Source organism: Cognataquiflexum nitidum (assembly GCF_022538055.1).
Lineage (GTDB): Bacteria > Bacteroidota > Bacteroidia > Cytophagales > Cyclobacteriaceae > Cognataquiflexum > Cognataquiflexum nitidum.
In genome coordinates, this window is the sequence record NZ_JAKZAM010000020.1 from 1 (window position 1) to 57,671 (window position 57,671).

Sequence of the window (57,671 nt, forward strand, 5' to 3'; positions counted from 1 at the left end):
ACACAGGCTAAACCCAAAAGCAGTTACCAATTAAAAAACTTGAATTCCGGTTAATTAAATAGAACCTGAGTAGTTACAAATTTTTAGAGAAATTTATGAATTTCAGGGATTTATTGCCCTTCCAAAAAGCTTATTTTCTAGCTATGGGAATTTTTGAAGTAAGTAAATTATTCCCCAAGGAAGAAAAATATTCATTGATAGACCAAATAAGGAGAAGTGCCGGTCTGTATGTATAAATATTACAGAAGGCTACAGAAAAAGGATGTATCCACTTCATTTTGTTTCTAAAATGAGCGATGCTGATATGGAAAACAGTGAAACAGTTGTTTGGCTTGATTTTGCTTTTTCCTGTAAATACTTGGATGAAAATGATTGTAAAGAATTGGTCTTGAAAAATCAGGAAATTAGAAGGTTACTCAATTTTATGATACAAAATCCTGAAAAATTTGGGGTGAAGAAAAAGGGTACAGAAAAAGAATGATTTTTTTTGGAAAAGAACAGGTTCCGGTAATTGGAAACTGATGACTGCCCACAGAATACTTCCTCTTGAAAATTACGATTGAAATCTTAACTACACACTGAGACGGAATACTGCTACTAATTCCCGCGACTGATTACTGAAAACCGCTACTGAATACTGTAAACTGTATACTGATTACCGAAACTGCCAACTGACCACTTAAAACTGCCAACTGACCACTTAAAACTGCCAACTGACCTCTAAATCAAAACCCCTTCCTGATTGTCTGCGCAATCTCTGCCAACTCCTCTTTGCTTAATTTCAACTTAGGACGGGTGAAATTGATGTCGTCCATGGTACGAAGCGGAACTAGATGGATATGCACATGCGGAACTTCCAATCCGATCACAGCCACACCGACTCTGGTACACTTGATGGTCTTATCGATGGCTTTGGCTACTTTTTTTGCAAAAATATGGAGTCCCGAAAGTGTGTCGTCATCGAGGTTAAAAATATAATCCACTTCCTGCTTTGGAACTACGAGCACGTGTCCTTTGACCAAAGGCATGATATCAAGGAAAGCGATAAATCTCTCATCCTCTGCAATGATTTCAGCAGGAATTTCTTTGTTGATGATTTTGGTGAAGATTGTTGCCATGGGAGTAAAAATAAAAAATCCCGAAGGAGAATCCATCGGGAGAATTTTTTTTTAATACGATATATCCAAGATTTCGAACTGCAAAACACCTGCAGGTGCATTGATTTCGGCGATGTCACCGATTGCTTTTCCGTTTAGTCCTTTACCAAATGGTGAAGCTAAAGAAATCTTTCCTGCCTTGAGGTCAGCTTCTTCTTCCGAAACCAATGTATAAGAAACGGTCATCCCGTTTTTGATATTCTTTATTTTTACTGTGCTAAGGATCCCAACTTTGGAAGCATCCATTTTGGAGTTATCCATGACACGGGCATTACCGACCACAGCCTCGAGTTTTGCAATCTTAAGTTCAAGCAATCCCTGTGCGTCTTTGGCGGCATCATATTCTGCATTTTCACTCAAATCTCCCTTGTCCCTTGCTTCAGCGATCTGCTTGGCAATATCTGTCCTGCCTTTTGTTTTCAATTCCTGAAGTTCATCTTTTAGCCTTTTCAGGCCTTCTTCAGTGTAATACTGTATTTGTCCCATGGTATTCTAAATTATTACTATGCCTATGAAAAATAAAAGAACGGTCTCATTGCTGAAACCGTTTCTTCTAATCTATTTCTTATGTGATAGTACAAATGTAATTAAATCAGTCAGAGAAAGCAATCCATAATCAAAAAGAAAACTTTTGGGAATTTTTAAAAGAGGTCTTTTAAAGAAACGATTTCCTGATTTTCTCCACCAGCACCTCATTGATCTTGACATAGGACTGATGCGTCCACCCTGCGATATGGGGACTGAAAATTACATTTTCCCGAGCTGCCAGTTTTGAGAATTCCTCTTTTTGTTCGGGAGAATAGGTATTGAATTTCTCGTTTTCCAACACATCGAGTACTGCACCTTTCAAAATCCCAAGATCCAAAGCTTGGTTTAATGTCTCAAAGGAAATGATTTCTCCCCTCGCTGTATTGATCAGATAAATGGGTTTTCTAAACTTTTGGAGTTCTTCCAATGTGAAAAAATTTCTTGTTTCGGATGTCAACGGCACATGCATGCTGACAATATCAGATTCCTCAAGGATAGTCTGAAAATCGGTTTCTTCTACAAATTCATTTCCAAAGCCCGTTTTGTATTTGTCATATACCAAAATCCTGACATCAAATCCTGATAGTTTTTTGACCATCGCCGAACCCATATTGCCATAACCTATGATTCCTACAGTTTTGCCCTGCAGTTCTTCTCCCCTGTTTTCTTCCCTTTTCCAGATTCCTTTTCTGACTTCCTGATCTGCTTTGCCGATATGGTTAAACAAAGCCAGAAGCATCCCGATCGCCTGTTCTCCCACTGCATCCTTATTCCCTTCGGCTGCATGAAAGAGACGGATTCCCTTATGGTCCAAATACTCCAAATCTATTTTGTCCAAACCTGCCCCTGCCCTGCCGATGAATCTGAGTTTGGTAGCTTTTTGAAGCAAAGGTCTATCCATGGGTGTTTTGGACCGGATAATCAATCCCTCATACTCATGGACAATCTCCATGATCTCTTCTCTTTTGATCTCCGGCTTGTAGTCCACCTCAAAACCATCCTTTTCCAACAAAGGAATAATACTGAGGTGCATTTCATCGATGATAAGGACTTTCATTTGGGTTAAAAATGTGGTAATTGTTGAATTTGTTGTAGTGGTTGTAATTGTTGTAGTGGTTGAGGATTGCCTACTGAGACGGCCTACTGCTACTTTCCCTCCTTGAGGCGCGGGTTGAGCTGTACGGGTTTTGAGGTTTCCTTTTTCCTCATTCTCATATTAATCACCTCGACTGCTAGGGAGAAGAATACCGCAAAATAGATGTAACCTTTAGGAACTTCTACATGGAAGCCTTCGACGAGCAGCATGAATCCTATCAAAATCAGAAATGAAAGTGCCAAGACCTGAAGGGTTGGGTGCTTATTGATAAAACTGCTGATTTTGCCCGCAAATGCCATCATAATCCCGATTGAGATCGTGACAGCAATAATCATGATCAGCACTTCCTCGACCAATCCAATGGCTGTCAGAATACTATCAAAAGAGAATACCAAGTCCAACAGAATGATTTGAAAGACTACCTTTGCAAAATTATTTGCTGAATTAGGCTTGACTTCCTCAGCCTTTCCTTCCATTTTATGGTGGATTTCTATAGTAGATTTAAAGAGTAAAAACAAACCTCCACCGGCCAAGATCAAATCCCTTCCACTCATGTCAAAATCAAAAACAGAGATCAAAGGTTGCGTAAACTGAATGATATAGGAAATACCCAAAAGCAAAACAATCCTAAAAATCAATGCAAAAGCCAATCCCAAAGTTCTTGCTTTTCCTTGTTGTGATTCAGGTAATTTGTTAGATACTATAGAGATAAAAATAATATTATCGACCCCAAGGACAATTTCCAAAAAGGTCAAAGTCAATAAAGCAATCCAGGTTTCGGTTTGAAGAAATATCTCCATGTGTGGTTGAGTTAAGGTTTAGCCGATAAGACCTGCGAAGGTAAATAGAGTTGGGAATATTTGATTAAAGAAATTTACGAAAGTCATCATCGGGGATCCAAATGCAAAGGTTGAATCATGCCTGAAATCAATCTAGATATCTAGGATAAATGGATTTATGGAATTCAGTCAAGCCTCACAGGAAGCCTCGCATTTGTTTCGGCAAACCATGTTTCCAATTTCCCAATAAGTTCATCCGCAATTATAAAATCGGAATTGATCAGGTTTTGACTTTCCATGGGGTCATTTTTCAAGTCAAAAAGCTCAGCTTCACTTCCATCAAAATAATGTATCAACTTAAAATCTCCAGACCTGACAATGGCATAAGGAACGACATCTGTACCCCTATAATGTGGGAAATGCCAAAACAAATCTCTTGGAATAATTTGGTCAGGATTTGTAAATGCCGAAACCAGACTGACTCCGTCCAATACTTCATTATTCGATTCTTCTCCCAAATATTCCAGGATGGTAGGAATCCAGTCCATGCTGATGATGGGAGTTTCACTTTTTTGCCCTGCTTTAATTTTTTCAGGCCATCTCACAATCGTCGGAACCCTGATTCCCCCTTCGTAAGGATATCCCTTTTGGGAGCGCAAAGGGTAATTGTTCGTAATGGGCTGTGTGGGATTCCCGATCAATCCGCCGTTATCGGAGGTGAAAATAACCAAGGTATTTTCCTTCAAACCCAATCTTTCCAATTCCTGCATCACTTTTCCTACATTTTGATCGAGGCTTTCGACCAGGGCGGCATAGACAGGATTACCCTGATTGCCTTTTTCCTGCTGTTGGTATTTTTCAATTAATTCAGCTTTGCCCATGATCGGGGTATGGACAGCATATGGCGCCCAGTGTATAAAAAACTTATCCTCCTTATGTTTCCTGATAAACGCCACCACTTCATCTCCTTCCCTGTCCATTAAGAATTCTCCGGCTTTTCGGGCAGGAAGGTTATTTAAATGGTAATGTGGCATCGGTTTTTCGGGAAGGTATGGGTCGAAATAACTTGGTGGCTGACCCAGGTCATTCCCACCTATATTGAAATGGAAACCTTGGTCCTCCGGAAAATGACCTTCTTCTCCCAAATGCCATTTGCCAATATGAAGATTGGTGTAACCATATAGAAGCAGTCTCTCTGCCAAGGTGATTTCCTCTAGTGGCAAAAAGCCCTGATTCTTTGGTGTTCTCCATTCTTTTCCTTTATTTTCTTCATATTCGCTGGGCCAAGCGATTCCGCTTCCACCTTGGAACTTGGCGCGAATCCAATCTGTGATGCTGGTCCGAGCGGGATATTTCCCTGTCAATAATGCAGCTCTTGTCGGCGAACATATGGCAGCAGCAGCATAGGAATTGGTAAACAAGATGCCCTCAGCAGCCAATTTGTCGATATGGGGAGTTTCATAAAAATCACTCCCAAGCACGCCGATATCCGCCCAACCCAAATCATCCACATGGATCAAAATGATATGAAAATCCTCCTTGGCTTGTTTTGCAAAGCAACCCAACTGAAGCGCAATATTGATCAAAAGGAATGCAAGTAAAGTTTGTTTTATCATTTTTCGGTATCGACTTGTCATTTTCAATGCTTATAGTTTTCTGGCGTTAAAAGTATCCCCTTTGGTCACATCACCTGAATCAAAACCAAGTTTAAACCATCTTGACCTCTGCTCGGATGTACCATGGGTAAAGGAATCGGGAACTACCCTCCCTGTGGCTTGCTTTTGGAGTCTGTCGTCTCCCACCGAACTAGCGGCATTCAATGCCTCCTCCAGATCACCGGGTTCCATTATTTTGGCAACTTTCTGTGTATAATGCGCCCAGATTCCTGCATAAAAATCTGCCTGCAATTCCAACATGACCATCAATCTATTGAATTCGGCTTCAGGCAAACTGCCGCGCTGTGATTGGACTCTTTCCAATGTACCATCAAGCCTTTGGACATGGTGTCCTACTTCATGTGCAATAACATAAGCTTGTGCAAAATCCCCATGAGCTCCCAATTTCTTTCCCATATCCTGAAAAAAACCCAGATCTATGTAGACTTTTTCATCTCCCGGACAATAAAAAGGACCTGTCGCTGAGGAAGCAAATCCACAAGCTGATTCCACTCCTCCTGTAAATAAAACCAAACCAGGTTCTCTATAATCCTCCATGAGGTTATGCCACACATCCTCCGTTTCTGCAAGAACAACTGCCGTAAACTCCGCAAGGCGCTCTTCTTCAGCGCTCGGCACATAATCGGAGGCAACTTGGGACAACTGTTCCCCACCTGTGAACTGCGAAATAAACTTAATCGGGTTGGTTCCGGTAAGCCACATCAACAAGAAAAAACCACCCACAATGACCAGACCGGCTTTGGAAAAAAGCAATCTAACCAAAGGTGCCAACAACATCGGATTAATTCCACCGCCACCGGATTGTCCCCTTCTGTCCTCTACATTGCTGCTCTTTCGTCTACCTTGCCATTTCATATTTTTTGATTTGAGTTTGAACAAAAACAAGTCACAATTAAGCCCTTTGGGAAACAACTGTGAAGGTCTGTGAAACTGATACTTAAAATTGTGCCTTTTTAATAAATAGCCATCGGCCAAAACCTGCTTCTGTATAAATAGGTAAAGTTATTTATAGACTCCCTCCACAAAATACATATCGACCTCTCCTTTGTTTTTGGCCATGATTTTACCTCTATAACTGCAATCAAACCGGTCTTTGACCAGCTCATAAGTTGTTCCTGAAATATTGATTTTGCCTGCTTCACTGCTACTTTCCATGCGGGAGGCGAGATTTACGGTATCTCCCCAAATGTCATAGGCGAACTTTTTTAGCCCAACTATCCCGGCCACCACATTTCCTGTATGGACCCCGATACGGACTTCAAAAATCGGTTTGTTCAGCGCTTTCTTTTTTTGTTTATGGATTTCAATGAAATCCCTTATTTCAATAGCAGCATTGATTATATCCACCGCATGGGAATTATTGGTAACAGGAAGTCCGCCCACGGCCATGTAAGCATCTCCTATGGTTTTGATTTTTTCAATTGGATATTTCTGAAGGATTCTATCAAACTCTTTGAAACAATAATCAATCTCTGAAACAAGCTCATCGGCAGACATATTTTCAGCTATGATAGAGAATCCCACAAAATCTGTGAAAAGCACCGTAACACTTTCAAATTTTTTGGCTTGTGCAGTACCTTTTTCCTTGAGTTCACGGGCGATGTCCATGGGCAGGATATTCAGCAGCAACTCATCTGTTTTTTCTTTTTCTGATTGCAAATCAACCGTCCTCTCATTGACTTTATACTCTAGGTTGGCATTGTATTCTTCGAGCCTTTTTTCATTTATCCTCAGGTTTTCTTCGACAGCTTTTCGGAATTCCACCTCCTGCTTCAGTTCTTCGTTGAGTTGGATGGTTTGATCCAAAAGCATGGCAGTTTGGAGCGAAATGGCAGTTTGGGTAGCCATCACCTGCAGGATTTCGATTCTTTCCCTTGTGAATGCCCCTGAAAGTAACCTATTTTCAAGATACAGAAAGGCAAAACCTTCCCCTGCATGCTTTAATGGAAGGCAGACCACAGATTTGACTTTATTTCTCAAGATATATTCATCATTGGAATAGGGAAGTTTGACACTTGCATCTTCCAAGACCAAGGTTTCACCTGTTCTCATGACATAATTCACGACCGAATGGCCGATTTCTTCAAACTCATCAAACGGAATATCCTGCGATACCTGTATTTCATTATTTGAAATATCCAATGAAGCCTTGATGACTTTTTTATCTTTTTCACGGGTAACCAAAAACGCCCGCTCAGCTCCGGCATTTTCAGTAACCAGATTCATTAGGCCTGTCAGGATGTTTTCCAACACCATTTCACCCGAAATCAGGTTGATGGTCTTGAGAATAGTATCCAAATCGAGGTTATTGGACTTGATTCCGATTTCTTCGGGCGAAATAAAACCTGAGTACTCCTCTTTCATTTGGTCGAGTTTTCCTTTTGCTCCCCATTTGGAATAGGCTTTATAAGCATTTGAAAAATAAAACTGGGCCGCTTCAGGCTGGTTTTGAGATTTAAAAAACATTCCCGCCCTTTCCCAAATCAAAGCTTCATCTTGGATATACTTATGCAGGCGTGCAAAGCGGATGGCATAGGTATATGACTTGACCGCTTTGTCAAAATTATTGTTCAGGTTTTCGAATTCAGCATTCATCAATTCGTATCTATGCCGGTAATTGACCTCTGAATATTTCAACAAACCTTTGATCATCTTGATGTTTTTCCGGCATATTTTGAGCAACATCTTTCTCTCATCCGGTGATTTTGAGGCATAGATGGGTGTAATGCACAGGTTTTCATAAAAATAAAACAACATCTCGGTAACCGAACCTTTTACCGGGATCAGATATTCTTTTTCCTTACAGCAAAATCCCCATGCGATTTCATTTTGGTTATATACCATCGCCAGGATTTTTTTCTGGGCATAGAGGTTATGGTAATAAAGTCCAAATGCAGGCTCGTTGGGAAAATCAATCTTTCGCTCATCAAACACTTCCCCTGCCAAAACCCCAAAGTCCCTGACTCCATCCACCAAACCCATGGTAGATTGTCTGAACAAATCAATCCGCTTGATCTGCATGATCTGATTGAGAGGTGCCACCTGCATGCTGAGAAGTTCTCCTCTTTTAAGGATTTTTTCAATCGGCTCTCCTCCGTAAAAATTCCAATAAATAATCAATTGGCCTATAATAGAGGTAAATTCGAAATCTCCTGTCTCTAGTCCTTTTTTCAGGGCCTCTTCCAAATCAGGAATTGTATCAGCAAGGTGGGAAAGCCATTGGGAAATAAACATGACATAGACTTGCTTGAGAGAAACAAACTGGTCTTCATTGTTCAGGATTTCGCCAAGCCTATTGCCTAGCTGACCCATTTTGAGGCCTTTTTCCATCTTTCCCATAAAGGCAATATTGATGTAGCCAAAAACCACAAAGGCAAAAGGTGTCTTTGGTCCCAATCCAAACTTGAGAGTGAGACGGATCAATTCAAACATGATAAGAGGAACCATATTGGGTTCCAAGAAATAGGCTGCAAGGGACATATGGTGCATGATGGACATGCTGATGACCAATTTCTCATCTATAATTTTTGGCAACTTTTCGATGGCATCCTCTTTGAAAAAACCCAAACGAGCATTGGTCATCAAATAACCAAAAAGTACATCAAGCTGCGTTGGATGTAGTTTTAAATGGATATTGGCGGAATGAAGCGCCTCCAATCCGATTTCGATGACCCTTTTTTGGTCATTTTCTACATTGGCATTTTGGATCTTGAGTTCTGCGAGACGAAGCTTATCCAATATATCGGTGGCATTTGCATCAAGTAGCTTGGTCAATTCTTTGAAACTTTCACGTCTATTGGATTGATTGGCTGCGATGGCTGCATTCAGATAGAGACTGTAGGTGAATTTTTTATCCTTTTCCCAAGCATCAGCAGGAAGGAATTGAATTGCATTTTCAAAGTATTGCATCGCCAAAAGGTAGGCAGTGGCACTTTGAGAACGCTGACCCGCTATGATATTAAGTTCGCAAAGCTTCTTTGATTCGGCAGGATCTGAGACAAGTTCTTTGGCAAAATTGAACTGGTTTACGATATCAAAAATACTTTCCCTGAGGTCTTCATCATGCGTGTTTTCCAAAAGAAGCCTTCCGATTTTAAGGTGAAATTCCTGCCTGCCTTTATCGTCATTCAATGAATAAAAGGCCTGCTGCACCCTATCATGGACAAAGTAGAGATTGCCATCCCGACTTTCGATGATCAGGTCAAGGTCAAGGGCAGGCTTTAAATCTTGGTAAACATTGTATTTACCCTCCTTGGTGATGATGGCCAATTCCCCCAAACCAAATTTATTTCCTATACAAGAAGCCAATTTGAGTTTGTCAATACACCCTGAAGGCAATTTATTGATAGTCTCCAAAAAGAGGTTGACGATATCCCCTTCGACGTTATAGCCCATCAATTCTTCTGCATCCCATTTCCAACTCCCCTCAGCACTGTCAAAATGCAGCATTTCATTCTTGTAAATGGCTCTCAAAAACTGATTCACAAACAAGGCATTGCCTCCGGATTTTTTGTCTACGATTTTCACCAACTCAGCCAATGGGCTTTTTGATTTTCCCAAAGTATTGCTTACCAGCCGTTGGATATCTTCAAACTGCAAATTGTCTAGATAGATTTCTTCAGGATTAATTCCCAAGTCTTCTATTTCCATCTTAAATTGAAGGAAGAGGTGGCCCGTGGTGATTTCATTGTCCCGGTATGCCCCGACGATCATAATGTTTTTGAGGTCTTTGTTGGTAAGAATATTCCTCATCAAATTGAGCGAAGATAGATCGCTCCACTGAAGGTCGTCGATAAAAATGACCAGAGGTTTGCTTGAATCAGAGAACACCTGAAAGAAATTATTCAAGGCATAATTAAATCTCAATTGTGCCTCCACGCCATTGAGTACCGGCAATTCAGGCTCATTTTCCAGGAGTTTTTCAAGACCGGGAATGATATCGTACAAGACCCTTCCGATGGGATGAAGCAGCCGATGCATCTCATGCTTCCAGTGTCCAAGGTCCTTTTCGTTCAGAAGCAGAATCTGGCTCACGAGCCTGCCTAAAGCCTGAGAAAAAGCAGAATAAGGTACATCTGTTCTCAATTGGTCAAACTTCCCAGAGATAAAGAAACCTCCCTGTTTGATCACGGGTCGGTAAAGCTGTTCTACAAGGACAGATTTACCTACACCCGAATTTCCAAAGACAAGCATCAGGATTTTTTCATCTTCCAAGACCCTTTGTAAAGCTTCTTTAAGTTGTAGAATTTGACTTTCTCTACCATAAAGCTCATCTGAAAACATCAGTACCCCTGAAGAATCATTGGTACCTAATTCAAAATTGGCTGCAACACCTTTCCTTTGCAGGGAATTAAGGATCAATTCCAAGTCGTATAAAACTCCCATTGCCGATTGATATCTTGTCTGTACATCTTTTTCAAGCATTTTCAGAATCAGGTCTGAGATGATTTTTGGGATGTCGACGATTTCGACAGGTCTTTTTGGAGTAAGGGCGATATGGGCGTGAATCTTGGAAAGTCCCTCTTTTGATTCAAAAGGGAGTTTTGAGGTAAAAAACCAATAAAAAACAACACCCAAAGAATAAATATCAGTGTAATAGCCAATATCAGTACTGATTCTTCCCGTCTGTTCAGGTGCTATAAAATCATAATCAGCTTCAGAAAAAATCAACCTGCTCTGCACCCCGATCTTCCTCTGTATACGGGTAGACAAGCCTAGACTGATAAAAAAAATCTTGTTTGAACCTGACTCAATCAAGATATGTCCCGGGTTCAGATTGAGGTGAACAATCTCCTGACGGTGCACTTCAGCCAATCTCTTGGTGATGGCAATACATATTTTTAATTTATCGACAATACTAAGAGAAACAGAATTGTACTCTTTTAAGCTTTGTCCCTTTATAAACTGAAGCTTGAGATGTGTCTCAGAACTACTGCTTTCAATCCCTATAACTTTTCTGAATCCTTCGATAGACCCTCCTGCAAAAGAGGCTTCGTTTCCTGATTTCAAGAAATCAATTTGGGAAAGGGAAGAATTAGTGGCTTTTTTGATGACAAAATTTTGCTCAAAAAACGATTCTGATTTCAGAATAGAATGAATTTTACCCGCATACAAAACATGCCATTCCATTTAGGATATTTTTTTGATGGTAAGTTGAAAAGAATCCACAATCAAACAAAAAGGGGAATTATTAGCAAAAGAGCTCAATAGGTTTTGTCTTAAATATAATACATTTTTTATTATTCAAACCACCTAATAATATTTTGTTTTAAAGAAACTTTACCCTATTTTTAATTACTTTCATGTGACTTTTATCCACTGATTTATTTTATAATCAATTTTAAAACTCTTAGATTTTATGTCATATCTACTTTCAGGTAAAAAAATTGGACATGAATATGTGACTACGGATGAAGACAGCATAGCCTCTCAGATGGTCAATGAATTTGAAGCCCAAGTCACCCGCTTGTACAAGGACAAAAAAATGCTCCGACAAGTCCATACCAAAATGCATGGCTGTGTCAAGGCAACTTTTGCGGTAGAAAAAAACCTGCCTGATGATTTAAAAGTAGGGGTATTTGCCGGCACAGCAAAAGAATACCAGGCCTGGGTGCGATTTTCAAATGGCAATACCCAAACCCAAAAAGACAAAAAGAAAGATATCCGGGGAGTCGCAGTCAAACTGATGGGAGTTCCCGGGGAAAAAATCCTAAACGATGCGCATTTTCAGGAAACTCAGGATTTTTTATTGATGAGCAGTGAGACGTTTTTTGCCAAAACCATCAAAGAACTAAATACACTCCTAACAGCCCTGACATCTGCAAGCAAAATCAAAACCTTGCTTTACTTTCTGAACCCCTTTCATTTACCCACGCTGATGCGGATCAATAAAAGTATGGTAGCCTGCGATAATCCGCTCAGTATTCCCTATTGGAGTACGCAGCCGTACCAATTCGGGACCGTAGACAGAGCAGTAAAGTACCATCTAAGGCCTTCACCCGAGAATCAGGTCGTCATCGAAAACACCACAGACTATGATTACTTAAGGTATAACCTTGCCCAATCGCTGCATGACAACGAGGCAAAATTTGATTTTTATGTGCAATTCCAAACAGATGCGGAAGCTATGCCCATCGAAGACCCAACTGTGGCTTGGACTTCTCAATATATAAAATTGGCCACTTTGACCATTTATGCTCAGGTTTTTGATTCCAATGCACAAATGGAATTCGGAGACAACCTCTCATTTAACCCTTGGCACTCCCTACCGGCACATAGACCTTTGGGCAGCTTTAACAGGGTGAGAAAAAGAGTCTACGAAGTGATGTCAAAATTCCGCCATGACAAAAACAAACTACCTGTATTGGAGCCTAAAGAGTCACCCGATTTCCTTCAAGATATCATCAAAACAAATAGCCGAAAGATAATTGACCAACAGGTACCTTCCAAAAAAATATTGCAAACCACTGCTGAAGTAATAGTCAACTGCAGCAAGGAGAAAGCATATAAATATGTATCAAGTGTTAAGGAATTGCCCAATTGGTTATTGAAAACCGGACCCATATATGGCGTAATCAATGTGAAGATCCTAAGGGGTAATTGGGAAAAAGTCGGAGATAACCGACAGGTAGAACGGGGAGATGGCGCCAAATTGGTTGAAGAATTGATAACAGTTCATCCTCATTCACACTATGCCTATCAGACGACTGACTTCAGTGATATTTTCAAGAAAATGACCAATAAAACCTACGGACAGATGTGGTTTGACACAGTGGATGACCAAACAAGGCTGCGGTGGGTTTATACATTTACTTACAAAAATATTTTCGCCAAACTGTTTCTGATGCTCTTCATTCCCCTCTTTCTCAAAAAATACCTACAAAACGGCCTCAACAACGCAAAGGCTTATTTGGAGGATTGATTTCTAGGTCGTCACACAGGTCGCCGCGGCGGAGAAGTGTCTCCGCTAGTGGAGATTCTTCACCTTCGCCGGCTACGGTTACCAATGACGTAAATCTCAATTACCCCTCGGCATGCTCGGGGAACGGAATATTGGGCCTTTAAGGGAGGGGAGGGAAAAGCGGCTACGCCGCTTTTCCCTCCTCTTAAACTAAAAAAAGTCGGTGGCCGAGCTTGCCTAGGCCAAATTAGAAAAATCTCAACGTCATTCCTTTTCTGAACATTTTAAAATGTCGGGGACCCAGAATGACGGAACAACAACCGCTATTACCCTATCTGAGCCTTTTCTTATTGCTGAACACTTCGGATTCTACAATCTTTCCCAAGTCTCACATCTCAAATCTCACATCTCGCGTCTTCTCCTAAACCGTTGCCAAATACCGCAAGGTACTGATCGAAGGGAAGAAGAAATAAGCACCACCTTTGACAGTGATTACCCTTGGCAGGTCGCTGACGGTCCTGTTTACCGGCAAATCCTGAATGGTAAAATTCTGTTCTTCTTCCGCATCCGGATTTTCCTTAACTCCAATGATCGGATCGGGATCATTGTAGAGTTCTTTGACTTTTGGAAGTTTGCCCCAAGTATATTGGAGAAACTCAAACTGCCTGCTGATGTCGGCATTGAAGCAGGCAAAAAGCAATCCCACTTCCCCTTCAGGGTTTGTGTTGGTCGGTGATCCTTCAAAAATCTGTCCATAAAGCCTCGCCCTCCTAATGATACGGTGTTGCTTGCTTAGTTTGAGCGATTCTTTGACCCCATGGTCATCGACACTTTCACGTGGGTTGCTTCGTCGCAAGTGAGATCCAAAAGGACATTTCAGTCCGTCCGGATCAAATTTAGAATAACCAAAATCATTGATGTCGCTGATAACCCCGGGATCTTTGTCCGGAAAAAGGGTGATCGGCGCCCCACTCTGCCACCTTCCCATGATTTTTGCACCAAGTTTCAGACTTTCCTCTTCGTTATTGGTGCCATCTGGGTTTTTGGTTTTTTCATTTAAAAAAGTCCAAAACTTATGGACATCCTGTTCCAATTGCCGCATGACAAGAAAAGAGCCATTCCTTCCAATGTCCTTCAGCCCGCTTCCCCCTGCATCAGGAGCAAGGAGGTTCAGATTTCCCTGGTCTTTGACTATCAGCGGTGTGTCAGGATAGACGCCAAATTCATTTTCATAACCAAATAGAAATTCTCCGGCCTTTACCACATCATCTTTGGGACCTACCCTACCCGAACCTTCTATGATCGGTTGGGAAATACCATCCCTAAATCCAAAATGCTCCTTGTTGTCAGGCTGAGTCTGTCCGTCAATGGAAAACAGTTCTTCAAGTCCGTTTTCTGCAAATTTGGCTTTCAACTCTTCATAATATTTCAAACAGACGATTTTATCTTTTTTAATATCATCAACACTCTCTTTGTCATTGCCGAATACCATCAGACAAAGGTGGATGGGAAAATTACGATCCTTTGGTTCAATGAAATCATCGGTTTCATCAGAATCACCGGAATAATTGCCCCAATTCCATTTCTCGGGTGCACTGCTATCAGCATCTCCAAGCAATCTTGACCTGTGGGGAGAGACCATTCCCTGCCGGAATTCCCTTGAAAACGCATTGAGGTTTTCCTCATTTAGTCCAAGGACACTCAGACCCTTGTGGGTAAAAGCAATATTCAAATGTTTATAGGAAATCTTTGACTTATCATGGATATGTACCGCCGTGGTCATATCCTCCCAAGATTTGGAGAGCCATTTTTTGGCAGCAGTGGCATCAGTAATCTGTAGGTACACAAACCGCGAATACATCATGTGTGCATAGCCGCGGATGATATAGCCCTGAATATCTTCGAGTTCTAACTTTGTCATAAGGATATCAAATGAGTTTGAGGAATTTGGCTGCCTGACGTTCGGATAATGATTTCATCAGCTGTACCCTGATTTTGGTGTTATTGTTGACGTTTTTGATGGAAAGATCCGGATAGGCTGTGTACCATACATTGGTGACCAACTCCGAATTTCGACTCCAAGCCAGAAAATGTTCTTCGTCATAAGCACCTCCTGTGAGTAAAAAATTGGTTTTGGGAAAGACCTTGGTATTGGAAAAAATACCTGTCAGCCCCCACCCACTGTTGTCGATAAAGTCTCCAAGGTATTGCTGCCAGCTTCCATCAAAATTGCTGAAGAACAAAACCCGTGAATTGTCTTCAAACATGACCCATTTGGCAAAATGTATGGTCGGAATTCCCATCAGTTTACCTTGAACAAAAATGAATTTGATGAGGCCTTTGGAAAGGGCAAACATGGCTTTAATAGTAATCAGCCTAACTTTTCCTTCCTTCATGTCCACGAGTTGGGTAAACTGGTTTTGGTTTTTGAAGTCCTCATACTTTTCCAGTTCGGTTAGGAAATCACTATCCAATCCACTACGCTTTTTGGTAAAGTTCACATCCTTCCTTTCGTAGAAAAAATGGACAATCAACAGCCAAATGATAATCAAAGGAAGTAAAACAATCAGGATCAAGCCTAGGAAAATAAGTCCCAGCCAATTAATCCTTGGCATATGGACTTTCTGATTTAGAAATAAAAATTCCTCTTTTTTCAGTACTTCCTCTTTGATTTTCTCATGGATGGTTTTGGCGGAAACATCCTTCCAAGACCGGGAGTCCAAAAATTTTCTGATATGGTTTCTAAGGGCTTTTTCCTCCCTGATCTGCTTCACGGTCCGTCCCGGAGCACCAATATACACTGCTGCATCTTTTACGATACTTTTTTTGAGAAAAGCTATCCGGCTTTCGGGGCTTCTTTGGTCAATAACGGGATATGCTTCACAAAACCCATATACCTTATCTAAAATATGCGAGGTGTCGGTACAAAACCCTTTTAAAAAAGTATCTACATCCCCATCAAAATCAACCACAAAAACAAGCTTTGGAACTCTCGGAGTCGGGTCGTTGATCCAGGATTTTCCATGGTCGATGACTACCCACCGGGCATAATGGACAACATCCAACTTTTCAAATTCGGGTGGCTTTCCATGGTCAAGGTCAGTTTTAATTTTGTCTAAATATTCCATTAAGCCATCAATCTTGTTTTTGATGACCGGGACTATGATGGTGACTGAGTTTTGCCTCATAAGGAAAATATTAATTTATAAACTCATTTCTCTTTAAAAATTTATTTTCCATAAATCAGCTTTTTGGTGGGCCTTTCCAAATTTTAAATCAACATGGCAAAACCGCTATTAAATCAACTTTGCCATTTAAGATTGCTTCTTCAAGGCTGATTTACAAACAGGATATATGTAACAAATACAGGTAAATAGGTACTTTGAATATAAAATAAATTATTGGATAATCTAGGAGGTGGGGATAATCGGAAAAATTAGTAAGGAAAAACTCCGGAAGACAAAAAAAGACTTCTCCTCCGTCGAAGTGACAAGGAAAAGTCTTTTTCTTTTTGTCCCTGACCGAAGTCGAAGGGCTCTTGGTACTTGAGCGAAGTCGAAGAGCTCGCTTCCAGTAAGAGATTCTTCGGTCGTTCCTCCCTCAGAATGACGGGTAAGTCTTGCTTCTCGTCTCTCGCATCTCGCCTCTCTTGGTCCATGAGCGAAGTCGAAGGGCTCGCTTCCAGTAAGAGATTCTTCGGTCGTTCCTCCCTCAGAATGACGGGTAAGTCTTGCTTCTCGTCTCTCGCATCTCGCCTCTCTTGGTCCATGAGCGAAGTCGAAGGGCTCGCTTCCAGTAAGAGATTCTTCGGTCGTTCCTCCCTCAGAATGACGGGTAAGTCTTGCTTCTCGTCTCTCGCATCTCGCCTCTCTTGGTCCATGAGCGTAGTCGAAGGGCTCTTGGTCCCTGAGCGTAGTCGAAGGGCTCTTGGTCCCTGAGCGTAGTCGAAGGGCTCTTGGTCCCTGAGCGTAGTCGAAGGGCTCGCTTCTAGTAAGAGATTCTTCGGTCGTTCCTCCCTCAGAATGACGGTTAAGTCTCGCCTCTTGGTCCCTAAGCGAAGTCGAAGGGCTCTTGGTCCCTGAGCGTAGTCTAAGGGTTACTTCACATCTTTCATCAATTCCTCCACGGCTTTTTCCAACTGTTGGTCTTTTCCTTTGTCGATTTGTCCCGGCATGTTTTTGACTTGGAATTGGGGTTTGGTCTCGTTGTTTTCCATCCAATTGCCGGCTTTGTCTTTGGCTGAGATCGGTACAATTCCCCATCGACCACCATCAGGCAGCATTTCCCAACCAGCAAAAGAGCAGGTTCCCGGCGTAGGCATGCCGACAGTCTTGCCGATTTTCAGGTCGGTATACCCACAGGCAAAACAATGTCCATCGGAATAATTGCTTTCGTTGAACATCGCCAAGGTCGGCTTCGTCCAACGGAATGTCGGTTCATAGCCCACTTCCCTGTCTTCAGTGGCATAGGTGATGAATTTTTCTCCGGTAAAGAACATGGCCAAATCCGCCACCAAATCTCCGCCTCCATTGAATCTTGTATCCACGATTACACCTTTGCGCTCATGGTATTTGCCCATCATCTCCTCGTAAGTGGTGCGATATGGCCCATCAGACATGCCGGGAATATGGACATAGCCCAAAGTCCCGTTGCTCAATCTGTCCACTTCTTCCTGGTTTTTCTTTACCCATCGCTTGTATAGCAATTGGTTCTCCTCACCCAAATTGATCGGCTTCACAGTGACCTGTTGACGGGTATTTGTCTTTGGGTCCAATACTTCGATCAAAGTAAATTTACCGGATTTCCTGTTGAGGTATTGGGCAATGTCTTTGTCCAAGGCAATGGTTTCTCCGTCAATTTTCTCGATGACCATGCCGCTTTGTATGTTCATGCCGGATTTGTCCAAAGGTCCGCCCTTGAGCACTTCAACGATTTTGATTCCGGGATTTTTGAAAGAGTAATCCATAAAAATCCCCAAAGAAGCGGTGGCGTCACCTTGTGGTATATTTCGGCTGTACCTTGCGCCGGCATGCGAGACATTCAGTTCTCCGATCAACTCAGAAACCATCTCGGCAAATTCATAGCTGTTTCCGATATAAGGAAGGTATTTTTCATATTGGGCGGTCAAGGCATCCCAATCCACGCCGTGGAAATCCGGGGTGTAGAAAGCTCCTTTTGTGCGGATTTTGATATGCTCAAACATCTCTGCACGCTCTGCATCGGTATCCAAAGTCATTTCCCCGGCGATTTTGATCTGCTCCCTTTTGGTGCCTTTGTCGGTGATTTTGGAGATGTTTCCATCCGCGAGGAGGTACAGGTTTTTCATTTCTTTGTCCCATTCCAACCTGCCAAACCCTGCATCGAGTTTCAGTTCCATCTTGGTATCTTTTGTTCGAAGATCAGTGCTCCAAAGGTTCATCCCTTTTTCAAAACGGGCGAGGTAAAAAAGTTTCTCGCCATCCTTGTCAATGACCGCATCACCCAAAGCAGACGAATGGATTGTCAATTTGGCTTTTCTCTCTTTCAAATCTTCCCAATCGATTTGGATATCTTCTACCTTGGGAGTTTCTTTTTTTACATCCTTTTTGTCTTCATCCTTTTTTTCCTTTCCTGCTTTCTCGGTTTCCTTTAGCAGTTCAAATTCCTCTTTGCTTAACCGGAATCTGTCATAGGAATCCTTTGTCAAAAACAGGGTGTACACGTCGTTTTGAGCAGCTCCACTTGTTGCAAAACTCTTCAGGCCGTCTCTGTTGCTGAACCATATCATCTGCTTGCCGCCATTGACCCACTTCGGTCTGCTGTCACCATAACCGCTTTGAGTCAGGTTTTCCATGGCTTTTTTGCCTGAGGCATCCAATAGCACCACTTCGCCATTGGCCATGGTGGGATTGAATTCTGCCAACAGCCATTTGCTGTCCGGACTCCAAGTAAAATATTGGTCGCCGTCTCCCATGTGGAACAACTGCTCCGGAGTCATCAAAGTCACGGAAGTTTTGGTGGCCAAATCGAGAACTTTCAAAGTCCTTCTGCCTTCGATATAAGCCAATTTTTTTCCGTCAGGAGAAAAAATCGGCTGGTAATTGTCTACCTCCGAACTTACCAAAACCTCTTCTTGGAGTAAGGTGCTCGCAAAGAAGAAGATCTCCTCTTTTTCCCTCATCCTTTTGGTTTGGTAAATCTGCCACTTGCCATCCCTTTCACTTGCATATACGACTGATTTGCCGTCCGGCGCAAACTGTACAAAACGCTCCTGCTGTGGCGTATTGGTGATTCTTTTGGTCAGAGAACCATCCACAGAAGTCACAAAAACCTCTCCTCTAGCGATAAAGGCGATTTCTTTTCCGTCAGGGGAAATAGACATTTCTCTCACGCCACCATTGATACTGATATAGCTGTCAGCATTGGAAATACGCTGTGTGGTAATCGAAACGGCCACTTTTTTAGGTTGCTCGCCTTCTCTCAACGTATAGAGTTCTCCGTCATAAGAAAAACTCATCAGGCCATTTTTGGAAATACTCAAAAACCTGACAGGAAAATCCTTCAGACTGGTCAATACCGTTTTTTGGGAGGGATTGTCCAAACTCATTTTTTGGACGTTGAAGCTTCCCATCTCCTCGGTCAGGTAATAGACCGCTTTTTCTCCCGGAGCGAAAACAGGGTTTCTGTCTTCACCCCCAAATTCCGAGATCATTTTATGGGTATTGCTCGCAGCATCATACAACCAAATATCTCGGGTGATGGCAGATTGGTGTCTCTTGCGCCATTCGTTTTCGCCACCTTTTTTGTCATGGTAGATCATCTTGCTGCCATCGGTGCTGACCTGTACATATTCTGCAGGAATGGTCCACACCTGATCCACTCTTCCGCCTCCGATAGCCACCTGATAGAGTTCTGCCTGCGAACCTGTCGGATATTGTCTGTGTTCGGCAAGGTCCTGACGCACACCGCCAAAGATCACATTTTTGTCATCTGCAGAGAATGAATAAGGCATCTCATCATTTGAATGGTAGGTCAGACGCTTGGCATCTCCGCCAAGAGCACTCATGACATAGACATCAAAATTACCGTATCGGTCCGAGGCAAAAGCGATCTTGCTGCCGTCTTTGCTCCAGACAGGCATAAAATCATGCGCTTCATGGAAAGTCAATTGGGTGGCTTTTCCCCCCGAGGAAGGAATGCTATACAAATCCCCTTTGTAGGTAAAAACAATCTGCGAACCGTCAGGAGAAATGGAAGGATAACGCAGCCATTTTGGGGATTCATGGGCGAAAGCAAAAGAAAAAACAAAGAGCATCAATATGCTCAAACTCGATTTGATGATATGCATATGGGATTTGGAATTGTTTGGCTAAAATTATATAAATTTTGGCTTTCCAAGTCCTGTTTTTCAATTTTGGGCTAAATAGTTTTTAACCTACACAAAATGATTGCTGAAAACATCCAAATCTCAAAAACACCACCTCCACCTTACTATGCAGTCATCTTCACCAGCATCCGTACAGAAGTGGATGAGGGTTATGGAGAAATGGTGGATCAAATGGTCGAACTTGCTAAAAAGCAACCCGGTTACCTCGGGCAAGAATCGGCTAGAGAAGGACTGGGTATCACAGTCAGTTATTGGGAAAGCCTAGATGCCATCCGCAATTGGAAAATGGTCAGCGAACATCTATTTGCACAGCGCACGGGTAGAGAAAAATGGTACTCCTCCTACAAGACAAGGATTTGTTTGGTGGAGAGGGATTATGGGTTTGGATTGGAAGATTGAAAAATTGGAAGATTAAAAGGTTGGAAGATTAAAAGGTTGGAAGATTGGAAAATTAAAAAGTTGAAAGGTTTGGAAGGTTGGAAGGTTGGAAGGTTTGAAGGAATTAAGGACACAATACTGATTTCTAAATAAATCATGTTTTCTTTTCATCATTTCACCAATTCCCGCTCTCCATTCAGTTCATAGGGTTGGATGAGGACTTCCAAAGGCAGTCCGAGTAATTCTTTGATGTTTCTGATCATATCTACAGTCATTGCCCTTTTGCGGTTGAGTACAAGACTAACGGTAGTTTTACTGCCTATTGCAGGAATTAGGTCTTTTTCTTTTAAACCCTTCATTTCAATAGCTTCTCTGATTGCTTTAATGGGGTCTGGTAAATTGATTGGGTAGTGCTCTTTTTCATACTTTTCAATCAGTGTAACCAACAATTCCGCTTCCATTCCCTCAGGGCTATCTTGATGAGATTCAAAAACCTCGGCCAACCTATTCAAGGCAGCTTCATATTCTTGTTCGGTGGTAATTATTTTATCCCATTTCATTTTTAAATATTGTTTAAAGGTTTAAAACTGATCAATTGTGTTCGCGTCAACCTTATTGTATTCGGAATGTGTTCCAATAAATTTGATAAAGACCCATTGCCTAACATAACTTATTTGAACAATCAACCTGTACTTGTTTCCCGCAATGTTGAATACCACTCTGTTATTTTTCACAGGATCAGCATCAGGAAAATCTCTGACAACATCTGAAGACTTCTGCCAAACAGCACTTTTCGTGATCGCAAGCCAAGTTTCAATACTTGCTTTTGCATCAGGATGCCTATTGTAAAACCTGACCAGATTCCTTAAAGCGATAATGTTTTTCAAAGACTTATTTTTTTCAACATTTAAATCTAATATAAAGTTTTCAAAATGAAAACAAAAAATCCAATTCATGCGACTGAAAACTGAGACTGACCACTGCAAACTGTGACTGAAAACTCCCTTTAGCATTCAAAACCACAATTAAGAGATTCTTCGCTTCACTACCAATGACGTGAATCTCTTGGTCGTCACCCTGAGTGAAGCGAAGGGTCTCTTTTTTCTGAGATCTTTCATCCTCGTAACTCGGATTCAAGATGACGCAACACCCAACGTCATTTCTTTTCTGAACATTTTAAAATGTTGGGGACTCCGAATGACGATCCCCCTCCCCAAATTCAATCCAAAGCTGCTTTCCTACATAGAGGCTTTCTTCTTCGACATTGAGGTTGGAGATGCCTATGCCAAAGAGGCGAACCGGGGATTTGAGTTCTTCTTGGTGGAGGAGCTCCAAGGTGGTTTCCCATATTCTTTCGGGTTCGGTAAATTGCTCAAAAGTCTTGCTTCTCGTCTGAACAGTGAAATCGTGGTATTTGATCTTGAGGGTGACAGTTCTTCCTTTGATCCCGCTTCGGCTGATGCGTCGCTTGAGTTCTTCGAAAATCTCCTCCAATTCTACCAGCCACTCTTCCATTTTAGCCAAATCAGTTTCAAAAGTATTTTCAGCACTCAGCGATTTCCGGATGCGGTTAGGTTGGACTTCGCTCAGGTGGATGCCACGGACAATGTTGTAAAAGTGAAGACCTGATTTCCCAAAACGCTTGCTGAGGTATTGCAGGGAAAATTGCTTCAGGCCAAAACCATTGTGAATGCCCAGTTCTTTCATCTTGTCGGCAGTCACTTTCCCGATTCCAAAAAACCGCTCTATCGGCAACTTCTCCAAAAATGCTTCCGCATCCTTGGGCAAGATGACGGCCTGACCATTGGGTTTGTTGATGTCAGAAGCTGTTTTTGCCAAAAACTTGTTGTAGGAGATTCCCGCTGAGGCATTCAATCCGACTTCTTCTTTGATGCGTTTTCGGATTTCTAAGGCGATTCTTGTGGCAGAAGGGTTGTTCACCTTGTTTTCTGTCACATCCAAAAAAGCTTCATCCAAAGAAAGCGGCTCGACCAAATCGGTATAAGCATAAAAAATCTCTCTGATCTGATTGGAAATCTCTTTGTACCGCTCAAATCTAGGTGGAACAAAAATCAGGTGCGGACATTTCAGGGCAGCCATTTTGCCGGACATGGCCGAGCGGACACCGTACTTTCTGGCTTCATAAGAAGCTGCAGCTACCACGCCCCTTTCCCTGTTTCCGCCTACGGCAAGGGGCTTTCCCCTCAGTTCAGGATTGTCCATCTGCTCCACGGATGCATAAAAAGCGTCCATGTCCACATGTATGATTTTCCTGACGTTTTCCATAAACTATTTTCTTTCCAAAACCTCCATGATCGCAGAAGCCTTGAGCAGACACTCTTCATATTCATATCCGGCGTCCGCATCGTAGGTGATCGCCGAACCTACCGCAAAGTATCCATTGCCTGCATTTCGATCAAAAACAATACTTCGGATAACCACATTGAAATCAAAATCCCCATTCGCTTGAATATGTCCCAAAGTTCCTGAAAACCAACCTCTCTGAAAATTTTCATACTGCTCGATCAATTCCATGCACTTGATTTTTGGTGCGCCTGTCATGCTCCCCATCGGAAATGTGGCATGGAAAATTTCCTTAAGACCCAATTCTTTCTTTATAGTCGAACTCACCGTCGAGATCATCTGATGGACTTTGGCAAAGGGATAGACACCAAAAAGCTCCTCCACATCCACAGAACCAATTTCGGAGATTTTGGAAAGATCATTCCGCATCAGGTCAACGATCATCAGGTTTTCGGCTCGTTCCTTTTCGGAGTTAAGCAATTGGTTTTTGAGAAAATCATCTTCGACAGCATCCTTCCCTCTTTTGATAGTGCCTTTGATGGGTTGAGCGATAAGTTGATTTCCTGCTTTTTTGAGAAATCTCTCCGGAGAAGCTCCGATAAGGTATTTTTCCTTTGCTTTGAATAAAGAGGAAAAAGGCATGGGAGACTTTCCCACCAAATCCCTAAAACCTATAACCGGATTCCATTTTTGACTTTCAAAGGTAAAAGCAATGCAATAATTCAACTCGTACATGTCTCCTTCCTCGATGTGGTTTTGGATGGATTTGATGGCAGCGCAATAATCTTGTCGGGTGGTCAAAGGGTTCACTTTTACCTTGGGATTGGACAAAATCAGTTGGAATGACTTCTTGATTTCTTCGCCTATTTTTTTCCCTTCGGGATGAAAAACAGTGAAATTTTTCTTGCCAATTTCTATCCTGATTTCAGGAATAAAAAACAAGGACTCGGGACAATCGATTAAGACAGAATTATTGCTTCTAAGCTTTTCAACCTTGTTTTTGTAATCGTAACTGACGATTCCTACCAACTCATTTTTTCCATAAAACCGGTCTGCCTCAGCCAAATCCAAGCATTGATTGGCTGCAAAAATAACATTTGAAAATCCATCATGTGGATAGGCAATCCCGTTGTTCTGAAAAAATGAAAAATACGAATACTGTTTGTCAAACCATTGAAGCAAATGGCATTTCCAATCAGGATGCTCGGGAATCGAAAACACAAACTTTTCTGACATGTTGCAAAAGTAACGTAATGGCACAAAAAAAAGAGGAAACCTTACGGCTTCCTCTTTCAGATTTATATACTAAGTTGGATTAGTTTGCTTTGATGTCAAAACCTACAGAAACTGTATTGTAGATAAATTGATCTTTTGCTTTGTCAACTGCAGTGCTTTCGTCACCATAAGCCAAGCCCCAAGCAGTTCTGTCGATATTAAAACCTGCAGAGGCGGTTACAGCTCCGTCAACGATTGAAACGGTTGCAGGAAATTTGATGTTTTTGGTAGTACCTCTCATGGTAAGGTTGCCAGAAATCCAATGGGTTGGGTTGGCAGAAGCAACTTCAGAGTCCTTCTTTGGTGTATTTTCAGAAGCGAATTCTTCTTTGTCTGCAATCGCACCTGCTGCATAAGGCTCTATAGAAGTCAGTTCAAAAGTAGCCTGTGGGTGGTTTGCTGCATCAAAGAAATCCGGAGACTGAAGGTGTCCCCAAAGTTTTCCATAAAACTCATTTGATTCTTCCATGTCCTGGATTTTCAAACCGGTGATATCAAATACAAACTTTGCACCTGTAAGTTCTTCACCTTGCACAGTAACTTCTCCTGTAGACACAGGAATATATCCAAAATGCTGGCCTGTTGGCTTGTAGCCTCTCCAATTGATCTGACTTGTAGATGGATCTATAGCTAAGGTTTTTCCTGTAGCTTCTGCTACTTCAGCTGCGTCAGTTGCTTCTACGGTGTCTGTTGGTTTGCCGCAAGCTACCACGATAAAAGCAAGGGCAATAACTAATCCTGTTCTTTGTAATAATTTCATAGTGTTGAGTGTTGTTATTTTAAAATTGATTACACATGAATCTATGTATATACATGTAAAACTATTATTGATTAAAAAAGTTCAAATAAGTTAAAAAAAAATAAATTTGACCTTCAGGAATTTGTACACGATCAGACTATAAACCGAAAAATATGGCTTTAATTAAAAGTGTAAGGGGTTTTAGCCCAATTTTTGGAGAAAACTGCTGGATGGCAGAAAACGCGACGGTGGTCGGAGATGTGGTCATGGGCAAAAATTGTACAGTGTGGTTCAATGCTGTGGTCCGTGGAGATGTACACCACATTAGGATCGGTGATGATACCAACATTCAGGACGGCGCAGTGATTCACTGCACCTATCAAAAATCCGGGACAGTAATAGGAAACAAAGTTTCTATCGCCCACAATGCCGTGGTACATGGCTGCACGATCCATGACAATGTACTGATCGGCATGGGAGCGATTATCATGGACAATGCTGTAGTCCACTCAGGCGCGGTGATTGCGGCCGGGGCGGTGATTTTGGCGGGTACAATAGTAGAGGCCAACTCCATCTATGCGGGTATGCCTGCCAAAAAAGTGAAGGAGACAGGTCCAGAAATGCTTGAAGTGATAGAGCGGACAGCAAGAAATTATCCTATGTATGCCGAATGGTTTAAAGAAAGCGACGCGAAATGAAGGAATTCCTAACCAAATTCAGCACCAACAGAAACATTGCCCTACTTTTTGTCCTGTTTCTGGGATTTAATCTTTGGATCTTACCAAGTATGATGCCGGGAGAAAAACCGCTTGATTTGGAGATTTTTTATTCCTCGGACTACGCCTATGACAGAATAGACGGATTCACACCTGAAATCAGGAAGAGCTACCGAATAGGTTTGATGGTTTCGGATATGCTCTATCCATTGGTGTATGGAGCCCTGTTTTCATTCTTTATTTTCAGGCTTTGGCAAAATGAAAAGTTGGTCATTTTTCCCCTTGCCATCCTGTTGTGTGATGTCATCGAAAATATCAGCATCATCAATATTTTAAATCTATTTCCTGAAAAAAGTGACTTTTGGGGATCTCTGGCCGGAATTTCGACAGCTGTAAAATGGACCTTTTCGACTCTAACCATTTTTATTGTTTTGACAGGTGTTTTCAAAAAAGTGTTGTTAAAAAAACAATTGTAATGAAGAGGATGATTTAATTTATAGAATAAATTCCTGACCAATCTTTTTATGATGCCTGAAAAAAGTAAGCCTTTTTAGAAAGCATGATTTACATTATTGAAAAGGTAAAATTGAATGGACAAATATGATTCCTTAAAATCACGCTAACCATATTTTTCCAAAATTCTAATGTTTTTTGACCTCTTTATTTACCTCCGCAAGTTTCGTAAAATGTAAATTATGCAGGGTAAATTATTTATTTGAATCAGGTCCCGAAAACTTTAACCATATTTTTTTGTGAATCCCCAAAAGGGGACTATTTTTATTCAGATAAGAAAATTTTGGTATATGAAAGAGGAATATTTTAAGTGGTACTCACCCCATCTGCATAGAGACGTTCAAATGCTCACTTTTGGTCATGCGGGATATCCTATTGTATTGTACCCGACTTCTATGGGATCGTTCCATGAAAACAGAGACATGGGATTGATAGGTTCGGCAAGTTGGTTTATCCAACAAGGCCTGGTGCAGATATTCTGTCCGGAAAGTAATGACAGGGACAGTTTTTACAACAAGCAAATCCATCCCAATCAACGGATCCAAAACCACATTGCCTATGACCACATGATCCGCCACGAGATAGTAGAGAAAATCAGATTTAATACCGCCATCGGCAAAGTGGTAGTAGCCGGCTGTAGTTTTGGTGGATACCATGCTGCTAATTTTGCATTCAGGTATCCAGGTTTTGTCAGCCATATGTTTTCAATGTCGGGAGCTTTTGAAATCCGTAATTTTATGGATGGATATAATCACGGTGATATATTTTATAATTCGCCCTTAGAGTTTTTACCTGGCAACCATGACGGTGATTTGTGGAAAATGGACATCGTGCTCGGTACTTCCAATTGGGACATCTGCTTTGATGCCAATATCAGACTCAGTGATGTGTTGGAAGGTAAGGGAATTCGACATTGGCTGGATGTGCGGAAGGATAAGCATCACGATTGGCCGATCTGGAAGGAGATGTTCCCCCACTATTTATCAAGAATCAAGTTCAATTAACCAAATACCAACCATATATGAAAAAGATAGGAATTCTGTTTGGCATGGAAGACACTTTTCCCCATGCATTTGTCGAAAGAGTCAATGAAAAAAATGAAAAAGGAATTGTTGCAGAACCTGTTTTGATCGATAAGGTAATCCAAAACCAACTTTCTGAATATGCTGTCATCATTGACAGGATTTCTCAGGACGTTCCTTTTTATAGGGCTTATCTGAAAAACGCCGCCTTGACGGGCACGGCAGTCATTAACAATCCCTTTTGGTGGAGTGCTGATGATAAGTTTTTTAACAATGCCCTTGCGGATCAATTGGGAGTCCCTCTTCCAAACACTGTGATTTTACCCTCTGCAGAACATCCCACAGATACCACAGCCAAGTCCTTCAGAAACTTAAAAATGCCACTCGATTGGCAGGGGATTTTTGATTATGTAGGATTTCCTGCCTATATGAAACCCTACGCTGGTGGCGGATGGAAAAATGTCTATCGCCTAGAAAACAAAGAGGAATTTTTCCAAAAACACAGGGAAACCGGCCAATTGGTCATGTTGCTTCAAGAGGAAATCGTATTTCAGGAATATTTCAGGGTGTATTGCCTTGGGGGCAAAGCGGTCCGAATCATGCAGTATGAACCGCGCAATCCGCACCATCTCCGCTATGTGGTCGATGGACCTCCTGCCAGTAAAAAACTATTGGCAAAAGTGAAGGATTACACCATCAAACTTTGTGAAGGATTGGGCTATGATTTCAATACCGTAGAATTTGCTGTAAAGGACGGTGTACCTTATGCCATTGATTTTGGAAATCCTGCACCTGATGCAGATATCAACTCAGTAGGTCAAGCGAATTTTGATTGGGTAGTGGAAGAAGCTGCAAAAATGGCGATTGCCTATGCCAAATCACATAAACCCGGTCAGGTTAACCTCACTTGGGGGACTTTTATGAAAAATGCAGTCAGCTCCGCAAAAAGATTCTGATATATGAGAAAGTTACCTGTATTTACTTTAGGAGTCGAAGAAGAATATCAAATCATCGACCCCAACACCAGGGACCTGAGATCCCACATGTCCAAAATTGTAGATGGTGCCAAAATCATTCTCAAAGAACAGGTAAAGGCCGAAATGCATCAATCTGTGGTAGAAGTTGGTACCAATATCTGTCAAAACATTGCCGATGCCAGAAATGAAGTCTCTTACCTGAGAAGGAAAATCGTGGATCTTGCTGCAGAACAAAACCTAATAGTCGGGGCATCTGGAACCCACCCATTCTCAAAATGGCAGGAACAACCGATTACTGATGACCCAAGGTACCACATGATCGTCAATGAACTGCAGGATACTGCTAGGTCCAATTTGATTTTTGGACTACATGTGCATGTGGGCATAGAAAACAGGGAACTAGCGCTTCAAATAATGAATCAGGCATGCTATTTCCTTCCGCATATTTACGCCCTTTCGACCAACTCTCCTTTTTGGGAAGGGAGAAACACAGGCTTCAAAGCATTCAGAGCGCACGTCTTTGCAAAATTCCCCAGAACAGGACTTCCTGAATATTTTGATTCGGTGCAGTCTTATGACAATTTTCTGGAGACTTTAGTCAAAACAAACTGTATCGATAACCCAAAAAAAATATGGTGGGACCTGAGGATGCATCCTTTCTTCAGCACGATCGAATTTAGGATTTGCGATATGTGTCTGACCGTGGACGAAACGATCTGCATCACAGCATTGATCCAAGCTGTTGTGGCCAAGCTCTACAAAATGAGCATGATGAATACAAGCTTCAACATATACCGGATAGCCTTGATCAGGGAAAATAAATTCCGTGCAGCAAGGTATGGTACAGATGGGTTGATGATTGACTTTGGTCAGAAAAAAGAAGTGGCTTATAAGGAATTGATAGTGGAGCTTTTGGACTTTATTGATGATGTAGTCGATGAGCTTGGCAGCAGGCAGGAAATCAATTATGTGTATGAAATTCTCAAAAACGGCACAGGAGCGGACAAGCAATTGGCTGTTTTTGAAGAAAATAACCATGATCTGTCCAAAGTCGTGGACTTCATCGTGGGAGAATTCACAAAAGGAATTTGATCCTACAGTCCTTTTGATTAGAGGTGGGGAAATATTTTTTTCCCCACCCAACTTTAGAAATTCTTTACCTCTTGGCCTCAAAATCAAAAAATCACCATGCAAGAAAAAATCAAAGTTGCTGTTTTGGACATGTACAATGGTAAAGCAAATCAGGGCATGCGCTGTATTCATGACATCGTTGGGAGGTTTGCAGATGAGCTGAGTCTTGAGGTTTTTGATGTCAGACAAAATGCTGATGTTCCAAACATAGAAGACTTCAACCTATATATTTCTTCAGGAGGCCCGGGTAATCCCCTTGAGGGGGATGGTGTTTGGGACACAAAATACTACCAACTGATCGATGATATTTGGGTTTGGAATAGAACAAACGAAAGAAAAAAATATGTTCTTTTCATCTGTCATTCCTATCAGATGGCAGTACAGCATTTTGGGCTTGCTAAAGTAACCAGGAGAAAATCCACCTCTTTTGGGGTAATGACCATCCATAAAACCGAATCTGGGATGACAGATCCGCTATTCGAAGGATTGGACAATCCATTTTGGGCTATAGATTCCAGAGATTACCAAGTGGTGCAAGCCCATCAGAAAAAATTCAAAGAACTGGGTGCTGAAATCATTGCACTTGAAAAAATCCGAAACCATGTAGAGTATGAAAGAGCCATCATGGCCATCAGATTTTCACCGGAAATGGTCGGAACTCAATTCCACCCTGAAGCTGACCCCGTCGGTTTTTTGAGCCACCTCAAAAAACATGAAGTACGGGATGAAATCATTGACCTGAGGGGTAAAGCAAGGTACCTCGCCATGCTCGAACATATCGTCGAAGAGCATACAATCTATAAAACAAACGAAACCCTGATCGCAAACTTTCTGAGTCAATCGATCGGTTTTATCAAAGAACAACAAGCGATATTTATTTAATTATTTTCCTATGATTCAGCAGCACCGGGAGTTTTTCAACCTAAACTTCAATGTGGAAAAATACCAAGCTTTTTTGGATGACCTTGCCTCTGACTTTGACTATTTACCGACCTTCAGGGTAGCTGAGTCTCCTTTTTTTATTCCTGACAACCTCAAAGAACAGCTAATTGAAGGTTGTCAACATGTAGTCGATTTTATCAAGAGGGAGGATTTCAATTCTTTGACTGAAAAATCGCTGAGCTTCAATTTCAATGTGCCAAATCAAGACCAACACACTCAATTTCTTGCCATCGACTTTGGCATCTGCGAAGAGGATGGAAAGATCATTCCCAAATTAATCGAAGTGCAGGGATTTCCATCTGTGTTTAACTTTCAATACAATCTCTTTGAGAAAATAAAGAAGTCCTATCCCTACCTCTCTGAATTCACACCATATTTCAACGGTTTGGATGCTGAAGGTTACCTGACCATTCTCAAAGAAACAATCCTAAACGGGCATAATCCTGAGGAGGTCATCCTGCTCGAGATCGAACCTGAAAAGCAAAATACAAAAATTGATTTTTACTATTGCCAAAAGGATTTGGGGGTTCCATTTGTTTGCGTTACAGAAATTATCAAAAAAGGAAAACAACTTTTTTACACCAACTCAAAAGGTGTTGAGATCCAAGTCAAAAGGATTTATAACAGGGTGATTTTCGATGAGCTTGAGGCCAGGAAAGACTTGAACATGCAATTCTCATTTTTGGAGGAGCTGGATGTGGAATGGGCAGGACACCCAAATTGGTTTTACCGCATCAGTAAATTTATCCTTCCTTACCTGAAAGGGCCTTATTTCATTGAGACCACTTTATTGAGCGAGTTGAAGGAAATCCCCGCTGATCTGGAAAATTACGTCTTAAAGCCATTGTTTTCTTTTTCGGGCAGCGGCGTGATTTTTAATGTCAAAAAATCGGATGTTGAAGCAGTAAAAGACAAAGACCTCTTTATCCTTCAAAAAAAAGCAAAGTATGTTCCTGTTCTCCAAGCCATTGAAGGAAAAGTGAAAGCAGAGATTCGCATGTTGGCAGTATGGCCTGAGAAAAACGAGAACCCTACCCTGATCGGCAACCTTGTAAGGCTTAGCCGCGGGGAGATGATAGGTGTCAAATTTAACAAGGACAAAGATTGGGTGGGCGGAACGATAGGCTTGCTTGAAAAATAACATGTGTATCCGCTTTCTTGCACGTAGCCAAACAATCATTTGTTGGAGGAGCCATTAAACACCCGGTGGACTGTCGTCTGTGGAAGAGGAAGCGTATTCGATACAACCTCCTATAGCCCAACCGGCAACATTGCGGATATTCATAAAAAATAAAAGCTATTGCTTTCCTAGCAATGTCTCAAGAGGAACAATCTGGTAGCCTGATTTTTTAAGTCTATCTATCAGTTGGGGCAGGCAATTATAAAACTTGTCCGTCCGCTTTTCTCCAACGCCTACATGCATCAGGAGGATAAAACCATTTAATCCTTCGGGGTTCTTCTCCTCATATTCCCAGATACTTTCATAAATCTCTTTTGAACTGATATAATTGGACATACTTGGTTCTGTATAGTCTGCCTGGGTCCTGGTTCCCGATGAAAAATTGATCAGTTGAAAACCAAGCTTCGTAGTCCATTCACTGATTCTCTCATTGTAATACTCATATGGAGGTAAAAAATAAATGGTGTTTTCCTGCTCAATTCCAAATCTTTTCATCTCTTCATAATTGTCCAACAGATCCTTCGAAAATGTATACCTATCTAGCAAAAGCTGACTTCTATCCTCCCAAGAACAGTATAGAAGATGTTTGTCGGAATGGGCACCAAGAAAATGACCGTGGTACTTGATGGCTTTGATAAGTTTTTCAAACTCATGGTTCCTATAAAAATCCCCTGTGAAAAAAAACGATGCCTTCACCTTGTTTTTTTCTAGGGTCTTTAAAATATCCCAACCTCCCTCCGCAAATTCATGTCCTGTCAAAACCAAGGAAACCTGTTTTTTAGACTTATCACCCCTGACGATCCCGTCATACAAATATTGGTTTTGACAAAACGATTCCTGATAAAAAGAAAGAAGAAAAGCCATAAAAAGGCCTAAAAAGGTTCGTTTTGTTTTCATGAGAGATAGGGCTTGTTTTTTGCCTTTTGGGTTTGTTCCAAAAAGCCTTCTCGGTCCAATTGGCACCGAACAGAAAATTAACTATGGTTTAAATTGATCTGAATTAGATGAATGTCCTTTTTTATGGTATCCGGTTAGGCCTAAAAACATGTGAAAGGTGAACGATTGCTTAGGGGTGATTTCAATTTACTCGCGAGATTTCACACAATATTCCAATAAATTTGAATAATTCAAAATAAAGAAACACCATCTGTTTAAAATCACTTTATTTTTAGAATCTTTTTGATAGTTTCATGTCTTTAAATCTTTTGAGCATATATTTACCGCAATCACATTTCCAACCAATGATAATAGGGATTTTAAAAGAACCCCAAGACGAGTCCAGAGTAGCTCTTTTGCCTGAAGCGGTAAAAACTCTCATCAGCTGGAAAGTCTCGGTACGGGTAGAAACAAATGCAGGCGCGCGAGCCTATGCATCGGATGAACTTTATAAAGAGTCCGGCGCAGAAATCCACAGCAGAGAGGAGATTCTGTCACAATCAGATGTTGTGATCGGAATCCAACCAATTTCCCAAACAGAAATTACAGCCTTGAAACCTGAAGCCATCCTGATGGGGCAAATGGGTGCTCTTTTCAACCCAGAACTTACCTCCTACCTAATCCAACAGAAAAAAACTGCATTCAGTATGGAGTTGGTTCCGAGGACAACCCGCGCTCAATCCATGGATGTGCTTTCATCTATGGCCACTGTAACCGGATACAAAGCAGTATTGATGGCTGCCAATCTTCTTCCCAGGTTCTTCCCGATGTTTATGACTGCCGCAGGAAGTATCACGCCTGCGAGGGTATTGATTTTGGGTGCCGGTGTGGCGGGCTTGCAAGCCATCGCTACATCAAGGAGGTTGGGAGCTTCTGTTTTTGCATTCGATGTCAGGCAGGCGGCTAAAGAGGAAGTGCTTTCCTTGGGAGCCAAATTTGTCGATGTCGAAGGCGCCAAGGAGGACAAAGGAGCGGGAGGATATGCTGTCGAACAAACTCCGGAGTACATCCAAAAACAAAAAGACACCATCCATGAACATGCCACCAAGGCAGATATCATCATCACTACAGCCCAGATTCCTGGAAGAAAAGCGCCTCAATTGGTAGAAGAAAGAACCGTCAGGGCTATGAAGCCGGGTTCGGTGATCATTGACCTTGCTGCTTCCTCAGGCGGAAACTGTGCGCTTTCCCAACCGGATCAAACTGTGGAAATCAACGGCGTGCGCATCGTTGGAGTTGGAAATCTCGCATCAAGCATGCCACAGGATGCAAGCAAGATGTATGGCAAAAATTACCTAAACTTTCTCAAATTGATCATCAAGGACGGAAACATCAACCTTAATTTTGAAGATGACATCGTCACAGGCACCTGTGTCTGTCATGCAGGCAACCCGATCAGTCCAAGAATTATTCAAATGCAAAACAACTGACCATGGAACAAGTGTTAAGTTATATAGGCGAAAATATGGAGATGGTTTATTTCCTGCTGTTAGCCATCCTTTTGGGCGTGGAAGTGATTTCCAACGTCCCAGCTATCCTTCATACCCCCTTGATGTCCGGAGCCAATGCGATACACGGAGTAGTAGTGGTAGGTGCCATCATTGTCATGCTTCAGGCTTCTCCCGACAATTACCTCGCTTTGTCAGTCGGCTTCTTGGCTGTATTGGTAGGCACATTGAATGTCATCGGTGGATTTGTGGTTACCGACAGAATGTTAGAGATGTTCAAGAAAAAACCTAAGAAATCATGACGCTCAACATACTAGAAATCAGTTACCTCATCGCATCCCTGACATTTATCTTGGGATTGAAAATGCTCAGCAATCCGGATTCAGCTAGAAAGGGAAACCTCATCGCGGCTGCCGGCATGCTTATCGCCATTATTGCGACCATCACCCTATATCAGGATTATGATTCGGGAAAATTGATCAATTACGGGTTGATCTTCCTGGGATTGATCATCGGAACCGTCATCGGAACCATCATGGCAAAAAAGGTTCAAATGACTTCCATGCCCCAAATGGTGTCTTTCTTCAACGGGATGGGCGGTGCCTGCGCGGCTTTGATCGCGATCATCGAATTCCAACACCATCAGCACAGTACCGTAACCGGTTTTGATGGGGAACTGTTGGTGATGCTTTTGGGCCTTTTGATCGGTTCGGTTTCATTTTCCGGTTCTATTATTGCCTACGGCAAACTGGAAGGAAAAATCCAGGACAAAGTATTGCCGCTGAACCAAGTCATCAGCATGGTCATGTTAGGAGCAATTGTGGTATTGATCGTATACCAAATGGTAAGCGGTTCTGACCCCCTTCTATTCTATGTCCTTCTTGGTATTGCCTTGGTTTACGGCGTCTTGTTTGTAATGCCAATAGGTGGTGCAGACATGCCGGTTGTGATCTCCCTATTGAATTCATTTACAGGCATGGCTGCGGCTTTTGGGGGTTTCCTTTATGGCAACAAAGCCATGCTGACAGGAGGTATTTTGGTCGGTTCGGCAGGAACAATCCTGACCATCCTCATGTGTAAAGCGATGAACAGGTCCTTGACCAATGTATTGCTTGGAGCTTTTGGAGGAGCAGCCGCAGGAGGAGCGAAATCAGCAAGCGGAGACCAAACCGTAAGAGAAATCAATATTTCGGATACAGCCGTATTGCTTTCCTATTCACAAAGTGTTGTAATCGTACCGGGATACGGATTGGCAGTAGCACAGGCGCAGCATATTTGCCATGAACTCGAAAAATTATTGGAGGAAAAGGGAGTTGAAGTCAATTATGCCATCCATCCGGTGGCGGGACGTATGCCCGGCCACATGAACGTGCTTTTGGCGGAAGCTGATGTACCTTATGAAAGGATGCAGGAAATGGAAGAGATCAATTCCAAGTTTGCCAACACAGACGTGGTGGTGGTCATTGGGGCCAATGACGTGGTCAATCCAGCTGCCAAGAATGACCCTTCCTCTCCGATATATGGCATGCCAATCCTCGAAGTCGACCAAGCCAAAAATGTAATCATCCTCAAAAGAGGTATGGCGGCAGGTTATGCCGGTATAGAAAATGAACTCTTCTTCTATCCAAAAACCAGAATGCTTTTTGGAGATGCAAAAGCCACACTACAAAAACTAACTGCTGAGGTGAAAGAAGTGTAAAAAATTGTCCGATGACGGATGACAGATTTTTTGCAATTCTTTAATCTCTGCTGGGTTAATAACTGAAATCAGAATTTAAAATAAACCTCTTACTTCATGAAGACAAAAAAGCCCTCGCTAACAAGCTTGGGCTTTTTGCTTTTAGACTAATAAGAAAAACCCATCGGCTAATCAAAATTTCCTAGAGAAAATTGAAACAAGCATTTTGGCTAATCAAAATTCTTAAAAAAAACTGCCTTTTCTTCCCAATTAGATCAGCGAAGAGAAAGCAGTTTAGATGATTTGATCTAATTCTACTAAAATATGCATATATGCATTGATTTCAGTAAAATGATTTTCCAATTTAAAGCATGGCCGGAAACCATAATGGACGGTACATCGGTCTTCCGACTTCCGTCTTCCAACCCGTTTGTGGAAGATTATTGGCCTCCTGGCAAAGTAGCGGACAACCAAAATAAATAGATCTACCTAACCCCAAAAACATATTCGATCTTATGGCTGTAAGTTTCTCCCGGATTCAACCTTGCTGTAGGGAAATCAGGGCGGTTTGGAGAATCGGGAAAAAACTGAGGCTCAAGGCAAAAACCATAGTTTTTGGTGTAAGTCACTCCATTGGTAGTCTGCTTGCCATCCAGGAAATTTCCTGTATAAAACTGCACACCGGGCATATTGGAATACATCGTAAAGACCCTTCCTGTACCTGCATGATAGGCTTCCGCCATTTTGGTAAGCTGGCCATCGTGTTCTTTTTTCACGACAAAATTATGGTCATAGCCGCTTCCTGTATCGGCAATTCTTTCGCCGATTTTGTGTGGGGTAGTAAAATCAAAAGGAGTACCCGCCACAGGCGCAATCTCTCCTGTCGGTATCAGACCGGCATCCACGGGTGTATAGTTCTCGGCAAAAATGGTCATCTCGTGTCCAAGAATATCCTCTTTCATATCGCTCAGGTTGAAATATCCATGTTGCGTGATATTGACGACAGTCGGTTTGTCCGTCTTTGACTCGATGTCAATGGATAGTTTATTGTCCTTGGCCAAAATAAAAGTCATCGTCGTAGTCAAAGTTCCGGGATAGCCTTCTTCGCCATCAGCACTGACATAAGTCATTTTGACTCCCACAGCATCTTCGAGTTCAAGCATTTCAGCGTCCCAGATTCTTTGGTTGAAACCGACTTCTCCTCCATGCAGGTGGTTTTCACCGTTATTGGTAGCCAAGGTATATGTCTGCCCATCCAAATCAAATTTTCCTTTGGCGATTCTATTGGCATACCTTCCTGCTGTCGCGCCAAAAAAGTAACTGTCTGTGACGAAATCTTCTACTTTATTGTAAGTAAGCATGACATTTCCTGAATTGCCGTCACGGTCAGGCACAAATATCCTTGAAATCGTCGCCCCGTAGTTGGTCAGTTCTACTTCCATGCCATTCCCGTTTTTTAGGTTAAAGACCTCGGCATTTTTGCCATTCATTTGGATATTTTTTACCATAACTTCAAATTTGATTTGTTCTTCCACCTTTTGCTCTTTTGGGGCTTGGCAGGAAATAATGCTATAAAATAAGATGAGAGTGAATAAATAGGTTAAGTTTTTCATTTTGGAGGGTTTATTAGGTAATATAAAACTAAATACCAGAAAATGAGCTCTATTTTAGGTGAAAATCAATCACAGCATTTTCAGTGGCTTCATTTTTGGAAGTAAGGTAGAAAAACTGTTCCAACTATGAAAAAAATCATCTTATTATCATTGGCTGTAGCCACTTTAAGTGTATCCTGTGTTTCCAAAAAGAAATACGTCCAACTTCAGAACGACAAATTCCAAACCGAAGCTGCTTTGGCAGAGACACGTCAGCAAAAAGAAGCTTTAGAAGCTGAAAAACAAGTTTTGGAAGATAAAATGGGAAGAATCGAAGCCCGCGTAGCTGAGTACAATAGCAGAATCAATTCATTGAAAGAAGAAAGCGACTCTAAATTCAATTTGGATGGAAAAACTCCCATGTCCAATGACACTAGAGGAAAACTCAATGCAACTTTGGCCAATGTATCTGCTGCAGAACTTGAGGGAGCAAACAACCTGGAAGATTCCATCAATGTGGCGATTTCCCACAACCTAAAAAAATCCATTACTGACGGTACAGCCGAGCAAAATGATGACATTCAGATCACTGTAGACAAAACAGTCGTAATGATCAATGTATCTGACAGACTTTTATTTAATACAGGTAGCTATCAGGTATCCCGAAATGCTGATGGCTTGCTCAAAAAATTAGCCGAAGTCATCAACTCAGAACCTTCTCTTGAGGTGATGATCGAAGGTCATACTGACCCTAGAACAATCCAGACCGGTGTACTCCAGGACAATTGGGATCTAAGTGTCAAGAGAGCAACTTCTATCGTAAGGATACTAGAAACCAAATACAAGGTGGCACCTGAAAAAATGATCGCTGCAGGTAGAGCTAGCTACATACCTTTAGTAGAAAACGACAGCAAAGAAAACATGGCCAAAAACAGAAGGACCAGAATCGTTCTCATACCTGATATGGATAAGTTCTTTGCCATGATTGAGAATTGAGATTTTCAAAAAAACTAAACCAGAAACCATAATAAAAATTCAAAAGCCGGGAAAATTCCCGGCTTTTTTTGGAATAGAATTTCACATTTCCATCATTATTTTTTTTTACATAGCTCCTTTTGGTTCTTTGGATGCAAAAGGCTCAAATGGATAGTTTTTTGGTAAGACTTCCACCCCGGTAGTAACTTTGATAGGGGCTTGTCCCGGATAGGTAAGTTCAACAAAATACCCTTTGTAACCTTTTTCAGGCTCTTGAATTTCGACCTCATATCGGCCGCTTTCATTGATCAGGATTTCTGAAGAAGTCCATTTTGGACCCAATATATCAATTCTGAAATCACGTGATTCCTCGTTGAGGGCAGACCAAAGTTTGATGGAGGCAGGTTTCTCATTGGGATCTGTGGTGATCAATATTTTTTGTCCTTGGATTTTCCAGTCATATTTTGGGCGCGGAGTATCATTCAAAACAGAAGCATAAAAAGCAATCATATTGGGTAAGGCATCGGACTCACTCAGGTCATGTCCAAAGTTGGGAACATATTGGATGTGCTTTTCTCCTTGTAAGCTATCCCAATAAAACTTCCAGCTATCGGGGAGAAAAAACTGATCTCCCGCTGCATTGATCAGCAGTTTTGGCATGTCATAATCTTCAAGGTAGGAATAAGGTTCGGTGATTTCCAAAAGCCTGTCGTATTCTTTAGACCCTTGCCAATCCATAATTCCCTCCCTCACATAGTCATCAACTGCCGGCGCCCAAAATCCATAATTTCTCCAATGATGCTGAAAAGATGGTACAATATTCAAAAGGTCAATAACAATGGGAACCATCGCAACTACCCTCTCATCCACAGCAGCTGTAGTCCAGGTCGTCCATCCTCTTTTTGAAGCACCCGCTACCACATATTTATCTACCTTTTTACTGTGTTGTTTTTGGGCTACTTCCGTAACCACGTCCATCGCCAATTTGACGGCTTTGGTCATTGGTAGACGCGCCAGCCAATAGGCATCTTCATCTTTGGCACCACCTTCCATAAATTTTCTCCAGCCATAGGCAATGATCGCATCCTCATACCTTTCACCGAAAGTATCATTGGCAAATACGATTGGCTGAAAGGGCACATTGTGAATCTGTGCCACAATTGAATTGGTCCGCGTGGCGGCCGCTAAAACCAAATCATCCGGTTCTGTAGGTAACTTAGAATTTTTACTTCCTCCACCAATCCACATCATACCAGTCTCATAGGGTGTGTCTTTTGGGACTACCATCGAGACGTAATGCCACCATTCAGTGTCATCTACAATGTCTTTGGTAAGCCAATGCTGTGAATGCATCTTCATCACATGGTAATCATACCCTTCACCTTCTGAGCTATGTATGGTTTCATACCTGAAAGTAGAATCAACGGCATGCACATAATCATGGAGAAGTGTATCGGATTTTTCAGAGATGCCGACACCTTCATCTTGCTTGGTCTGACAGCTACTTCCTGTCAAAAAAATCATAAAAATGGCTAATGATTTCAAAATAATTTTAGTTAATCTTTGGTTCATTGGTATCTTTATTAGGTTGATTTACCAAAAGGTAAGCAAAATCAATAAAAAGACAATATTTGAAATCATTATCGATTCAAATCCCAATCAGATAGAGATTATTTGGTGCTTGGAAAATCATTCAAGACATGTAAGTGAAACGATTTAACTATTTACTAAGGTAATTATCAACCAGTCAATGCAACTATGTAAGTTTTTATTTTACCTAATTAATTTTTATTACAAAACATAAAATGGTTTTTTCAGACTTTTGATTAATTTAGTGAGATAAAAAATACTCATAAGTTAGATATATCCAATCATGACAGATATTGACAAAAAGCAGCATTGGGAGAATATTTACCAAACAAAGAATTTTTCTGAGGTGGGTTGGTATCAGAAAACCCCGACCGTTTCACTCGCCTTCTTTGAAGCATCTGAAATTCCAAAAGCTGCCAAAATTATAGATGTTGGCGGTGGGGATAGTTATTTGGTTGACCACCTTTTAGATTTGGATTTTGCACATATACATGTACTGGATCTATCCCGAAGAGCCATTGAAAAAGCAAAAGAGAGATTGGATAAAAACGCTTCAAAAGTAACTTGGATCAATTCCGATATCCTACACTTCCGTCCCAAAGAAAAATATGATGTTTGGCATGACAGGGCTGCGTTCCACTTTTTACGCGATTACGATGAAATAGAGAAATATGTACAAATAGCCAATCATTCAATAACCAAAGGTGGATTGATGCTTATAGGTACTTTCTCTGACCAAGGCCCTACATATTGTAGCGGACTGCCTGTCATGCAATATTCCATGGAGCAATTAGCCGCAGTTTTCAAACCTTATTTTAAAAAAACAATTGCCTCCAAACCGACCATATCACCCCCGGCGGCGCAAGGCAACTTTATACATTTTGCGATTTTAAAAAGGTCTAAAAACCAATCGCCCTTAAATCAGAACTGATTAACTCCTCCATTTGAAACTTTCCATGTCCAAACAAATAATTGACTATTTAAAAAAAATAGGGAGCTGCTGCCCCCTATACTTCTTCACTAAAGAAAAACATCATCGGACAAATTGATCCTTCGCTATTTTTTCTTAAACTTTTGCAAGTTCCAAGCCTCTGATTTTATCTTTCAGTTCTTGCAGTTGAACTTTCATGTTTCCCATCACTTCTTCCGTGTCAATCGGGAAATTGGCGATCAAATCCTGGTAATAAGCAATTCCCTGAGACAGGTTGGTTTTGAATTTTTCCACATAGGTCTCAAACTTCTGTGTTTTTTCAGGCAGCGATTTGCTGATTTCATGCTGAAGGTGTTGGACGTAGAGCTGTAGCTCTTTCACAAAAACCTGCGGTCTTTCGGGATCGAGGGCAATGCTGACCTTGCCATAGATATGGTCAAGCATTTCTTTTAGGCTAAAAACCCCTTTAAAGTACGCCAGATTAGGTCCTGGGCAAATTGTCACCGCCTTTAGGCTTCTTCTTGGCTCCTCACCTTGGTTCAAAATCACCGAAGCGCTCAAACCCTCACAAAGACAGTCTTTCTCCAAAACTTCGTCCATTTCCAATTGTGATGTTTTTCCCTCCGCATAATCTTTCAACTTGAGGTTTTGGTATTCCCGTGAAGCTGTGCAGATCGGTTTGGAAGAAAACTCTGTGCTGAAAGACAGGAATTTTTTGTAGCAAGGACTTCCGGGCCTGTTTTTTTGAATCCTCGAAATCCGCTGTTCCTCCCCGCTGCTGCTGCGGAGATTATTGAAAGGAACACCCAAAGGAGATGCATGGCTCAGGTAATAGTCCGATTTCCGGGATTGGATCAACCTGTCCAAGGTATCCTTGTCCACGCTTGTCGCTTCGGGTACGAGTAAAAAAGGGCTTCCCCAACCGGTACCGTCTAGTTGGTAATAATTCATCAGGAATTTGTCCTCTGCTGCAGAACCAATACCACCTTGGTAGGTGATCTTTGGCATGATATCCTCTGAGAGCAGGTGACTTCCCTTGTCAGTCAAAGCCTTTTGACAGGTATCAAACAATATTTGTCTCAATTCCGCTCTGTTGTTTTTAAACTCTTCCAATATCGGACCGATCAATAATCCGTCAGTGGCAAAGGCATGACCTCCGCAGTTGAGTCCCGATTCGATCCTGAATTCAGAAACCCACAATCCTTTTTTGGCCAAAAATCTACCTTGGATCAAAGCCGAACGATAATCGCTGACTTTGAGGATGATGCCTTTTTTGATTTTTCCATTTAGGTCAGGAAAGAAATCAGCAAACTGCTCAGCATAGCCATACAGTGCAGGATTCATCCCGGCAGAAAACACGACCGAAGATTCCAGGTCACTTTCTGCAAATCCCCTAAGGGCAGAAAGGGCATCTGAATATTCTCTCGACAGTTCATTTCCTTCTTTGTCAAAGTTGATTTTGTCTACTTTGGTCATGATGTTGACATCGATTTTCCCAGGGGAAATAGCCGCTTTCAACCTGCTTTGGATGGCTTCTTTGGCTTCTCCCACTTCCTGCTTCATTTTTTCATAAAGAACATATAGACCATGACTTTCGGGCAACAAAGTGAAATATTCATTGATAGCAATACTGTATTCAAATGACTGGGATTTGAGATCCTCCATTTGTTTGTTGACAGCATCATGTGCTAAATTGAGGTAAGCTTTGATCCTGTTGGCACGGGAATCATCGGTTTTGTCGGTGATCGGCAGGTAAGGAATCTGCAGCTTTCTGCTGTAAATGCGCCTTAGGTCTTCCAACATATGGTCATCCATGATGGAGACCACGGAGGAAATCCCGTATTTGGCAACTTTCATCGGAGTGTCAGCTGTAAAACCCAATCCCATGACCGGGATATGGAAACTATGTGCGGTTGTCGGGGAATTGAACATATGCGTGAGCTTGATCGGTTTTTTTATACTTAGTACAAATATGAAGCTGGCAAAGCTAAATGCATTGAAAAGCCAATTAGGAAACCTCCATCATTAGACAATATGATTTTGGTCAGGGAAAAAGAAAAACAGTTCTTATAAACCAGGTAAACTATTATAATTCTTGAGTGAACCTACAGATGATCGAAAAAAGACATGGCATCCCCTCAAACCCCAGCAACCAAAGAAGTAATAACTGCGTAAAAATTTTTGTCAATTCTTTGTTTTCAATTGTTTCTTCTATTCAATAGTTCTTTTCTTTGATCCTCTTTACCAAACTTTATAAAACTCTATGAAGACTAACTCCTATTTCTCTATTTTCCTTTTCTTCATTGCGCTTACTTTTTATTCCCAGGTGTATGCACAGGGAATTTACACCGCACGAGGTTATTGGGAAGAATCAAACAAAGAAACATACCGAATCATCAAGCAAAAAAGCATTACAGGCATCGCCCTTACGGCTGATGAGGCCTCCTACCTGCAAGATTTTGAAACTTACCTTTCCAATTACTACCAACGCCTTTCAGAAGATGAAAAATCATTCTATGCTAAAATGAAAGAACAGTGGGACAGGGAATTAATGGGACCTCTCAATATTCAGATCATAGAAGAAGAATTTGAATGGCGAAGCAGGGACTATGCGGCCAATATCCTCTTTGGAGCATATTACGGTGCAAGTTTGGTGGCAGTCACAGAAATCAGTAGTGCAGCCACTCTTGGGATCCCCTTGTTGACGGGTGGACTTTGGGCATTGGGGCCGGTCATTGTCCCCAAAAAATATGAAAACATCGATCGCTCTGTCATCCGGGCTAGCACCACCGGGAAATTTCTTGGACTGATATATGGCGGGTCCTTGGCATTGATGATTGGTGGGAATGAAGACTACACAGGACAATTGGCTTTGGGGCTTTCGACTTTGGGAAGTATCGCATTGGGAGAAGTGGGTTTTAAAATGCAGAAGAACAGAAATTTTTCTGAAGGTCATATCGATTTGGTCAGCCACTACGGCACAATAGGCCCATGGTTGGCGGGGGCTTCATTGGGAGCTGCGGAATCGGAAAATTTAAACCTTTATGGCGCAGCTTTTTTGGCGGGTGGAGTCGGTGGTATCCTTGTAGCAAATAATGTTTCCAAAAAATACGATTATACCAAAGGCGATGTAAACAACATTTCAGCCATGTCTTTTGCGACAACAGGTATTGGTTTTGCAATTTTCGCAGAAACACTCCAAAATGATGCGTCAAGTGCAGCGTTACTATTTCCTGCAGCAGGCACCGTGGTCGGTACCATACTCGCCCAAAAAGCTGTAAAGGGAGTTTACCTCAACAAAAAGCAGGGAAGCACCATCGCACTTTCAACGGGCGGTGCGGCACTAGTCGGTCTTGGACTTACGGCGATCTTCGAAACCAATTCCCCTACTCTATGGGTCGGTATTCCTTCGGTGTTTGCATTGGCAACACAACAAATCCTTTTTAACAAATATAAAAAAGACAACCTTTCAGGAGATTTCCTAGGCAAAATAAACAAGGACAAACCCTACAGATTTACCATGAAAGTGACTCCTGAAAATTACTTCGTCAACCAAAGAATGGCTATCCCTTTTGGCATCGTCGGACCAAACACCAACATTTCCAATCCTTTAGTCAACCTGAAGCTGGCTTTCTAGGTTGTCGGGGCTGTCCCTCTCCATAATAAATTGCCTCCTGCTTTAGCTAGAGGTGAATGAAAATCAACAGAATCTCCCGGCTTTAGCCAAACCTAAAACAACTGCTTCAATAAGATTATCAGGTTTTGGCTAAAGCCGATTCTTACTTGCCCTTTATTTTTGAATGGGCTAAAGCCACATTCCTGTTTAACCTCAATATTCCAATACGTCATTCCCCTTTCTGAACATTTACAAATGTTGGCGACTCAGAGTGACGACCCCTAAGCTCATGCCGGACCGTAGCCTGCGAGGTGAAACAGCTCATCACCCATTTAGAACTCTACGCAGCGTTGGAGTGAAGCCCCCTCACATCATGCTGAACGTGGTGAAGCATCTCTATATTCGTTGAGACTGTTCACTGCGTTCAGATTGACGATCCAAAAAAAATTACCTCTACAAGAAATTATCCGTGCCAATAGTCACACCAAATGGCGTAACTTGTCCGTAAACTTGTACTTTATTTAAAAGATGAGACAGTCCCAAAAACAGTTTTCAGCTTCTATCAATCAAAACATTAAAACAAAAAAATAAACAGAATTATGTTCTTCGAATTAGTTTATGACAAAAGTCTGGCGCAAGCGAGTTACGTTATTGGATGTCAGGCAGGAGGTATTGCCGCAGTAATTGACCCAAAAAGAGACGTGGACACTTACCTCAACATTGCCAAAGCCAATAATTTAAAAATCACCCATATCCTCGAGACACATATCCACGCAGATTTCCTGAGTGGTTCGAGAGAACTTGCTGCATTGACAGGGGCTGAAATGTACCTTTCTGATGAAGGGGATGAGAACTGGAAATATGAATTTCCTCACAACAAAATCAAGCACGGTGACATCATCAAATTGGGAAATATCACCTTTGAGGTGCTCCATACACCGGGCCACACACCTGAAAGTGTAAGTTTCCTGTTGACAGACAGACCTGCTACCACCGAACCTGCGATGCTCTTTACCGGGGATTTCGTGTTTGTGGGAGACGTAGGAAGACCGGATTTGCTGGAGCAAGCTGCAGGCATCAAAGGCACGCAGGATATCGGGGCAGCACAGATGTATGATTCATTGCAATCTTTTGCCAAACTCCAAGAGTACATTCAGGTTTGGCCGGGTCACGGCGCAGGTTCTGCCTGTGGCAAAGCCTTGGGGGCAGTGCCGATGACGACTGTCGGTTATGAGAAAATCAGAAACTGGGCATTGAACCTGCTCGATGACAAAGCGGCATTTGCCAAAGAACTTCTTGCAGACCAGCCTGAGCCGCCAAAGTACTTCGCGATGATGAAGAAACTGAACAAGGTGGACAGAAAGCTGTTGACTGAAGTACCAAAAATCAAAAACCTGTCAAAAGATGAATTTGCGAAAGTCAAGAAAGAAGGCCTAAAAATCATCGATGCCAGACCTTGGGAGGAATATGCAAAAGGTTTCCTAAAAGGTACGCTAAGCATTAGCAACAACAACTCTTTCTCCACTTGGATGGGTTGGTACCTGAACTATGAGGAGCATTTTGTTCTTATTGCCCGAGAATCTGAAATCGAAGAACTGACCAGAAAACTGATGAGAATCGGTTTGGATAATATCCATGGATTTATCACTCCTGATCAATTGGCTTCGTTCGAAGCAGGACATCTCGAAAACTACAATCCCATCGACAAAGAAACTGTCAAAGCCAAACTTGAAAAAGGAAATGTGCAAGTAGTCGATGTCAGGGGTGTGGCAGAATACAAAAAAGGGAAAATCGATTCTTCGGACAACCTCTTCGTGGGTAAACTTCAATTGAACCTCGATAAAGTTTCCAAAGACAAACCAGTCATCATCCACTGCCAAGGCGGTGCAAGGGCAGCTATTGCCTACTCTATATTGAGAGCAAACGGATTTGACAATATCCTGAACTACTCCGGTGGCTACAACGACTGGACAGCTTAAGCATATTTGATTCCCAAAACCAAAAAGGAGGACTGAAAAGTCCTCTTTTTTTGTTTTATGGTGGAAGATTATGGATTCAGATTTTTTGGCTAAAGCCAATTTGGTGATTTTATCAAATTTCATTGAATGGGATAAAGCCACATTCCTATTCAATATGAGTTCCATTTGATAAATCCCATCTCGATTTTATGACAAATCCCATTTGAATTGCCTCTTGCTTTAGCTGGAGGCAAAATGAATTCAAAATCCAATGGGCTTTAGCCAAACTATTCCTTGAATTTTTCAAATCCATATTTGCTCATAAATTCATCATACTCTTCCTGAAATGATTTTTTGCGATCGTGCTATTCTTGGTTTTTAGCTTGATAATGAAAAACGGATCCTGTCATTAGTATCAGGGCATGTTCCCCTATCCCTCAGGTACATTCCCGCCCACCATGTCCTATACTCCCCCTACTGATACTCCGTGTCCTAACTACCCATACTACGTGTCCTAGCTATAGATACTCCGCCTCTGGGTTACCCTTGAGCTACATCCCATCTTCACAATCCTTGAAGTAACTTACTAGATTACCCCTACCATTTCGGTATTGAAGATTTACCTAATTACAAAATCCATGACCGAAATAACCAACTAATGCACTTCTTTTTTCCATGGGCTGCGGTGCATGGCAATTCCTGGTATTATGAAGATTGTTTTAGCACCTTCCCCATGGCTACCAATATTTCGCTCTGCCGCGGCGGACTTTTTGTTTGTAGACCTTCTGCGTCAATCTGCGATATCTGCGGGAGATAATAAAACCTACTATTTTCATTGCTCTCTGTGGTGAAATTTTTATAATAGAATAAATCTATTGGGTGATAAAAATCATAAAACGTCTATTGGGATTTTTGTAGATTTAATTTTGGGTTAAAGCAAACTTAAAGCAAAAATACCAGGGTAAAAATCAAGAAAAACATCGCCATCAGTGATTTGGGATTTGTTTTTTTATCCTGGTTCGGGAGATTCTTATTCACTGAATCTATTTTACACAGGACTGATGCTGATCAAAAAAAGATCCTACTCCGACATCCATTTTCAATATAAATGATAGACACTATGACTACCATGAGACTTGACATTCTATCATTATTGCCCGCCTTGTTGTGGATTGGCATTCTTTTGTACCTGCATCAGAATAAAAAAAACGAAGTCTCTATACAACTCCAAAAGAGTGAACAGAACTTAGAGGGTCTGGTCTTGATGGACAAGTATTGCTTTGCCTGTCACCATCCGGGTATGGGTCAGGGACCTTCCGCACGGATTGGACCGCCGATGTTCAGGGTAAGGGAACATTACTTCAGAGAAGGAATGGCAAGGGAAGAGTTTGTAGATCCCATAATTGCCTATGTGCAGCATCCCAGTCAGGACAAATCCAAAATGCCCGGAGCCATCCGAAACTTTGGGCTGATGCCACCGCTGCCCATCGACCAAAAAGACCTGATCAGCATCGTCAATTACATCTATGACCATGACCTTGCATCCGAACAATGGATTAATGAATGGAAAGATCTTAAAAAGCAGGAAAATCCACTACTCTAAAGTAAAAATCACCGATATCATTGTTATGAAGTACCTGGCCTTTCTCTTTTTCTTTTTTCTTCCACAAACAGATCAATACAAAGCTGTGAAAGAACAGATGGTCAAAAACCAGATTGCAGCCCGGGGAATTGCCAATCAGACTATTCTCGAGGCCATGAGGAAAGTACCGCGGCATCTATTGGTTCCCGAAGACCAAAGGGAATATGCCTATGAAGACCTTCCGCTTCCCATCGGTGAGGGGCAGACCATTTCACAACCCTATGTTGTCGCTTACATGACCGACCTTATCACTCCAAAAAAATACATGAAAGTCTTGGAGATTGGGACGGGTTCCGGGTATCAGGCTGCTATTTTGGCCGAAATAGTAGAAGAAGTCTATACCATTGAGATCGTCGAAAGTCTCGGAAAACGTGCAAAAAAGGATTTAGACAACTTAGGCTACACCAATATCAATTTCCGAATCGGAGACGGCTATCTAGGTTGGAAGGAACAAGGTCCCTTTGATGCGATCATTGTCACTGCGGCGGCGGAGAAAGTGCCCCAACCGCTGATCGACCAACTCAAAGAGGGTGGTAAAATGGTCATTCCCGTCGGACCGCAAGGAAAACTACAGGATCTTTTACTTCTCGAAAAATCGAATGGCCAAATTAAAATAACGAACCTAGGCCCTGTGAGGTTTGTACCTTTTACAAGAAAGTAATTTAATTGTTTCAATCCACAATAAACTTGATCATCTCAAAACGGTCATTTACCTGGATTTCCAGAATGTTGATTCCTTTGGGTAACTCCCGGACCAGAGCCGAAAGAACCTCATTCATTTCCCTTTCACTTGAAACATAGTATTCTTTGGTTCCTCCAAAAGAATTGATGATCCTAAATCGGATGAAAAGGTCATTGGCCGGAATGGTTTCCCCCAACCTCACCATGAGTTTATTTCCCTTATTTGGATTAGGATATATATACCAATTGGCGAGACTTTTGTGCACGCTTACAGGGGTGACTGTCATGATACGGCCAAAAGTATAATTCCCATTTACATCTACTTGCCTGATCCTGTAATACAGCCTGTCACCGGTCATGGGAAAGTCAATATCCTCAAAACTGTAACTTATTTGCTCATTGGACCAGCCTGCACCTTGAACTTTGCCTATTGGAATAAAATCATATACCCCTTTCACAGACCTTTCTATTTCAAAATGGCTATTTTCCCACTCAGCAGTAGTGACCCAATATAAAATGATTTGATTTTCTTCCTCATCATATAGTAGCTGTTCTTCAAGTATTTTGATCGGTAACTTGCGGTAGCACCAATCTCCTGTAAACTCATCCCAATCTTCTTCGGCAGCGATCAAGGTATAACCTGCGGTGCAGCCACCAACAACTGTGGAAAGCAATGCTACCTCTGTTCCACATTTAAAAATCTTTGCCGAACCTGAGGACTTCGTAAAAGTCTGATTGTAAAAATGCGCTCCTGCAAACATCCTGATCCAAGAATCCCCAAGGACCGTCATGGATTTGATCCCTGCATTGCCATATATGTCAAATAGCGCCGATCCTGCTATTTCCAAAGACACTAGGTTCAATGCACCTCCGGATTCCACGATGAGATAGGAATCACCTTTGATATTGATGCCTGAACAGACATTGGAACTCCCGCTTCCTTTTATAATCAAAGCATTTTTAGAGGTAATTGCGGTCGGCGTAGTTCCTGAGTTTCCGGCATCGAGATTTAGCTGCATGACCTCAAAGACCCCCTCTACTATGACCTTGTTGCTGTTGCCATTGGTAAAGGCAAGCGTACCACCAACCCTGAATGTGGCCTGTGGATCAACCTGAAAAAGTATTCCCTCATATTGGTTAGTTGATGGATTAAGGACATTGTCAGTCTCGAGAACAGTTCCATTTCCAAGATTGACTACCGACTGCTTGTTGTAGTAGGTATTCCCATCTATGTTGATCCGCGCAGTACCGATACCTGCAGCATGGTTAAAGCCCAACTCAGCACGCTCCAATAGGTAGACATGTCTGGGAATATTCAGGCTGACCCCTTCAGCCAAGGTAATGTTGTAAATGGGGCCAAGGAAGGCAAAGTTAAATCCCGGATCGAGTGTCAGGGGATCATTGATGATCACATTGACTTCACAGTTGTTTTTTATGGAATTGTATCCAGGCAAAGATGAGGAGGAAACCAAGGGAGGAAACGTACTTACTGAATTAAACGAACAACCGGCGATGTCCACCTTGTCCCAACAGTTACCGTCTATCCAGGATTCCGAACAACCTATTTTGGTAGGATTATAGGTGTATGTCTGCCCAAGCACAGGACTTGAAACGAACAACAGCAATAGCACAATATAGGAGATAAATAAGCCTTTCATTGGAGTCGGGTGATTAACGCAATAAGAAGGTGTTCATAAAATACTTTTTTCAGATTCACAAATACACAATGTTGTATTTATTGAACTTTACTAATATTTCATAAAACAATATCGGTACAAACCACTGAATTACCAAGAAAAACCTGATTTCTTAAAGGAAAAACTCATAAATAAAATACTTCCAAAACCTCTATCTAAACCTTATCCGATTTAATACTAAAAGTATAATCTTGGAATAACAGACAATCTTGAATCAATTGCTGTTTTCAAAATTTAAGCAGAATAAAAATTGACTCCCAAGACCTTAAAAAGTGAAAAAAAAGGTTGTTTTGGATCAATATCCATTAATATCCAAAATCAATCAATATCTGTAATCAAAATTAAAAACTTTATAACAGTCCCTAAACAAATAACCAATTAACCCCTTACCAAATAACCAATTTCAATCCGGCCTATACTTCATCTGAATCCCTCTCAAAAAATTTCTCAGAATCTGATCCTTACAGGGACGGTATTGATCTTGTGTTGGTTTACGAAAAAACGCACTCAGTTCATGCTTGCTTATGTTGATATTTACCTTGGCCAAGATTTCCAATATCTCATCATCCTTCATGTTGAGGGCGATTTTGAGTTTTTGGAAGATCATGTTATTGGTTAGGGTCTTCTCCGCCACAGGTACATCCCCTTCCCGCTTGCCACGGCGGTCGATAATCAGTCCATTGAGAAAATAGGCCAAGTCCTTGTCATAAATTCCCCTATAGTCCGGATCCTCTTCCCGCTTTAGCCAATCACTTACCTCAGACCTTGTGACTGTCTTTCCTCCCAAGCCAAACAATGCGATCATCTTGTCATCACCAAAATCAAAAGTATAGCGCAGGCTGCGAAGGATATCGTTATTGGTCATTTTTTAAAGGATGAAGGAGGAAGGTTGAAATCTGAATTCGACGGAACGTAAAGATGTCTGATTGGAGGAAGTTTTCCAAATAAGAAGATTAAAGCCGGAAAAGGAAATCTCCCTTTGAGGCTCCTTGCTTTCCCTTCGTTTGCTTTGTGATACAAGAAAATTTATCTCACGCGGAGCCAAAGAGGGAAAGGAAAAAAATCGATGGATGATGCATCATTTCTCTGTGTGCTCAGCGCGCTCCGTGGTAAAATTAACTAGACTTTGGGACTCTTTGCGAAACCTTTGCGTCCATTGCGGTAAAAGAAATATTTCCACGCTTTCTATTTACTAAAATTTCCACTCAAATTTCAAACATTAACCCGCTCAATTCTCTTCTTATGGTATGTGGAAGGCAATGTTATTTTTGTACCTTTTATTTTATACAAATCCCCTTTTGATGAAAGATCCCTTGCTGTTTGATTTTGGAGTTGGTAAAAATTTTGGAAGTTGGTCCATAGTCAACGATGGTGTCATGGGTGGGTTGTCCCAATCAAAAGCGAGCCTCGATGCGGATGCATTGCTTTTTGCAGGAAATGTTTCTTTGGAAAATAATGGGGGATTTGTTTCCCTTCGTAGTCCAATGGGTAGCTACGACCTTTCAGCCTACAGGTATTGTGAAATCCGTTTCAAATCAGATACCCAAAGAAAGTTTGAGGTGTTGATTGAAAAAGACACCCAATTTTACCTCCCAAAATTCCGGATAAAGTTTGCCGCCAAAGGCACAGATTGGGAAACCGTCACTATTCCGCTTCGGGATTTTGAAGTCAGCAGAATGGGTGCCACGATCCAAAAGGGAATTGACCCGGAGGTCCTAAAAGAAATCCAGCGGATTGGGTTTATTTTGGCTGACAAGCAGGAAGGAACTTTCAATTTGTGGATCGATTACCTTAAGTTCTATTGATTTTTTTCCCTTCAGGCAGGTTGCCCTTTGCTCAAAAGGAAAATTATCTCACGCAAAGCCGCGGAGAGAAAAAAAACAAAGCATGGAGGAAAAGGGGTAAAGATGACAAGACTCTATTCTTCCGGAAGTATGTTGTCTCTGTGAGCTATGTGGTAAACAAATCAATCCCTCAGAAGAAAAATTATCTCACGCAAAGCCGCAAAGAAAAAAATTAAGTATAAAGGTAAAGGGATGAAGGATAACAAGACGCTATGCTTTCGGAATTATGTTGTCTCTGTGAGCTATGTGGTAAACAAATCCAATCCCTTGAAAAAAACATCTCACGCAGAACCGCAGATAAAAAAAAGGGGAAGAATAAATGTTTTGTTACCTCTATGCTCCATGCGCCTTTGGTAATTTCAAAGGTTCCCACTTTGCGACCATGGCGACACCTTCGGGACCATTACGGTAAAACAAAGAGAAAATGTTTGTATCACCACAAACATTGGCAGTGCAAATCCTGCTTCTCGAGAAATAGGTTAACTAATAAATTTCAAAATTCCCCTTCCTTCATCCCTTCTCCGTTTTCCTTCATCCTTCTTTAGCATTTTCATTTGGAAAAACACCCCATTTGGGACATATTTACCCTTTCATACTACTTCCATTCCAAACCATTACTTTGAAAAAATGACCAATACTTATTTCAAAAAATATGCAGTCCGCCTAGGCTGTGTATTCCTGACCGGATTTTTTGGCAATACTGCCCTTTTTGCCCAGCAGACTGTCATGCTAAAAGACCTTTCGGCTTTCAAACCCAACAACGGCACCTGGCAGATGGCATCCGAAGTCTCGGGAGATCCGGACCAGGCTAACTTCCTCAAAGCCAACAAAGGCGATGGCATCATCGTCAACCTCCCCACCAAAAAAAACAACGGACAGGATCTCGTCTCAGTCGAAGAATTTGGAGACATCGACCTTGAGCTTGAAGTGATGGTGGCTTCCAAGTCCAACTCCGGCGTCTACCTCATGGGGCAATACGAAATTCAGGTCCTTGACAGCTGGACCAAATTGACAGCCAAGCCAGGAGACATGGGTGGCGTCTACGAGCGTTGGGATGACACCAAACCCGATGGACAAAAAGGATATGAAGGTTACGCTCCAAGGCAGAATGTCGCCCGCGCACCGGGAGTCTGGCAGCAGCTTAGAGTTTCCTTCCAAGCACCAAGATTCAATGCGCAGGGAGAGAAAACCGAAAATGCAAAGTTTCTCTATATCCAGCTCAACGGCGTAACCATACACGAAAACCTGGAGCTTTTCGGACCTACCCGTGGTTCAATGATGCCAAATGACATCGACAAAGGACCGCTCCGAATCCAGGGCGACCATGGTGCGGTAGCTTTCCGCAATATCAAGATCACAAGATTTGATACAGCGGTGCCTACACTAACAGACCTGAAGTATATGACTTACAAAGGATTCTTCAACCAAGAACCCGAGTTTTCCAAATTGGACGCGGCCACAGTTGGCATCATTGCCAATATCCAGGACCCTATCCAAACCCCCACCGGACAGAACCTGACCCGATACATGGGAAATTTAAACATTCCAGAAAACGGCGAATACAAAATCCATATGCTTGTTTCCTCAGGAATGGGTCAGCTGAAGATCGATGGGAAAAAAGTGATTGAGTTGAAAGAAGAGTACCAAAGGGCAACTGTCACCCTCACCAAAGGGACTGTCCCTGTTGAAATCCTCGTTTCGAAAACCAAAGATTGGTCAGATACAGGACTTGATCTGTATGTCTCCGGACCAGGTCTGCGCGAGATGCCATTGTCAAAAAGTACGACGAGACAGATATGGACCACTGACCCGATCCTTGTCGACCAACAGGATGTACCAATGTTGCGAAGTTTTATGGATTTGCCTGACGGAAAAAGGATCACCCATGCCCTATCCGTATCAAGTCCTCAGCAGGTACATTATTCTTATGACCTGGGCAAAGGCAACCTGATGCAGGTATGGAGAGGTGGATTCCTAGATGCCACGCCGATGTGGAATGACCGAGGGAATGGCGCCTCTGTTCCCCTCGGTGCGGTGGTTTTCCTCGGTAATCCTGACAAGAACCTTCAGGGAATAGAATTCCAGTCAAACAAGCAGAACTTTGACCCGCAGGGCTACCAATCCAAAAACGGTGGCCTGGAGTTTTCCTATGAGTTGCAGGGAATCAACTTCAAGGACTTTATCGTCAGCAGGGTTGACGGCAAGGGATTGGACAGGACACTTTCCGCCACTGGAGGCACCGCCAATAAGCAATATGCCATCGCCGAAGGTGCCGCCATCAAGCTGATCAAAGACGGATTGTATTGGGTGGAAGACAAGGGATTTTACATTCAGGTAGATCCCAAGTCGGCCAACAAGCCGGTAATCCAAAGCAGTGGCGACAAGCAGCAGCTCTTGGTATCCCTCAATTCCCAAATTCAATACGCCATCTTGTTTTAACTTATTGACAATTAGAATATGAAGACCTTTTATTCAACATATATTACCGTCTTGGCATTTGGACTTTTGGGATTGTTTTCCCGTCCGGCCTTGGGACAGGAGTCTCCATTAGAGGAGGATTATTACAAAATCATGAAGGTAAGCAGTCCGGAAGGAACGCTTCTTGAAGTCGGCGGATTGGCTTTGATGCCAAATGGTAACCTTGGTGTGGCGACTAGGCGGGGGGATATTTTCATAGTAGAAAATCCCACAAGCCCAAGACCCTACTTCAGAAAATTTGCTTCAGGACTCCACGAAATCCTCGGTTTGACCTATCAGGATGGTTCATGGATCTGCGCCCAAAGGGGTGAACTCACCAAAGTCACCGATACGGACAAAGACGGCTACGCAGACAAATACGAGACGATCTATGCTTGGGACATCTCCGGTCATTACCATGAATATAGCTTTGGTCCCAAAGTCAGTACCGATGGAAACTATTTTGTGTCAGGTAATGTGGCCTTTGGCAATGAAGAATGGTGGAGAGGTGAAAGCCGCGTGCCATATAGAGGTTGGGTGATGAAAATATCCCCTGACGGCAAAATGGAGCCTTGGGCCACCGGCATGCGCTCCCCTGCCGGACTCGGCATCATAGACGGAGAACTGTTTTACACCGACAACCAGGGTGATTACATTGCCTCGGGAGGTTTGTGGCATTTGGAAAAAGGAGATTTCACCGGACACCCTGCAGGCTTGGCCTGGACAGGATTGGCGGGTCCTCCCTTCAAGCTGACCTCGGAGCAATTTGACGCAGTAGTCGATCCAAGGAAAATCAAAAATACTTACGGCCGCTATATCAAGCCCGAGAATGTGGTTGATGAAGAATTCATCACCTTGTATGAAGCCAAAGAAAAAATACCATCCATCAAACTTCCTGCAGTTTGGTTGCCTCATGGCATCCACGGCATCTCGAATTCTGAGCCTTTGCAGATTCCAAAAGGACATTTGGGGCCATTCGAAGGTCAGGTCCTTGTAGGGGATCAGGGTCAGAGCAAGATCATGCGGGTCATGCTGGAGAAAGTCAACGGACAGTACCAAGGTGCATCCATTGATTTTAGAGGAGGATTCCAATCCGGTGTGATGCGGATTGCCTTCGGTGCCGACAAGTCGCTTTTTGTAGGCGAGACCAACAGGGGTTGGGGTTCGGCAGGCGAAGCCAATGAAGGCTTGCAGCGTATGGTTTGGAACAATGAAATTCCTTTCGAAATGAGAACCGTCAAAGCCATGCCTGATGGTTTTGAGATAGAATTTACCAAGCCGGTCAATATCAATTCCGCAGAGGACTTGGCTTCCTATGCCGTTCAGAGTTTTACTTACAAATACCATCCAGTCTACGGCAGTCCTCCTGTAAATATTCAAGATAATGTTATCTCAGGAGTTAAGGTATCGGCTGACCGCATGAAAGTGAGGATCGTAGTCGATGGCTTGAGGAGGTATCACATCCACAAAATATCCTTGGAGGGCGTACGAGAGAGTATCGAATCCCATTCGCTTGTACACGGCACGGCATATTACACACTTAACAATATTCCCGAAGGGGCAAAGTTGACCATGGACGAACTCAGTCAGTACAACTCCGTAGCCGAAAAAGCAAAACAGGAAGCTGAAGCAGCGAAGAAAGCCGCCGCTGCTCCAAAGAAAGCCCCGGTTGCAGTTGCAGCAAAACCCGTAACTGTTACCAATGAAGTTCCTTCTCTTGAGGTTATCAATGCCTTGCTTGCTAAAAATACCTGTACCGCCTGCCACAATGCCACCAAGCGACAAGTCGGTCCTGCCTATGCAGAAATAGCCAAAAGGAAATATTCCAATGAGAAAATTGTGGACTTGATCTACAATCCAAAACCTGAGAATTGGCCGGATTATGCCACGCCGATGGCCGCAATGCCACAGGTTCCTAGGGATGAAGCTTTGAAGATTGCTGCTTGGATTAATTCGTTATCAAAATAAGACTTCAGGTTAGGTTGAATTACGTATAAATAGATATTGATTGATATTGGATATTGATTGATATTATTCCTGAATCAAACCTTTATTTGAAAATCAATCACCAGACCCCAAACAAATTCGTAATTCGGATTTGTTTGGGGTTTTGGTTTATGTTCCGGTTATTATTGTTCTAGTGGTTATAATGGTTGCCTGCTTCGCGTTGTCAGGTTTTCGGGTTTTCGAGTCCGTCACCCTGAGGCACGAAGGGTCTCTTGGTTAATGGTTCTAATTGTTCTGGTTGTTGTAATGGTTTTCTGCTTTGTGTTGTCAGGTTTTTGGAAAATCTTCTTCGCATTGAAAAGTGAACAGCGACTGATTACTGCCTGCTGAGACTGTCGACTTTCTCGATTCTTGGTATTTCATTCTCGATTCTCGCTTCTCGTTTCTCGCTTCTCGTCTCTCGCTTCTTGATACTTGATACTTTTCATTCTCGTTTCTCGGCTCTCGCCTCTAGTCTCTCTCTTCTTGATACTTTTCATTCTCGCTTTTCGCCTCTCGTCTCTCGCTTCTTAATACTTGACACTTACTTCTCCTTTCTTCACATCCGTCATCGGACATCTGACATCATACCCTTTACAAAATTCCCCTTTTAATTCTTAATCTTTCTTGGCAAATTTGATCTTGATACAATTAGGAAATTTACCTGCCGAGAATGCTGATTGACCAACATAAAAGGATCCACAATTACCTTCGGATATCGCTGACAGATAGCTGCAACTTCCGTTGTGCCTACTGCATGCCCAATGAGGAAATCGAGTGCCTTCCCAATTCAAAACTCATGTCCACCGGAGAGATTGAGCAGATTGCTAAGACTTTTGTGGACCTCGGAGTAAAGAAAATCAGGTTGACAGGTGGCGAACCTTTGGTCAGAAAGGAGTTTCCCGACATTGTGCAGCGGTTATCAAAGTTGTCGGTCGAGCTTACGCTGACCACCAACGGG

Annotated in this window: 43 protein-coding genes and 1 pseudogene (1 of these 44 running past the window's edge); 23 read left to right on the plus strand and 21 right to left on the minus strand. The window is 42.1% G+C overall.

Features of this window, described 5'->3' with window-relative positions:
- The first annotated feature begins 143 nt into the window (after window positions 1-143).
- Window positions 144-481, plus strand: a pseudogene (locus MMU07_RS13820) (four helix bundle protein).
- Window positions 482-725: 244 nt separating this feature from the next.
- Here MMU07_RS13820 and MMU07_RS13825 read toward each other — a convergent pair.
- The 7 genes from MMU07_RS13825 to MMU07_RS13855 form a co-directional block, all read right to left on the minus strand.
- On the minus strand, window positions 726-1,118 hold the full coding sequence (locus tag MMU07_RS13825; RefSeq protein WP_241126464.1) for an HIT family protein: 393 nt from the start codon (window positions 1,116-1,118) through the stop codon (window positions 726-728).
- A 51-nt stretch (window positions 1,119-1,169) separates the two neighbouring features.
- Entirely contained in the window at window positions 1,170-1,643 is a 474-nt protein-coding gene (gene greA / locus MMU07_RS13830) for a transcription elongation factor GreA (RefSeq protein ID WP_241126465.1), read from the minus strand.
- 169 nt (window positions 1,644-1,812) lie between these two features.
- Complete coding sequence (locus tag MMU07_RS13835; protein ID WP_241126466.1) at window positions 1,813-2,742, minus strand: 2-hydroxyacid dehydrogenase; 930 nt, start codon at window positions 2,740-2,742, stop codon at window positions 1,813-1,815.
- A gap of 89 nt (window positions 2,743-2,831) precedes the next feature.
- Window positions 2,832-3,581: a TerC family protein gene (locus MMU07_RS13840; protein WP_241126467.1), complete on the minus strand. Its 750-nt coding sequence runs from the start codon at window positions 3,579-3,581 to the stop codon at window positions 2,832-2,834.
- A 164-nt stretch (window positions 3,582-3,745) separates the two neighbouring features.
- Window positions 3,746-5,176 carry a sulfatase gene (locus tag MMU07_RS13845; RefSeq protein ID WP_241126468.1) on the minus strand — a complete coding sequence of 477 codons (1,431 nt, stop codon included), beginning with the start codon at window positions 5,174-5,176 and terminating at the stop codon, window positions 3,746-3,748.
- A 30-nt stretch (window positions 5,177-5,206) separates the two neighbouring features.
- Window positions 5,207-6,091 carry a KPN_02809 family neutral zinc metallopeptidase gene (gene ypfJ / locus MMU07_RS13850; RefSeq protein WP_241126469.1) on the minus strand — a complete coding sequence of 295 codons (885 nt, stop codon included), beginning with the start codon at window positions 6,089-6,091 and terminating at the stop codon, window positions 5,207-5,209.
- A gap of 147 nt (window positions 6,092-6,238) precedes the next feature.
- Entirely contained in the window at window positions 6,239-11,365 is a 5,127-nt protein-coding gene (locus tag MMU07_RS13855) for an adenylate/guanylate cyclase domain-containing protein (RefSeq protein ID WP_241126470.1), read from the minus strand.
- A gap of 229 nt (window positions 11,366-11,594) precedes the next feature.
- Between MMU07_RS13855 and MMU07_RS13860 the strand changes: the two genes are divergently transcribed.
- Complete coding sequence (locus MMU07_RS13860) at window positions 11,595-13,157, plus strand: SRPBCC family protein (RefSeq protein WP_241126471.1); 1,563 nt, start codon at window positions 11,595-11,597, stop codon at window positions 13,155-13,157.
- A 400-nt stretch (window positions 13,158-13,557) separates the two neighbouring features.
- Here the strand turns inward: MMU07_RS13860 and MMU07_RS13865 are convergent, their stop codons facing one another.
- The 3 genes from MMU07_RS13865 to MMU07_RS13875 form a co-directional block, all read right to left on the minus strand.
- Complete coding sequence (locus MMU07_RS13865; protein WP_241126472.1) at window positions 13,558-15,057, minus strand: Dyp-type peroxidase; 1,500 nt, start codon at window positions 15,055-15,057, stop codon at window positions 13,558-13,560.
- A gap of 7 nt (window positions 15,058-15,064) precedes the next feature.
- Window positions 15,065-16,324 carry a hypothetical protein gene (locus MMU07_RS13870; protein WP_241126473.1) on the minus strand — a complete coding sequence of 420 codons (1,260 nt, stop codon included), beginning with the start codon at window positions 16,322-16,324 and terminating at the stop codon, window positions 15,065-15,067.
- A 908-nt stretch (window positions 16,325-17,232) separates the two neighbouring features.
- Window positions 17,233-20,463, minus strand: coding sequence for a S41 family peptidase (locus tag MMU07_RS13875; RefSeq protein WP_241126474.1), 3,231 nt, complete (start codon window positions 20,461-20,463; stop codon window positions 17,233-17,235).
- A gap of 96 nt (window positions 20,464-20,559) precedes the next feature.
- Here MMU07_RS13875 and MMU07_RS13880 point away from each other — a divergent pair, with 96 nt between their 5' ends.
- Window positions 20,560-20,901 carry an antibiotic biosynthesis monooxygenase family protein gene (locus MMU07_RS13880; RefSeq protein WP_241126475.1) on the plus strand — a complete coding sequence of 114 codons (342 nt, stop codon included), beginning with the start codon at window positions 20,560-20,562 and terminating at the stop codon, window positions 20,899-20,901.
- A gap of 149 nt (window positions 20,902-21,050) precedes the next feature.
- Here MMU07_RS13880 and MMU07_RS13885 read toward each other — a convergent pair whose 3' ends face one another.
- From MMU07_RS13885 to MMU07_RS13905, 5 genes are all read right to left on the minus strand, one after another.
- Window positions 21,051-21,440, minus strand: a complete 390-nt coding sequence (locus tag MMU07_RS13885) for a helix-turn-helix domain-containing protein (protein ID WP_241126476.1) — start codon at window positions 21,438-21,440, stop codon at window positions 21,051-21,053.
- 21 nt (window positions 21,441-21,461) lie between these two features.
- Window positions 21,462-21,767, minus strand: a complete 306-nt coding sequence (locus tag MMU07_RS13890) for a type II toxin-antitoxin system HigB family toxin (protein ID WP_241126477.1) — start codon at window positions 21,765-21,767, stop codon at window positions 21,462-21,464.
- 289 nt (window positions 21,768-22,056) lie between these two features.
- Window positions 22,057-23,166: a DNA polymerase IV gene (dinB, locus tag MMU07_RS13895; protein WP_241126478.1), complete on the minus strand. Its 1,110-nt coding sequence runs from the start codon at window positions 23,164-23,166 to the stop codon at window positions 22,057-22,059.
- A gap of 3 nt (window positions 23,167-23,169) precedes the next feature.
- Window positions 23,170-24,420, minus strand: a complete 1,251-nt coding sequence (locus MMU07_RS13900; RefSeq protein ID WP_241126479.1) for an anthranilate synthase component I family protein — start codon at window positions 24,418-24,420, stop codon at window positions 23,170-23,172.
- A 79-nt stretch (window positions 24,421-24,499) separates the two neighbouring features.
- On the minus strand, window positions 24,500-25,219 hold the full coding sequence (locus MMU07_RS13905; protein WP_241126480.1) for a YceI family protein: 720 nt from the start codon (window positions 25,217-25,219) through the stop codon (window positions 24,500-24,502).
- A 152-nt stretch (window positions 25,220-25,371) separates the two neighbouring features.
- Between MMU07_RS13905 and MMU07_RS13910 the strand changes: the two genes are divergently transcribed.
- The 7 genes from MMU07_RS13910 to MMU07_RS13940 all read left to right on the plus strand — a co-directional run bounded on the left by MMU07_RS13910 (window position 25,372) and on the right by MMU07_RS13940 (window position 31,640).
- Window positions 25,372-25,896, plus strand: coding sequence for a gamma carbonic anhydrase family protein (locus MMU07_RS13910; protein ID WP_241126481.1), 525 nt, complete (start codon window positions 25,372-25,374; stop codon window positions 25,894-25,896).
- Window positions 25,893-26,390 carry a hypothetical protein gene (locus MMU07_RS13915; protein ID WP_241126482.1) on the plus strand — a complete coding sequence of 166 codons (498 nt, stop codon included), beginning with the start codon at window positions 25,893-25,895 and terminating at the stop codon, window positions 26,388-26,390. Before MMU07_RS13910 ends, MMU07_RS13915 begins: the two co-directional genes overlap by 4 nt.
- A gap of 327 nt (window positions 26,391-26,717) precedes the next feature.
- Window positions 26,718-27,431 (plus strand): alpha/beta hydrolase-fold protein, encoded by a 714-nt coding sequence (locus MMU07_RS13920; RefSeq protein WP_241126483.1) that lies wholly within the window; start codon window positions 26,718-26,720, stop codon window positions 27,429-27,431.
- Between the two features lie 17 nt (window positions 27,432-27,448).
- The gene (locus MMU07_RS13925; RefSeq protein ID WP_241126484.1) at window positions 27,449-28,405 is read left to right on the plus strand and encodes an ATP-grasp domain-containing protein; all 957 of its coding nucleotides are present in this window, start codon (window positions 27,449-27,451) and stop codon (window positions 28,403-28,405) included.
- A 3-nt stretch (window positions 28,406-28,408) separates the two neighbouring features.
- A complete protein-coding gene (locus MMU07_RS13930; RefSeq protein ID WP_241126485.1) occupies window positions 28,409-29,518 on the plus strand; it encodes a carboxylate-amine ligase in 1,110 nt (369 codons plus the stop codon).
- A gap of 96 nt (window positions 29,519-29,614) precedes the next feature.
- Window positions 29,615-30,439 carry a type 1 glutamine amidotransferase gene (locus MMU07_RS13935; RefSeq protein ID WP_241126486.1) on the plus strand — a complete coding sequence of 275 codons (825 nt, stop codon included), beginning with the start codon at window positions 29,615-29,617 and terminating at the stop codon, window positions 30,437-30,439.
- 10 nt (window positions 30,440-30,449) lie between these two features.
- A complete protein-coding gene (locus MMU07_RS13940; protein WP_241126487.1) occupies window positions 30,450-31,640 on the plus strand; it encodes a hypothetical protein in 1,191 nt (396 codons plus the stop codon).
- 156 nt (window positions 31,641-31,796) lie between these two features.
- On the opposite strand, the gene MMU07_RS13945 is transcribed toward MMU07_RS13940, so the two are convergent.
- Entirely contained in the window at window positions 31,797-32,576 is a 780-nt protein-coding gene (locus tag MMU07_RS13945; protein ID WP_241126488.1) for a polysaccharide deacetylase family protein, read from the minus strand.
- A 344-nt stretch (window positions 32,577-32,920) separates the two neighbouring features.
- On the opposite strand from MMU07_RS13945, the gene MMU07_RS13950 reads away from it, so the two are divergent.
- Genes MMU07_RS13950 through MMU07_RS13960 form a run of 3 tightly spaced genes read left to right on the plus strand, consistent with a single transcriptional unit; the run spans window position 32,921 to window position 35,762 of the window.
- Window positions 32,921-34,045: a Re/Si-specific NAD(P)(+) transhydrogenase subunit alpha gene (locus tag MMU07_RS13950; RefSeq protein ID WP_241126489.1), complete on the plus strand. Its 1,125-nt coding sequence runs from the start codon at window positions 32,921-32,923 to the stop codon at window positions 34,043-34,045.
- A gap of 2 nt (window positions 34,046-34,047) precedes the next feature.
- Window positions 34,048-34,365, plus strand: a complete 318-nt coding sequence (locus tag MMU07_RS13955; RefSeq protein ID WP_113924364.1) for an NAD(P) transhydrogenase subunit alpha part 2 — start codon at window positions 34,048-34,050, stop codon at window positions 34,363-34,365.
- Window positions 34,362-35,762, plus strand: coding sequence for an NAD(P)(+) transhydrogenase (Re/Si-specific) subunit beta (locus MMU07_RS13960; protein ID WP_241126490.1), 1,401 nt, complete (start codon window positions 34,362-34,364; stop codon window positions 35,760-35,762). Before MMU07_RS13955 ends, MMU07_RS13960 begins: the two co-directional genes overlap by 4 nt.
- Window positions 35,763-36,226: 464 nt before the next feature.
- On the opposite strand, the gene MMU07_RS13965 is transcribed toward MMU07_RS13960, so the two are convergent.
- Window positions 36,227-37,354, minus strand: coding sequence for an aldose epimerase family protein (locus MMU07_RS13965; RefSeq protein WP_241126491.1), 1,128 nt, complete (start codon window positions 37,352-37,354; stop codon window positions 36,227-36,229).
- A gap of 126 nt (window positions 37,355-37,480) precedes the next feature.
- Here MMU07_RS13965 and MMU07_RS13970 point away from each other — a divergent pair, with 126 nt between their 5' ends.
- Window positions 37,481-38,329, plus strand: a complete 849-nt coding sequence (locus MMU07_RS13970; RefSeq protein WP_241126492.1) for an OmpA family protein — start codon at window positions 37,481-37,483, stop codon at window positions 38,327-38,329.
- Window positions 38,330-38,434: 105 nt separating this feature from the next.
- Here the strand turns inward: MMU07_RS13970 and MMU07_RS13975 are convergent, their stop codons facing one another.
- Window positions 38,435-39,880, minus strand: a complete 1,446-nt coding sequence (locus MMU07_RS13975; RefSeq protein ID WP_241126493.1) for a PhoPQ-activated pathogenicity-related family protein — start codon at window positions 39,878-39,880, stop codon at window positions 38,435-38,437.
- Window positions 39,881-40,181: 301 nt separating this feature from the next.
- Here MMU07_RS13975 and MMU07_RS13980 point away from each other — a divergent pair, with 301 nt between their 5' ends.
- Window positions 40,182-40,829 (plus strand): class I SAM-dependent methyltransferase, encoded by a 648-nt coding sequence (locus MMU07_RS13980; protein ID WP_241126494.1) that lies wholly within the window; start codon window positions 40,182-40,184, stop codon window positions 40,827-40,829.
- A 135-nt stretch (window positions 40,830-40,964) separates the two neighbouring features.
- On the opposite strand, the gene MMU07_RS13985 is transcribed toward MMU07_RS13980, so the two are convergent.
- Window positions 40,965-42,761, minus strand: a complete 1,797-nt coding sequence (locus MMU07_RS13985) for a hypothetical protein (RefSeq protein ID WP_241126495.1) — start codon at window positions 42,759-42,761, stop codon at window positions 40,965-40,967.
- A 331-nt stretch (window positions 42,762-43,092) separates the two neighbouring features.
- On the opposite strand from MMU07_RS13985, the gene MMU07_RS13990 reads away from it, so the two are divergent.
- The 4 genes from MMU07_RS13990 to MMU07_RS14005 all read left to right on the plus strand — a co-directional run bounded on the left by MMU07_RS13990 (window position 43,093) and on the right by MMU07_RS14005 (window position 48,706).
- Window positions 43,093-44,466 (plus strand): hypothetical protein, encoded by a 1,374-nt coding sequence (locus MMU07_RS13990; RefSeq protein ID WP_241126496.1) that lies wholly within the window; start codon window positions 43,093-43,095, stop codon window positions 44,464-44,466.
- Window positions 44,467-45,044: 578 nt separating this feature from the next.
- Window positions 45,045-46,424: an MBL fold metallo-hydrolase gene (locus MMU07_RS13995; protein ID WP_241126497.1), complete on the plus strand. Its 1,380-nt coding sequence runs from the start codon at window positions 45,045-45,047 to the stop codon at window positions 46,422-46,424.
- 1,087 nt (window positions 46,425-47,511) lie between these two features.
- The gene (locus MMU07_RS14000; RefSeq protein ID WP_241126498.1) at window positions 47,512-48,006 is read left to right on the plus strand and encodes a c-type cytochrome; all 495 of its coding nucleotides are present in this window, start codon (window positions 47,512-47,514) and stop codon (window positions 48,004-48,006) included.
- Window positions 47,963-48,706 carry a protein-L-isoaspartate(D-aspartate) O-methyltransferase gene (locus tag MMU07_RS14005; RefSeq protein ID WP_241126499.1) on the plus strand — a complete coding sequence of 248 codons (744 nt, stop codon included), beginning with the start codon at window positions 47,963-47,965 and terminating at the stop codon, window positions 48,704-48,706. The genes MMU07_RS14000 and MMU07_RS14005 overlap by 44 nt, the downstream gene beginning before the upstream one ends.
- Window positions 48,707-48,716: 10 nt before the next feature.
- Here MMU07_RS14005 and MMU07_RS14010 read toward each other — a convergent pair whose 3' ends face one another.
- Window positions 48,717-50,384 carry a hypothetical protein gene (locus MMU07_RS14010; RefSeq protein WP_241126500.1) on the minus strand — a complete coding sequence of 556 codons (1,668 nt, stop codon included), beginning with the start codon at window positions 50,382-50,384 and terminating at the stop codon, window positions 48,717-48,719.
- 442 nt (window positions 50,385-50,826) lie between these two features.
- Window positions 50,827-51,288, minus strand: coding sequence for a YehS family protein (locus tag MMU07_RS14015; RefSeq protein WP_241126501.1), 462 nt, complete (start codon window positions 51,286-51,288; stop codon window positions 50,827-50,829).
- Window positions 51,289-51,724: 436 nt separating this feature from the next.
- Here MMU07_RS14015 and MMU07_RS14020 point away from each other — a divergent pair, with 436 nt between their 5' ends.
- The 4 genes from MMU07_RS14020 to moaA form a co-directional block, all read left to right on the plus strand.
- Window positions 51,725-52,228: a CIA30 family protein gene (locus tag MMU07_RS14020; protein WP_241126502.1), complete on the plus strand. Its 504-nt coding sequence runs from the start codon at window positions 51,725-51,727 to the stop codon at window positions 52,226-52,228.
- 666 nt (window positions 52,229-52,894) lie between these two features.
- Window positions 52,895-54,706 (plus strand): 3-keto-disaccharide hydrolase, encoded by a 1,812-nt coding sequence (locus MMU07_RS14025; RefSeq protein ID WP_241126503.1) that lies wholly within the window; start codon window positions 52,895-52,897, stop codon window positions 54,704-54,706.
- An 18-nt stretch (window positions 54,707-54,724) separates the two neighbouring features.
- Complete coding sequence (locus MMU07_RS14030) at window positions 54,725-56,692, plus strand: c-type cytochrome (RefSeq protein ID WP_241126504.1); 1,968 nt, start codon at window positions 54,725-54,727, stop codon at window positions 56,690-56,692.
- Between the two features lie 691 nt (window positions 56,693-57,383).
- Window positions 57,384-57,671, plus strand: the 5' end (the start) of a protein-coding gene (gene moaA, locus MMU07_RS14035; RefSeq protein WP_241126505.1) for a GTP 3',8-cyclase MoaA. Its footprint extends 693 nt past the window's final position; the window shows 288 of its 981 coding nt (coding positions 1-288); it begins with the start codon at window positions 57,384-57,386; its stop codon lies off the right edge, out of view.

Coding starts and splice junctions, on each gene's coding strand:
- MMU07_RS14030 (WP_241126504.1), top strand. CDS start 54,725: ATGAAGACCTTTTATTCAACATATATTACCGTCTTGGCATTTGGACTT.
- MMU07_RS13835 (WP_241126466.1), bottom strand. CDS start 2,742: ATGAAAGTCCTTATCATCGATGAAATGCACCTCAGTATTATTCCTTTG.
- MMU07_RS13945 (WP_241126488.1), bottom strand. CDS start 32,576: ATGAAAACAAAACGAACCTTTTTAGGCCTTTTTATGGCTTTTCTTCTT.
- MMU07_RS13865 (WP_241126472.1), bottom strand. CDS start 15,057: ATGACAAAGTTAGAACTCGAAGATATTCAGGGCTATATCATCCGCGGC.
- MMU07_RS13950 (WP_241126489.1), top strand. CDS start 32,921: ATGATAATAGGGATTTTAAAAGAACCCCAAGACGAGTCCAGAGTAGCT.
- MMU07_RS13960 (WP_241126490.1), top strand. CDS start 34,362: ATGACGCTCAACATACTAGAAATCAGTTACCTCATCGCATCCCTGACA.
- dinB (WP_241126478.1), bottom strand. CDS start 23,166: ATGGAAAACGTCAGGAAAATCATACATGTGGACATGGACGCTTTTTAT.
- MMU07_RS13940 (WP_241126487.1), top strand. CDS start 30,450: ATGATTCAGCAGCACCGGGAGTTTTTCAACCTAAACTTCAATGTGGAA.
- MMU07_RS13840 (WP_241126467.1), bottom strand. CDS start 3,581: ATGGAGATATTTCTTCAAACCGAAACCTGGATTGCTTTATTGACTTTG.
- MMU07_RS14025 (WP_241126503.1), top strand. CDS start 52,895: ATGACCAATACTTATTTCAAAAAATATGCAGTCCGCCTAGGCTGTGTA.
- MMU07_RS13885 (WP_241126476.1), bottom strand. CDS start 21,440: ATGAAATGGGATAAAATAATTACCACCGAACAAGAATATGAAGCTGCC.
- greA (WP_241126465.1), bottom strand. CDS start 1,643: ATGGGACAAATACAGTATTACACTGAAGAAGGCCTGAAAAGGCTAAAA.
- MMU07_RS14010 (WP_241126500.1), bottom strand. CDS start 50,384: ATGAAAGGCTTATTTATCTCCTATATTGTGCTATTGCTGTTGTTCGTT.
- MMU07_RS13935 (WP_241126486.1), top strand. CDS start 29,615: ATGCAAGAAAAAATCAAAGTTGCTGTTTTGGACATGTACAATGGTAAA.
- MMU07_RS13975 (WP_241126493.1), bottom strand. CDS start 39,880: ATGAACCAAAGATTAACTAAAATTATTTTGAAATCATTAGCCATTTTT.
- MMU07_RS13930 (WP_241126485.1), top strand. CDS start 28,409: ATGAGAAAGTTACCTGTATTTACTTTAGGAGTCGAAGAAGAATATCAA.
- MMU07_RS13920 (WP_241126483.1), top strand. CDS start 26,718: ATGAAAGAGGAATATTTTAAGTGGTACTCACCCCATCTGCATAGAGAC.
- MMU07_RS14000 (WP_241126498.1), top strand. CDS start 47,512: ATGATAGACACTATGACTACCATGAGACTTGACATTCTATCATTATTG.
- ypfJ (WP_241126469.1), bottom strand. CDS start 6,091: ATGAAATGGCAAGGTAGACGAAAGAGCAGCAATGTAGAGGACAGAAGG.
- MMU07_RS13860 (WP_241126471.1), top strand. CDS start 11,595: ATGTCATATCTACTTTCAGGTAAAAAAATTGGACATGAATATGTGACT.
- MMU07_RS13825 (WP_241126464.1), bottom strand. CDS start 1,118: ATGGCAACAATCTTCACCAAAATCATCAACAAAGAAATTCCTGCTGAA.
- MMU07_RS13845 (WP_241126468.1), bottom strand. CDS start 5,176: ATGATAAAACAAACTTTACTTGCATTCCTTTTGATCAATATTGCGCTT.
- MMU07_RS13900 (WP_241126479.1), bottom strand. CDS start 24,420: ATGTCAGAAAAGTTTGTGTTTTCGATTCCCGAGCATCCTGATTGGAAA.
- MMU07_RS13875 (WP_241126474.1), bottom strand. CDS start 20,463: ATGCATATCATCAAATCGAGTTTGAGCATATTGATGCTCTTTGTTTTT.
- MMU07_RS13925 (WP_241126484.1), top strand. CDS start 27,449: ATGAAAAAGATAGGAATTCTGTTTGGCATGGAAGACACTTTTCCCCAT.
- MMU07_RS13990 (WP_241126496.1), top strand. CDS start 43,093: ATGAAGACTAACTCCTATTTCTCTATTTTCCTTTTCTTCATTGCGCTT.
- MMU07_RS14005 (WP_241126499.1), top strand. CDS start 47,963: ATGAATGGAAAGATCTTAAAAAGCAGGAAAATCCACTACTCTAAAGTA.
- MMU07_RS13870 (WP_241126473.1), bottom strand. CDS start 16,324: ATGAGGCAAAACTCAGTCACCATCATAGTCCCGGTCATCAAAAACAAG.
- MMU07_RS13915 (WP_241126482.1), top strand. CDS start 25,893: ATGAAGGAATTCCTAACCAAATTCAGCACCAACAGAAACATTGCCCTA.
- MMU07_RS13985 (WP_241126495.1), bottom strand. CDS start 42,761: ATGTTCAATTCCCCGACAACCGCACATAGTTTCCATATCCCGGTCATG.
- MMU07_RS13995 (WP_241126497.1), top strand. CDS start 45,045: ATGTTCTTCGAATTAGTTTATGACAAAAGTCTGGCGCAAGCGAGTTAC.
- MMU07_RS13880 (WP_241126475.1), top strand. CDS start 20,560: ATGATTGCTGAAAACATCCAAATCTCAAAAACACCACCTCCACCTTAC.
- MMU07_RS14015 (WP_241126501.1), bottom strand. CDS start 51,288: ATGACCAATAACGATATCCTTCGCAGCCTGCGCTATACTTTTGATTTT.
- MMU07_RS13855 (WP_241126470.1), bottom strand. CDS start 11,365: ATGGAATGGCATGTTTTGTATGCGGGTAAAATTCATTCTATTCTGAAA.
- MMU07_RS13955 (WP_113924364.1), top strand. CDS start 34,048: ATGGAACAAGTGTTAAGTTATATAGGCGAAAATATGGAGATGGTTTAT.
- MMU07_RS13965 (WP_241126491.1), bottom strand. CDS start 37,354: ATGAAAAACTTAACCTATTTATTCACTCTCATCTTATTTTATAGCATT.
- MMU07_RS13905 (WP_241126480.1), bottom strand. CDS start 25,219: ATGAAATTATTACAAAGAACAGGATTAGTTATTGCCCTTGCTTTTATC.
- MMU07_RS13970 (WP_241126492.1), top strand. CDS start 37,481: ATGAAAAAAATCATCTTATTATCATTGGCTGTAGCCACTTTAAGTGTA.
- MMU07_RS13910 (WP_241126481.1), top strand. CDS start 25,372: ATGGCTTTAATTAAAAGTGTAAGGGGTTTTAGCCCAATTTTTGGAGAA.
- MMU07_RS14020 (WP_241126502.1), top strand. CDS start 51,725: ATGAAAGATCCCTTGCTGTTTGATTTTGGAGTTGGTAAAAATTTTGGA.
- MMU07_RS13980 (WP_241126494.1), top strand. CDS start 40,182: ATGACAGATATTGACAAAAAGCAGCATTGGGAGAATATTTACCAAACA.